Consider the following 56517-nt stretch of genomic DNA (forward strand, 5'->3'; position numbering starts at 1 on the left):
TGGTCGCTGCGAAGGCGAACAGATAATCGACGGTCGCCGCCATCTCGAAGGCACCCTTGTAGCCGTGACGCATGACTCCGGCGATCCATTTCGGGTTGCTGGCACGGCCGCGCACCACGCGGGCGATCTCCTCGTCGAGCGAGCGCACGAGCGGCGCCTCGGGGCGCGAGGTGTCGGTGTGGTAGACGGCCGGCGCCTTGCCGCTGAGCGCCTCGATGCTGGCCGCGGCGCCTCCCATGAACTGGTAATAATCGTCGCTGTCGAGAATATCGTGTTCGCGGTTGTCCTGCGCCTGCACGACGGCTTCGGCCATCGAAAGTCGCTGCGCCAGCAGGTCCGGCGCGGCCTCGCCCTGCCGGGCGCCGCCATAGGCATGGCCGCCCCAGGCGAGATAGGCGGCGGCGAAGTCGGCCCGGTCCTGCCAGCCGCCCTCGTCGATCAGCGCCTGGAGGCCCGCGCCATAGGCCCCGGGCCTCGCCCCGAACACGCGTGTCGCGGCCCGCCGGCCGGCCTCCTCGACATCCAGGCCGGCAGCAATCAGGTCCGCGCGTTCGGCCCGGGCATGGGCGGCGATCGGATTGGCCTCGTCGTCCTCGTCGAGCGCGGCAACGGCCCGCACGGCGCTGTCGATCAGATCCATCTGGCCGGGAAAGGCATCGCGGAACAGCCCCGAGACGCGGAAGGTCACATCCACGCGGGGGCGGCGAAGGTCGGCGGCGCTGACGATCTCGAAGCCGGTCACCCGACCGGAGGCCGGTTCCCAGACCGGACGGCAGCCCATGAGGGCCAGCGCCTGGGCCACGTCATCGCCGCCGGTGCGCATATTGGCAGTGCCCCAGGCGCTGAACACAACGGTGCGCAGCCATTCGCCGTGCTCCTGCCAGTGGCGCGCGACGAGCGCCTCCGCGCTCGCCAGGCCGATGGCGAAGGCAGCCTCGGTGGGCACGGCACGCGGGTCGACCGCGAAGAAGTTCCGCCCGGTCGGCAGCACGTCCGGCCGGCCGCGGCTGGGCGCGCCACTCGGACCGGGGGCGACGTGGCGGCCGTCGAGTGCCTTCAGGAAGGCGGCCGTTTCGGCCTGCCCGCAGGCGTCGAGATCGGGCAGCAGTTCGCGGGTGATCCAGTCCAGCACGGCGCGCGTGGCCGTCCAGTCCGGCGCGCAGGCGAGGGTTCCGGCCACCAGCCGGCGGGCCAGAACCTCCAGCCGCTCCACCGTGTCGCCATGGGTCCGCCAGGGACCGGAGGCGTCTGCGTCGAGCACGGCGGGGCGCGGGCCGTCATAGGCCTCGCCGAAGGTCCGCGCCAGCGGATCGAACGTGCCGAGGCCGAGATCGCGCGCCAGCGCGCGCGTCAGCGACTGCGCCGCATCCGACCCGCCCGGCCGGGGCAGGCGGGCAATGGCGAGGGCAAGATCGGCGCGCTGCTCGCCTTGGGGGGACGCGCCGAACACATGCAGGCCATCGCGGATCTGCATTTCCTTCAGGTCGCAGAGATGGCCATCGATGCGCCTGACCTGTTCCGCAAAGGAGGGGGCGGAGGCAAGCCCGAGATCGGCGTCGAGATTCAATGCGCCGGCAAAGGATGCGATGTCCTTCGCCAGGACATCGGCGCGGCGCGGGTCGAGATCGGCCGCCAGGGCATATTCGTCCGACAGCGCCTCGAGGCGCGCGAGGTCGGCGTGGAGACCGGCGCGCGACAGCGGCGGCGTCAGGTGATCGACAATCACCGCGGACGCCCGGCGCTTGGCCTGAACGCCCTCTCCCGGATCGTTGACGATGAAGGGATAGACATGCGGCAGCGGCCCGATCAGCGCCGCCGGCCAGCAGTCCTGCGACAGGCCGGTGCTCTTGCCCGGCAGCCATTCGAGATTGCCGTGCTTGCCGAAATGAACGAGGGCATGGGCGCCGAACGCCTGGCGCAGCCACAGATAGGTCGCGACGTAGCGGTGCGGCGGCACGAGGTCGGGGTCGTGGAAGGTCGCGGCCGGATCGATGTCGTAGCCACGCGAGGGCTGGATGCCGACCACGAGGTTGTCGAAGCGGTGCAGGGCAAGTTCGATCGCCTCGCCGACCCCATGCGGATCGTTGCTGGCGTCGCCCCAGCGGGCATCGAGCGCCGCTCGCAGGCGCGGCGACAGACCGGCGAGCGCCGCCCGATAGTCAGCGAGCGGCCAGCGCACGGCACCGGCAAAGCCGGCCGCATCGCGCGCCTTGCCCAGCGCGTTGGTCGGTCCGGCGGTCAGCAGGCCCATCAGCGCCGCACCGGTGCGCGGGGCTGAGCCGACGCCATAGCCGTGGCGCTCCATGGCCAGGATGGCATCGGCGCAGGATTGCGGTGTGTCGAGGCCGACGCCATTGGCAAGGCGGCCGTCGCGGTTCGGATAGTTGGCGAGAATGATGGCGACGCGCCTGTCGCGCACCGGCGTCCGCCGCAACCTGACCAGCGCAGCCGCGCGGGCGGCGGCGGCGGCCATCTGGGCGGCATCGTGACGGAGCACGGAGGGTTCGCCGGCCCTCGCCTCGCCGCCGGCGGGGCTCGCCTTGAAGGCGACCGGTCCTGCGATGATCCGCCCGTCGAGTTCGGGCAGGACCACGGTCATGGCAAGGTCCGAGGGATTGAGACCGCGGGCGGACGCCGCCCAGCTGTCCCTCCCCATGCCGGCAAAGGCGACCTGCAGGACAGGCGTCTCGCCGAACAGGGCGTCGGTATCGGCCGAGAAGGCCGTGGCGTTGACGATGACCGCCGGCCGGATCACGGCCAGCACCGTGGCCAGAAACTGCCGCGCAACCGCGTGCCTGAGGCTTGAGACGAACAGCGGGACGACCGACAGACCCTCGCCGGCCAGCGCCGACACCATGGCCTCGACGGCCTGAAGATCATGGGCCTGCACCAGCGAGCGATAGATTATCAGAAGCGCGTCGGCCGGCCGGGCCCGATGCCCTTCCAGGACGCCTGCGATCGGAGCCGGCACGGGCGGGGGCGTGTCATGCAGGACGGCACCGGTCGCGCGCGCGACCATCAGCGACAGCGCAAGCGCGGCATTGTCCGGCCCGCCCTCGTTGAGATAGCGCCAGAGCATCCGCGTGTCGGCCGGGTCGATGCTGCCTCGCGCCGCAAACGCCTCGTTCCAGCTCGCATCGCCCGGCACCATCGCCAGGCTTGCGCCCGGAACCGCGCGCGCCCATTCGACAAGGCGCTCCACGCCATGGGGCCAGTAGGACGTGCCTCCAAGGAGGCGCAGCACGACGAGGCGGGCCTGCGCCAGCGTGCGCTCGGCATAGAGATCGACCGACAGCGGATGGCCGAGCGCCTGGAAATTGGTCAGCGCAAGGCTCGGCGCGTCACGGCCGAGACTTGCATGGGCGGCAGCCAGCTGGGCCAGTTCCGTGTCGTGGCCGGAGATGAACACGATGTCGGCGGCCGGCTGCATGAGGTCGCGGGCGACCGAGCCGTCGTCCACCTCCCCTTGCGCCGGCAGCCGGACATGCATGGCTCAGGACCCCGCAAGCGCCGCGGACACCGCCGCAGCGTCGAAGCCCTTCAGCCCGATCACCACCAGTCCCGGCCGCGCTGCGCTGCCGGGAGCGGCAAACGCCGTATCGACCCGGTCGCCGACGCCCTGGACCACGAGAGCAGCGGGCTTGCCGGCAATCAGCGCATGGCCCTTGATGCGGAGCACGCCCTCGGTGGCCATCGCCTTGCGGAGGCGGGCCACAGCCTCGTCGCGCGAGCCGAACGGCTCCGGCGCCATCACCGTCGAATCGAAATCGTCGTGCTCATGGTCGGCACCCTCGCCGTGATGGCCATGACGGGAGGACAGGTCGTCCTCCGCGGCCCGCATCAGGCCGAGCAGCACGTCCGGCGCCAGCGTCCCGGACGACCGCACCAGACGGATGCCGGCGCGCAGGTGCGGGTGCAGTTCGGCCTCGATGGCATCGAGCCGGTCAGGCTGAACCAGATCCGTCTTGGTCAGCACGACGATGTCGGCACAGGCCAGCTGGTCCTCGAACACCTCCTCGATCGGCTCGTCATGGTCTTCGGGTTCCGGGCCGGCGGCCGCATGGTCGTCGAGGATCAGGCGGCCCTCGGCGAGAGCGGCGGCGTCGACCAGCGTCACGACGGCATCGACGGTGGCACGTCCCTTCACGGTCGGCCACTGGAAGGCCTTCACCAGCGGCTGCGGCAGGGCAAGGCCCGAGGTCTCGATCAGGATGGCGTCGAGCGGTGTCGAACGCGCGAGCAGCTTTTCCATGGTCGGGAGGAAGTCGTCGGCCAGCGTGCAGCAGATGCAGCCATTGGTCAGCTCCACCACGTCATCAGGCGCGCAGGAGGGCGCGTTGCAGCCGGCGATAAGCCCGCCGTCGAAGCCGAGATCGCCGAATTCGTTGACGATGACGGCGATGCGCTTGCCGTGGGCCTCGGTCAGGACATGGCGCAGCAACGTGGTCTTCCCCGCGCCGAGGAAGCCGGTGAGGATGGTGACAGGAATGGCGGCAGATGCCGGCGAAAGGGACATGGACGGAGCTTTCAGAATGGCGTGAGGAAAGGGATGGCGGACCGCGGACCGGCACGGTCGCGCAGCTTGGCCGCGGCCGACTTCGCCCGCTGGGGGCGCAGCCTGGCCGCGACGGCACAGAACCGGAGGAAGAAGGGTTCGGGCATGATGAAGGGTTCGGCGCGTCGGCGCCTTGAGGGCCAGCCCTGACGGTCGAGGCCCGGCATTCGGCCTCGCCAGCGCGCTCTCCGTGCACCCCGCCGGACAGCGTCCATCAGCAGCAGTTCCGAGCAGCCGGTCTCCTGGCTCGCGACTCGCCGCCGGCCTCACCTTCCCAGCCCTCGGGCCAGTGGTCTTGCGAGGCCGACTTGTCGCCTACAGTTGCGGGGGCAGCTGCGGCATCGGGCCGGGGCCCTGACCGCATTCCCGTTTCACCCGCCTTGCGGCGGGCACTGCTCGCTCCGATTGTCTGGCACATCGGCCGGGCCTCCACAAGCCGGCGGGCCGGATCACCGTCACCGGCCCTGCTGCTCCTGCGCCGCCATGGCGACCAGCGCGGAGGCGGTGACCATGCCGGCCGCCGGCACCACCCAGACCCACCAGGCCCTGTCGGCAAAGCTGAAGCCGCTGGCCAGCAACTGCCCCCAGCTCGTGGCCTCGGGATCGCCCAGACCCACGAAGGCGAGCGCCGCCTCGGCCACCATGGCGCCACCGAACAGGATGCCGGTGGCGGTGGCGGCCTGCGCGGCGACATTGGGCAGCATGTGCCGGCGGGCGATGGCCAGGCGCGACAGGCCGAGCGCCTCGGCGGCGCGGATGAACTCGGCCTGGCGCAGCGCCATGACCTCGACCCTGACGAGCCGCCCGACCATCGGCCATCGGGTGAGGCCGATGACCAGCGCCACGGCCAGCGTCGAACCGCCGAACAGCGCCACCGTCAGGATGGCGACCAGCAGGGTCGGCAGGCCGGCGGCAATGTCCGCAAGCCGCATCACCACCTCGTCCGCGACGCGGCCGCCGAGGGCGGCCGCCATGCCGGCGAGAATGCCGAGCCCGAGGGCGAGGGCGGTCGCCGGGCCGGCCACCAGCAATGTCGTCCGCCCGGCCTGCAGGACCGCCTGCAACATGTCGCGGCCGAGATCGTCGGTGCCGAGAGGGTGCGCCGCCCCGGGCGGCAGGAAAGGCGTCGAAATCGGCAGCTGCGCCAGCGAGCCCTGCGGCGCCGCCACCAGGCAGGTGCCGAACAGCAGGATCGCCAGCAGTGCCGGACCATGCCGGCCGCGCAGTTCCGGCCCGGCGGTCATGACGAAAGGTCCCCGGCCGTGCGCGGGTCGAGCCAGGCGACGAGGATGTCGGCGATCAGGTTGCCGAGAATGACGATGGCGCAGGCGGCCAGCACCGTCCCGATGACCAGAGGATGGTCGCGGGCGATGGTGGCCGCGACCGCCAGCCGGCCGAGGCCGGGCAGGGCGAAGACCGTTTCGACGATCACCACGCCACCGAGGATGCCGCCGAGACGCTGTCCGCTCAGGGTGACGATAGGGAGCAGCGCATTGGGCAGGGCATGGTTTCGACGCGTGCGGCCCAGTGACAGCCCCTTGGCGCGCGCGGTGACCGCATAGGGCCGGGCGAGTTCCAGGGCGAGACGCGTGCGCGTCATCAGCGCCATGAAGGTGACGTGATGGAGGGCCAGAGCCGTGACCGGCAGGATCAGGTGCCTCGCCATGTCCGCCACGGCGGCGATGCCGGTCGGAGACTGGCGCGGATCGAGAAGACCCTGGACAGGCAGGAGGCCGAGCCAGACCGCAAGGCCCAGCACCAGCCCCTGCGCCACGACATAGACCGGAACGGCATGGGCTGCCGCCATCAGACCGGTGAACAGTCCGGCGCCGCCCCTGCCGAGGCTGGCGGTGCCTAGGCCGAGACCGATCCCGATCAGGGCGGACAGGAGAATGGCCGGGACCAGCAGGGCGAGCGAAACCGGCAGGCTTTCCGCAATCAGTGTGCGCACCGGCGCCTGTGACCGGTAGGACTGGCCGAGGTCGCCCGTGGCGAGGCGCACCATGTGGTCGAGATAGCGCAGACCCAAAGGCCGGTCGAGACCATAGGCGCGCGTGATCTCCTCGATCTGGCCGGGAGCGCCATAGTCGCCGGCCAGCGCGACGGCCGGTCCGCCGGGGGCGAGGTTGATCAGGACGAAGGTGAGCGTCGCGACGGCCCACAGCGCGATGCCGGCCGCAATCAGGCGGCCGGCGAGGAAGGCCCTCACCGGCTCCTCCGCGCCGTCTCCGCGAACTGGCCGCCCCAGGGGGCGAAGCCGGAGAACCCGGCGTTCCATGCCGCGGTGAAGTCGGTCTCTACCAGCCACCAATAGGGCAAGTCTCGCGCGATGATGGCCTGTGCCTGCCGGTAAAGCGCGCCGCGCTCGCGGTCATCGACGGTGCGGCTGGCGGCGTCGAACAGGCGGTCCACCTCGGCATTGCTGTAGGCGGCGGCATTGGAGAAGGGCACGGCGCCGATGGTGCTCGAATGAACCATGCGCCTGACGCCGATCTCCGGATCGGTGCCGTTGCAGTAGGAGATCAGCGCGATGTCGAAGTCGCGCCGCGTGAACACGGCCTGCGCGAAGGCTGCGGGGTCGAGCGTGCGCACGCGCAGGGCGATCCCGACCTGCGCCAGATGCTGACGCATCAGCTCCGAATAGCGGGCGAAGGCCGGGAAGTGCAGCATGTCCAGCGTCAGGCGCTGGCCGCTCGCATCGCGCGGCAGCCCGGCTTCGTCCAGCAGGCGGTTGGCCGCGGCGATGTCGGGCCTGTAGCCGGCAAGCAGACCGGGCGCATGGGCCCAGCCGATGCCCGAGCCGATCGGCGCCTCGGCGACCCGGCCCTGGCCGAACACCACGCGCTCGAGGATCTGCTGGCGATCGACGGTGCGGGCGAAGGCCTCGCGCACCCGGCGATCGGCGAGCGCCGGGCGCTGCAGGTTGAACGACACGGTCATGATGCAGTTGGCGCCGCCGGCGGCGGAACGCGTTTCCATCAGCGTGACAGGGCGGCTGCGCAGCCGCTCGACATCGGCGGGAGCGACCCGCTGCAGCATGTCAATCTCGCCGCGGGAGAGCGCATTCACCTGCGTGGCTGCCTTGGGAATGACGCGGAAGACCAGTCGGTCCAGATGCGGCAGGCCCGGCTTGAAATAGCGGGTGTTCCGCACCAGCACGACCTGGTCGCCTTGGCGGTAGCTCTCGAAACGGAAGGGACCCGTGCCGACCGGGTTGAGATTGGCGGCGTGGGTGGCGATCTCGCCCTCGCCATAGACATGGCGCGGCAGGATCGGCGCCTCGGTCACGTCGAGCTGGCGCAGCAGGGCCGGATGCGGGCGCTTCAGCTGGAACACCACCGTGCGGTCATCGGGGGCGGAAATGGTGGCCACGGCCGGGGCAAGCCCCGCGCGGGCGCGCGCGTGAAGGCGGAACAGCACCTGCTCGAAGGTGAACCTGACGTCGGACGCGGTGAACGGGCGGCCGTCATGCCACTCGACCCCCGCCCTCAGGCGGAAGGTGACCGTCGTGCCGTCATTGGAGAAGGCCCAGGACTCGGCGAGTTCGGGAACCGGATTGCCATCGGGGTCGAGCGCCACCAGCCCGTTGAACAGCGAGGCGGCCACCGCATGGAGGGGACCGGCCGTCGAGATGGCGGGATTGAGATGCCCCGGATCGCCGCCGACGGCGATGACGGCCGTTTCGGACGGGGCCTGTGCGGACGCCTGGGGAGCGCCGATCAGCACCAGAAGCGCAAGGGCAAGCCATCGCATGGTGTAACGCTCCAGCGCCCCCGAAAGGGCAGAGGCAGGATGCCTGTCTGAAGCGGAGTATGCATGTTTCGTGCAAAGTGCCTACCGGCCCGGATCGCCCACACGCCCGTGGTCAATCGTGGTCATGATCGCGACCATGACCGAGGCGATGGCCGTGGCGCTTTCCAGGGCCAGCCGGCGCCCCGACAGGGATGACATGGAGGTTTCCGAACCGCACGCCGCGCTGCGTCACCACCCCGTCGGCAAAGGCCTGCACCTCGGCGACCGTGCCCTTCAGCACGCTGACCTCGAGGCAGTCCTCGTGGTCCATGTGGACGTGCAGCGTCGAGACCGACAGGTCATGGTGATGGTGCTGGGCGGTCGTCAGGCGTCGGGCGAGATCGCGCGTTTCGTGTTCATACACATAGGTCAGGGTCGCGATGCAGGGCGCATCGCCCGCTCCCGTCGCGTCCTGCCGTGACGCGGCCTCCCTGACGAGGTCGCGGATCGCCTCCGACCGGCTGCCATAGCCGCGCCGCTGCGCAAGCGCGTCCACCACGGTCAGCAGGTCGTCGTCGATGGTGATGGTGATGCGCTGCACGGCCCTCTCCCCGGTGCGTCGGTCCTGCCGAGTAGAGCACAGCCGGCGTGCCGATGCTGGCGCGGCGAATGCCGGGTGTCTGACCGCAGGATGGGCAACCTGCCCCGTCAGAAGGCAGGTTTCAGGGCCTGGCCTCGCCGACATAGGCCTGCATCTGCATGACACCGCGCTGCATGTGGTGCTCGATCTCGGCCAGCATCAGGTCGAGCCGGTCGCCGAGGGCGAGCGCGACATAGGCGCTGTGGGCATCGCTCAAGGGCCCGGCACGACCATGCGCCTTCTGATGGACCGCCAGATAGAGATGCAGGCGCGAGGCGATGCGCCGCCAGGTCTCGAGGAGCAGCCGGTGGCCGCAGAACTCATAGACGGTGGAGTGCAGGCGTACCTCGGCCAGCGAGGCGGCGAAGCCGTCTCCGTCTGGCAGGACGGCCAGCAGCGCCTTGTGGCGCTGCTTCAGGCTCTCGGCAAAGGCCGGTGTCCGGTGCTCCCACAATTCGCGGAAGGCCAGGGTCTCGAGCGAGGTTCGCATCGAGTAGATTTCCCGGACATCCTCGCGTGACAGGCTGATCACCCGTGTGCCGGTATAGGGCACGGTGACCAGCAGGCCCTCCTCGGCAAGCTGGCTCATGGCCTCGCGCAAGGGGCCGCGGCTGACCCCGAACTCGGCGGCAAGCTGCTGCTCGGTGACGGCGCTGCCGGGGGCAATGTGCCCGCCGATGATGGCATGGCGCAGCCGGTCGGCGATCTGCTCGCGGAAGGTCGCGCGCTGAACCTGGGTCACGCCGCGATCGGCCGCCAGCTGGATCTCGCTTCTCATCCCCCCACCCGTGCCAGATAGCGGTTGGACGCCTGCTGCGTGACCGGGCCAGGCTTGCCGGCTCCGATCACGCGTCCGTCGATGCGGGTGACGGGGGTGACGCCGCCGAGCGTGCCGGTGACGAAGGCCTCGTCGGCGGCATAGACCTCGGCCAGCGTGAAGGGCCGTTCCTCGGCCACGCCGCCGGCCGCACGCCAGGCATCGATCACCGCCTGCCGGGTCAGGCCCTTGAAGCAGAACATTCCGGTCGAGGTCCAAAGGGCGCCGCGGCGGACGATGAAGAAATTGGTCGAGTTGCAGCTGGCAACGAAGCCCTGCGGGTCAAGCATCAGGGCCTCGTCCGCGCCGGCATTGATGGCCTGGATGAGCGCCTGGATGAGGTTCAGGCGGCTGTGGGAATTGAGGCGCAGGTCGAACACGTCGGGCATGCTGGTGCGGAAGGTGGAGGTGAACAGCGTGAGGCCACGCGCCTTCGCCTCCGGCCGCGGGGTCTTGTATTCGGCGACGATGACCATCGTCGCCCTGCCGATGACGAAGCGTGGATCCTGGTTCGGCGTCTTCTTTAGGCCGCGGCTGACCATCAGGCGGATATGGGCACCGTCGGTCATGGCGTTGCGCTCAAGCGTTTCCCACACCGCCGCCTCGACCTCCTCGCGGCTGCGGCCGATGTCGAGCGCGATGGACCCCGCCCCCTCCCACAGCCGGTCGAGATGGGCTGCGAGCTGGATGATCCGGCCGTTCTTGAGCCTAAGTCCCTCCCAGACCCCATCGCCGAGCACGAAGCCGCTGTCGAAGACCGAGACGCGCGCCTCGCCACGCGGCACGAAGGCGCCGTCGACATAGACCAGCACGGTCTCGTTGCGGGGGTCGTCCAGATAGCCCTGGGCGCTGGCCTCGGTGCTGCTCATGGGTCGATGTCCTGTCAGAAGCTGAACCGGCGGTGGCCGGCAAGGAAAGCCTGGGTGAGCGGGCGCCGCGGAGTCTTCAGGACCTCGTCGGGGGTGCCCTGCTCGTAGATGCCGCCCTCGGCGAGGAACAGCACGCGGGTGGCCATGTGATAGGCAAAGCCGATCTCGTGGGTCACGAGCAGCATGGTGCGGCCGTCCTCGGCCAGCGACTGGATGGTGTTGAGAACCTCGCCGACCAGAGCCGGGTCGAGCGCCGATGTCGGCTCGTCGAACAAAAGGATCTCCGGCTCCATGGCGAGCGCCCGGGCAATGGCCACGCGCTGCTTCTGCCCGCCCGACAGATGCGAGGGATAGGCCTCCGCCCTGTCGGCAAGGCCGACGCGGCCAAGCTCGGCGAGCGCCTTCGGCCGGGCCTCGTCGCGCGAGAGGCGCTTCACGGTCACCAGCCCCTCCATGACATTGCCGATGACGGTCATGTGCGGGAACAGGTTGAACTGCTGGAACACCATGCCGACCTGCTGGCGCAGGCGGTTCAGTTCGCGCTCCTCATAGCGGATCTCGGAGCGCTCGCCGCGCCGGCGTTCGGTTCCGACCGCCTGACCGGCCAGTTCGACGCGGCCGGCATCGGGGCGTTCCAGGAAGTTGATGCAGCGCAGCAGCGTCGACTTGCCCGACCCGGAGGCGCCGAGGATGGCAATGCGGTCACCGGCCCGCACATCGAGATTGACGCCGGCAAAGACGGACGCGCCGCCGAAGCTCTTGGCGAGGCCCTTCAGGCCGAGCACGGGTGCGCCAGGGGGAGCGGAGGTCATGGCTCAATCGCTCCGCGCAAGGCGCCGCTCGAGCGCATAGGTCGCCCGGACCATCGGGTAGAGCAGCACGAAGAACAGGGCGCCGATGACCGTATAGACCTCCAGCGGGTTGAAGTTCAGCGAGGCGACCAGCTTGCCCTGATGCAGGAGCTCGACATAGGCGACCACCGAGGCGAGCGTGGTCATCTTGAAGATCTCGATGCCGCGGTTCGTCAGCGCCGGCAGCACGCGCCGCAGCGCCTGCGGCAGCACCACCCGGCGCAGGGTCTGGCTGGCCGACATGCCGATGGAGCGGGACGCCTCCCACTGGCCGGGCTCGATGGACTGGATGCCGCCCCGGTAGATCTCGGCCGAATAGGCGGCCGAGTTGAGCGAGATGCCGAGAATGGCGGCGATGAAGGGCGTGATCTCGACCGAGACGAGGATCGGCAGCGCGAAATAGAACCAGAGAATCTGGACGAGAACCGGCGTGTTGCGGAAAAACTCGATGAAGCCGATGGCCAGCCAGCGCAGCGGCGCGGGCCGCGACAGCCGCATCAGCGCCACCGCCAGTCCGAGCCCGAGACCGAGCACGAGGCAGATGGCGAAGAGGCGCAACGTGCCGGTAACCCCGGCAGCGAGTGCCGGCCAGTTGTCGAGGACGGAGGCGAAGTCCCAGGTGTAGGTCATGTGCGGGCCATCATCTCGCCGCTCGCCGCCATGCGCTTCTCCAGCCGCGAACCGAGGAACGAGAGCATCGAGATGGTGACGAAATAGATGAGCGCGGCGGCCGTGAAGACCTCCAGCGGGCGGAAGGTCTTCTGCGCCAGTTCGTTGGCCTGGTAGAGCAGGTCGGCGAAGGAGACGGTGGCGACCAGCGTCGTGGTCTTCATCAGCTCGATGGAGCGCTCCATCATGGCCGGGAACATGCGCTTGACCGCCTGCGGCAGGATGATGCGGCGCATGCACTGGGCAGCCGACATCCCCATGGCGCGCGCGGCCTCGCGCTGGCCCTTGTCGATGGAGACGATACCGGCCCGGAAGATCTCGGCGAAGAAGGCACCGGACTGGATCGTGAAGGTCAGGGCCGCGGCGAGGAACGGCGTCATCTCGACGCGCAGCACGATGGGCAGGCCGAAATAGAACCAGAAGAGCTGGACGAGCGGCGGCGTCGTGCGGAACACCTCGATGATGATCCCCGCCGGCATGGCGAGGGCCCTCAGCCCCGAGAGCCGCGCCAACGCCAGCGCCAGGCCGACGGGAAGCCCGCCGGCCAGTGCCACTGCCGTCAGTGCAAGCGTATTGCCGAGCCCTGCCAGAAGCAGGTCGGCATTGGCCCAGACGGCCGAGAAGTCCCAGGCATACATCGGCCGCGCCGGGCGATCAGCCGAGCATTTCCTTGATGATCGGCGGGGCCGACTTGGGGTCGAGGCCGAAGCCGGTCAGGAACTCCTCGTACCAGGTCTGGATCTGGCGGGTCCGGTAATATTCCTCCACGCGGGCATCGACCCAGGCGAGGAAGGCCGCATCGCCCTTGCGCACAGCCGCGCTTGAGGCATTGGACTGGGTCGGCTGCGGCACGACGATCTTGCCGGTGCCGAGGCGCTGGCGGGCGGCGATGAGCGGCGGATGGAACAGGCAGACCGCCTCCACGCGACCGGCCTGGAAGGCGGCGATCGCCTCGGTATTGCCGGGGAAGCGCTGGATGGCAGCCCTGGCGACATTGGCGGTGAGGTAGCGGTCCATGCTGGTCGCCTGCGGCACGGCGATGCGCACGTCAGGCTTGTTGAGATCCTCCCAGTTGCGCACCGCAAGGTCGTCCTTGGCGAGGACCGCCAGCGAGTAGTAGAGCAGCGGCGCCCGCGGGAAATCCACCGCCTGGGCACGCTCGGGCGTGGCGTCGAGCACATACATGATATCGATGCGGTTGGCCTGAAGGGCAGCGACGGCCGTGCCCCAGGTGACCTCCACCGGCTCGAAGCGCACGCCGAGCGCGGTCGCCATGGCCTTGCCGATCGAGACGCCCACGCCGCTGTTCCACTCGCCCGTGCGCGGGTCCTTGGAATACCACGGCGGCGCCTGGGTGACGCCGACACGCAGCGAACCGCGGCGCTTCACCTCCGCCAGGGTGCCCGTCTCCTGCGCCAGCGCAGGCGAAGCCGGCAGCATTCCGCCCGCCGGGGCGACAAGTGCGGTGATGGCCAGTCCCGTGCCGAATCTGCGACGGTCGATCATGTTGGGTCCCTCCAGGTGCGCCGGTGCGTCAGGAGGCTCCATGCAAAAGCTCTGATTGCAGATTGTCAACAATCTTGAATCGCACCCGGGTAGCGTGGAGGCCGGGCGGCTCGCCAAGACCTGCCGCGCCCGTCAGTCGGCCCTGAAATAATCCGGTCGGGGAATGGTCCACTGGTCGCCCCAGACCTGGTTTCCGCCGTCGACCACGACCACCTCGCCGGTGACGAACGCGCCACTCGGGCCGATCAGGTAGCTTACGGCATCGGCGACGTCGGTGGCATCGCCGAAGCGCTGCATGAGGTTGGAGCGCGGCAGGTCGCGGCGGGCCTCGTCGGAATAGACGTCCATGCCCTCGGTGGCGATGGTGCCCGGCGCCACGCAGTTGATGCGGATATTGAGCGGCGCCCATTCGATGGCCACCGTCTTCGACAGGTAGATCACGCCCGCGCGCGCGGCGCAGGTATGGGCCACCCCCGGCATGCCGCGCCAGATGACCGTGACGATGTTGACGATGGAGCCGGGCAGGCCGCGGTCACGCCAGCCGCGGGCGGCCGCCTGCATCATGTACCAGGTGCCGTTGAGATTGGTGTCGATGACGGCGTTCCAGCCCTTCACCGAATAGTCGATGGCCGCCTGCGGGAACTGGCCGCCGGCATTGTTGACGAGGTGGTCGAGCCGGCCAAAGCGCGCCCAGACCTCCTCATGCAGGCGACCGACATCCTCGGCATCGCGGATGGTGGTCGGCCGCACCAGCACCTCGGCACCGACGTCCCTCAGGATGGCGGCGGTCGCCTCCAGTTTCTCGGGCTTGCGGCCGCAGATGGCGAGTTTGGCTCCAAGCCTTGCACACTGGATGGCGATGGCCTTGCCGATGCCGCTGCCGGCCCCCGAGACCAGCACGACCTGGTCCTTCAGCAGGTCGTCGCGGAACGTGAGCGGCGCGGTCAGCGGGTCACGGCCCGGCGGCCGCGTGTCGGAGGACGGACGGTCAGTCATGGGGTCAGCCTCCGCGGGGCGCCGGCGCGAACCCGGCCGGGACGGGAACGGGACAGTCCATCAGCATCTGCGCAAAGGCCTTGCCCTGCGGATCGATGCGCAGCGAGCCCACGCCGCCGCCGCCGAGGCAGTCGTGCAGCACGAAGTTGAGCGCGTGGATGCCCGGCAGGTCGAAGCGTTCGACGCGGGTGACGCCGGTGTGCCGGAAAAAATCCGCCACGACCTCTGCCGTCAGGGCGGCGCGGATGAGGGGAAGGTCGGTGGGCCGCCGCGCAATGACGCCGATATTGGCCGAATTGCCCTTGTCGCCGGACCGGCCGACGGCGAGGTCGACCAGCGGCACGGTGCGGGCAGCCGCTGCTTCATCGCCAGAGACCGGAGGCTGGATCTCCGTCGTCTCGGTGTTCTCCGCCGGGGCCGACGACCCTTCGGGCATGGCGACGTCGAAGCGCTCGTCGCCCATCGTGACCGTGGCCGTGACGCTGTCCGCAGGAACGAGGAACGAAAAGCCGCGATAGACCGGCTGAACGCCCGGACGCCCGGCAAAGAAGCCGGTAAGGCCCTGGGCCATGCTGCTGGCGGCCGGCGCGATCTCGCGGGTCAGGATGGCGAGCGGCGCCTCCGAGGCGTGACGGGCGGCGATCTTCAGAACCACCTCGCGGGCGGCTGCGGCCTCGGGGCGCGCCTCAGCACCATAGGTCGCTTCCGCGCCCAGAACCTCGATGGAGGTCTCGGCGAAGGGACCATGGCCGGCAGCGGCGGCCAGGCGTTCTGCGCGCGCGAGGATAGCGGCCCCGGCACGCGCCGCCTTCGCCGCAGCATCGCGCCCGCCGATCGTGACCGTGCCGATGGTGCGGAAGCCGTCCTGCCAGGTGGCGCTGACCTTGAGGCTGCCGGTCGGCGGCGTCCCCCGGGCGCCCACGACCCGCACACGGTCCGGGCCGTCCTGCACCATGGTCACGGCGCGGAAATCGCAGGTCACATCCGGCAGCACATAGGCCGCCGGATCGCCGATCTCATAGAGCATCTGCTCGGCCACGGTGAGCGGGGTGATGCGGCCGCCGGTGCCTTGCGGTTTGCCCACAAGGAACGTGCCGTCCGCATGGCACTCGACCACCGGAAAACCCATATCCTCCCATCCGGGCACCTCGTGCCAGTCGGTGGCGATGCCGCCGGTGACCTGCGCCCCGCATTCGATGAGATGGCCGGCAAGGCTGCCGGCGGCGAGCCGGTCGTGGTCGGTCGGCTGCCAGCCGAAGCCGTGCATGAGCGCGCCGAGCGTGACGGCGGAATCGACACAGCGGCCGGTCACCACGATATCGGCGCCGGCCGCCAGGGCCGCCACGATCGGGCCGGCACCCAGATAGGCATTGGCGCTGGCCAGGCGCTCCGGCATGGCTAAGCCGGTGAACATCTCCACCGTCCCGCGGGCCCGGAAGATATCGATGTGCGGGAGAAGATCGTCACCGGTGACGACGGCGATCTTCGGCGTAAGGCCCAGCGCATTTGCGCGGCGCGCCAGTTCGGCGGCGGCGGCCGGCGGGTTCATGCCGCCGCCATTGGAAATCACCCGGATGCCGCGCGCCATGATCTGCGGCAGCAGCGGCGCCACCACATCGACGAAATCCGGGACATAGCCAAGCTCGGGCTTGCGCGCACGGATGCGGGCCAGCAGCGCCATTGTGATCTCGGCGAGATAGTCGAAGACCAGGTAGTCGATCCCGCCCTGTTCGACGAGCTGGCGGGCACCGTCCGTGCTGTCGCCCCAGAAGCCGCCGGCCCCGCCGATGCGGATAGGCTTGTCCGCGCTCATGACCCGCTCCCCGCAGGTGGCGCCCAGCGCGGAGGGCGCCGCTCGTTGAAGGCGCGGAAGCCTTCGACCGCGTCGTCGGTCCTGGCCAGAAGCGGCAGCACGCGCTGGGCATATTCGACGCCGTCGAGATAGGGCATGGCGGCGATGGTGTTGAGGGCGCGCCGGCCGAAGCGCATGGCGGTCGGAGCCCCGCCGGCAAGCGTCGTGACGAGCGCCTCCACGCGGGCGTCGAGATCGGCCGCCGGCACGGCCTCGTTCACGGCGCCGATGGCGACGCCCTCGGCCGCGGAAACAGGCTTGCCGGTCGCCGACAGGCGCATGACGTCGCGCCGGGAGAGCGTGCGCAGCATGGCCGGCAGGATCATCAGCGGAAACAGGCCAAGCGTGACCTCCGGCGTCCCCAGACGCACATGATCGGCCGCGATGGCGAAATCGCAGGCGCAGACGAGGCCGAAGCCACCGCCGAGCGCATGGCCGTTGACGCGGGCAATGGTTGCGACCGGGGAGGCCTCCATGGCGCGAAACAGCGCCGCCACCGGATTGTCGAGCCGGTTGGGATCGCCGCGGAACGGATCGCCCTCGGCATCGCTTTTCAGGTTGCCACCGGCGCAGAACACTTTCGTGCCGGCGCCAGTGATGACCACGGCGCGGATGCCCTCGCGACGGCCTGCCTCCTCGACCCCGGCGATCAGCTCGGCCAGAACGGCATCGTCCAGGGCGTTGCGCCGATCCTCGCGGTCGATGGTCAGCCAGAGCGCTGCGCCGCGCTCGTCAACGCGCACCTCGGCCATGATTTCGCTCCCATTGAATGTCATTCATTTTTGTCAGACTGTAGCGGAAACCGCCCACCGATCAAGGCCGGGCGACACAGGGCCCGCCGCCCCAAGGGAGACGACCATGAGCACCGGCGACAGTGGACCCCCCGCGGTCATCCTGGAACAACATGGTGCCGTGGCCCTGATCCGGCTCAACCGGCCACGCCAGTTGAACGTGCTCGACCCGGCCCTGGGCCGGGGGCTGGTCGCGGCCGTCGGCGAGGCGGCGGCGGATGACAGCATCCGCGCCGTCGTGCTGGCCGGTGCGGGGCGGTCCTTCTGTGCCGGCGGGGATCTCTCGGTCTTCCATAGCGATCCGGACCGCGCGCCGGAGGCGGCCGGCGAACTCATCGACCTGTTCCACACCGCGCTGCGTGGCATCGCGATCATGCCCAAGCCGGTGATCGCCGCCGTGCAGGGACCGGTGGCCGGCGGCGGATTTTCGCTGGCGGTTGCCTGCGACCTCGTTATCGCCGCCGAGGATGCGAGCTTCCTGGCCGCCTATACCAGGCTCGGCACCAGCCCGGACGGCGGGCTCACCTGGTCGCTGGCAAGCCTTGTCGGACGCCGCCGCGCGCTGGACCTCGTGCTCACCAACCGGCGGCTCGATGCCGCAACGGCGCTCGCCTGGGGCCTGGTCAACGACGTCGTCCCGGCTGATGCGGTGGAGGCACGCGCCCTGTCGCTGGCCGCCACGTTCGAGACCGCCTCGGCGGCCACCACCGCCGCCGTCAAGCGTCTGGTCGGCGACGCGCCGGCCCGCTCCTTCGACGCCCAGCTCGATGCCGAGCGCGCGTCCTTCGTTGCCCGTGCCGCAACCGCCGATTTCCGCGAGGGGATCGCTGCCTTCATTAAACGCCGAGCCCCGGTCTTTCCGGATTGAGGCGCTGAACGGCCCGGCCGGCGATCTCAACCGGCCGCCTGCAGGCCATCCTCGACGAAGCCGAGCGACACGCCGTTCAGGCCCGAAGCCGGAACACGCTGGCCGATGGCGGTGAGGCGCGCTGCGGCCAGGGCCGAGCCGATGTCGCGGGTGGCGATGTCGACCGCCACGACCCCTTCGGCTCGCGCGCCGGCAAGGGCTTCCGCCGACAGCCGGGCCGCAAGCGCGGCGATCGGGGCGTAGTGCATCGTGGCGCGCCCGTCGCGGCCGCGGACGAGGACGCCGCCGGACGCCTCAGCCACCTCAAGACCCGTCGCCGCGGAGAAGGCGGCAGCCTCGCGTGCGGGATCGGCGGCCGCCACATAGACGGTCGCGATGCCGACCGCATGGTTGCGATGGCGCGTCAGGTCCGGCAGCCAGACCCAGTCGGGCGTCAGGTGCTGGCAGACGAACAGGCCGATGCCGGCCGTCGTCACGCCGGGCGGCCAGCGGACGATGCCGAAACGCGCCTCGCCCTCCAATCCGTCCGGCCTCCGGACAGCCCGGCCGAAGATTCCCGGCCCCACGGGCGCATGTCCCTGCCCGCGCATGAACGAGGCCACAGCATCCGCATCGTCCGAAGCCAGTGCGAAATGCTCGACGCCCTCGCCTTCGCCGATGAAGGCCAGCGTGCGCGCATTGTAGTCGGTCGCGCGCGCCACGCCGAGCAGCTCGATATAGTCGCGGCCGAGCATGATGGTGTGGTTTGCCGTGCCAAGCTCGGGGGGATGGAAGCCCTGCGGCGACAGCGTGAAGCCGAGCGCCGTCCAGCCGGCAGCCGCCTGTTCCAGGTCACCGACGGCGATGACCAGATGATCGAGCCCGGCAATCGGGGAGCTGTGCGAGGCGGCGCTCACGGCTCCACCACGACCTTGCCCATAACCGCACGCCGGTCGAGCACCGACATGGCATCGGCCGCCCGGTCGAGGCTGAATCGCTCGGGATGCAGGACCGGTTTCAGGCTGCCGGCCTTCACGAGGCCGAGCAGGTCGATCACGTCCTGGCGGCTCCAGCCGTTCGAGCCGATGACGTTCAGCTCGAAGGTCCAGATGAAGCGGATGTCCTCGGGCGGGTTGTAGCCTGCCGTTGCGCCGCAGGTGAGCAGCCGGCCGTCGCGCTTCATGACGCGGAGCGAGCGCGTCCAGGTGTCGCCGCCGGTGAAGTTGACGACAACGTCCACCCCCTTGCCCTCGTCCTGGAACACGCGCGCGCGGCCGAAGAGGGCTTGGCTCGCCTTCACGAAGTCATCGGTCGCATAGTTGATCAGATGGTCCGCACCGATCTCGGCGAGCCGCGCGAGCTTCTCGTCCGACGAGGCGCAGACCGCAACCGTCGCGCCCGCCTGCTTGGCCAGCTGCACGCAGCAGGTGCCGACCCCGCCGGAGGCTCCGAGGATCAGTACGGTCTCGCCGGCGGAGACTTTTCCGCGCGCGATCATCATGCGGTAGGCGGTTCCGTAGGCGACCGGCAGCGCCGCCGCGTCGGCATAGGAGATGGCGGCATCCAGCGGCACGAGCTGGTGGGCCGGGATGCGGACATATTCGGCAAGGCCCCCGTCATAGGTCTCGCCGGTCAGGCCGCCCTTCACCCGGTCGATGGGATCGACGAGCACCCGGTCGCCGACCTTGAAATCTGCCACTGACGCGCCGACCGCGACGATATCGCCGGCAATGTCGATGCCGATGATGATCGGCATCGGCACCTTGATGCCGGGCATGCCGTTGCGCGTGAACACGTCGTGATAGTTCAGCGTGCAGGCCCTGACGCGCAGGACGACGTCGTCCGGACCCGGCGTCGGATCGGGCCAGTCCGTCCGATAGGAGAAGGCCTCGTTGCCCCCGTGGTTCATCAGCACCATTGCGCGCATGGCTGTTCCTTCCCTATCCGGTCTGCGAGCCGTAGGTGCCGCGGCCGATGGCGACCAGCGATCCCCTGGCATCGAGGACGTCGATGTCGCACACGGCGACGGTGCGTCCGAGGCGGCGCACCGTCGCCCGGGCGGTGAGCTGCGGTCCCGTCGCGGGCTTGAGATAGTCGACCCGCAGGTTGATGGTCGGCACGCCGCCACCCACCGCGGCGGCCACGGCCAGGTCGCCGATCGTGTCGATGAACGAGGCAATCGGCCCGCCATGGAACTGGCCCGACCCCGTGGCCCGCTCGTGTTCCGGCTTGAGTGGCAGGCTGCCGGTCACGACGCCGGCCGCGTCGATGTCGATCGCGTCCATGCCGAGCGCCGCGATGGCCGGCGACTGCCGGAACCCGGCAACGATCCGTGCGAATGCATCCTGGTCGATCATCGGCTGCTCCTTCAGGCCAGACCCTTGTCGGCGCGTTCGCCGCGACTGCGCCGCTCTGCCGCGATGGTGGCGGCACGACGGGTGAGGCCGCTGCGGTCGGGCTTGTTGGTGGCGGCAAGCGGAATTTCGGAAACGATCTCGACGAAGCGCGGATGGGCGAAGGCCGGACCGTTGGCGAGGGCGAAGGCCTTGATCTCCTCCTCCGTGACCGACAGGCCCGGTCGCGCGACCACGAAGGCGAAGGGCAGCGTGCCCTTCACGTCGTCGGGCACCGGCACGACCATCGCCTGGTGCACCGCCTCGTGCCGCTCCAGCAGCTTCTCGACCTCGCCGGGCCAGACATTCTCGCCGCCGACCACGAACATGTCGTCGGCCCGGCCGACGAAATAATAGAAACCGTCGGTATCGCGGCGCATGATGTCGCCGGACCGGTACCAGCCCTCGCGCAGGGCCTCGCCGGTCTTCTCCGGCAGGTTGTGATAACCCTCCATCAGCGAGGGATTGCGCATGTAGAGAACGCCCTCGTCGGGCGAGGGACCCTCGCGCAGTTCCATGGCGCCGCCATCGACCGGATAGCCGAGCGAGATCACCGGACGCGGCTTGCCTTCGGGGTGCGGCCCGAAGACCACGGGTCCCGCTTCGGTGGTGCCGTAGCTGTTGGACAGGATGGCGTCGGGAAACAGCGCCTCGACCTTGTCGATCAGGGCCTGGGTCAGCGGCGCCGAACCCATCATCACGCGTTTGACCGAGGAGAGGTCGAGGGTTGCGAACAGCTCCTTCTCGCGGGCGCACAAAGCGAGCATGGTCGGGACCGAGGTCAGCCAGGTGACTCGGTGGCGCGCGACGGCCTTCAGATAGGCAGCCGCGTTGAAGGAGGGCATCAGCACGAAGCTCGCCCCCCCGAGCAGCGCCATCTTGACGCTGAAGGTCGCGTTCATGTGGTAGAGCGGCGCCGCGACGATGTAGCGGTTGGCGGACACGTCCCCGAACAGTTCGGACGCCTTGGCGAGGCCCCAGAGCTGCGAGGCATGCGACAGCAGCACCCCCTTGGGCCGCCCGGTCGACCCGGAGGTGTAGAGCATCATGCCGACCTCGTGCGGGTCCGGCCTGACGGGCGTGAAGGGGCCGGGGCTGAGGAGATCGTCGAAGGCGCCGGCCTCCAGGGCGATGGCCGGCAGGCCTTCCGGCACCAGCCTCACATGCGCGCCGTCATGGAACACCGCCTTCAGCGCAGCATCCTGGACGATGTAGTCGACGATGTCGGTCGCCAGTTTGATCGAGATCGGGACCGTGACCAGGCCTGCCCGCATCGTGCCGAGAAAGGCGACGACATAGCGCCAGGAATTGAAACCGAGGATGCCGATGCGGTCGCCCCGCCGGAAGCCGCGCGCGAGAAGGCCGCGCGCCAGCGCATCCGCCTGGCTGCCGAGTTCGCCATAGGTGAGCGAGACCGGATTTTCCGGGTCGGCGACATCGATCAGCGCGACCTTGTCGGCGCGCCCGGCGACATCGAAGCAATCCCCGAGATTGCGGGCGAGAAGATCTGACGGATCCATCATCAAACAGCCTCTAGGTTCGCCGCCAGGGAACGAGAGCCCGGTGCGCGGCGCGGGTCATGGCACCGGCCAGCGCGCCCATCACGCCCAGCCCGATGATCGCCGCGAACATGACGGAGACGTTCAGGTCGGAGGCAAAGGTCTTCACGATATGTCCAAGCCCCCGGGGGCTTGCGATGAACTCGGAAACGACGCATCCGACGAAGGCGAGGACGACGGCGATCTGGATGCCGGCCATGATGGAATCGACCGCACCGGGCAGTTTCACGTCGAGGAAGATGCGCAGGCGCGAGGCACCGAAGGCCCGGTAGAGATCGATCAGGGCCGGACTGACGCCGCGGACGCCGACGATGGTGTTGACGAAGACCGGGAAGAAGCACAGCAGCGCGACGGTCGCGACCTTCGAGGGCAGCCCGATTCCGAGATAGACGACGATCAGCGGCGCGATCGCAACCGTCGGCATGGACTGCGTGGCGATGACCAGTGGATAGACAGCGAGCGCCAGCGGCCGGATTTCCGCGACAAGCGAGCCGAGGACGATGGCGACGACGACGCCGATGGCGAGCCCCGTCGCGGTGCCCTGAAGGGTGAAGGCGGCATGCTCGTAGAGCGTGCCCACGACCCATCCCTGGTAGAGCGCCTGACCGATGGAGGTCAGTGGCGGCAGGACGAAGGGCGGCAACTCGAACAGCCAGATCGCCGCCTCCCACGCGAGGGCGCAGGCCGCGAGCGTCGTCAGTGTCGCCAGGAGGGTCTTGAGCCGGTCCGCGATCATGCGACGGATCCTGACGCGGTGGTGGCGGTGGCCCGGTTCCAGAACACGATCCGCCGATGGGCGAGGCGAACCAGCGCATTGCCGACGACGCCGATCAGTCCGAGCGTCAGGATCGCGGCGAAGACCGTCGGCAGATCGAAGGCGTTCGAGGCGTCCTGGATGAGGAAGCCCATGCCACGGGTGGCACCGATGAACTCCATGACCACGCAGCCGATCAGCGCGAAGGACACGGCGACCTCCAGCCCCGCGAAGATGGTCGGCGCGGCGGTCGGCACCTTGACCTCGAAAAAGCGCGCCAGGCGCGAGGCGCCCGCTGCGCGCAGCAGGTCGATCAGGTTCGGGTCGGCCGCTCGGAACCCGACGAGGCCATTGACGAAAACGGGGAAGAAACAGATCAGGGCGACAAGGAGCGTCTTGCCCTCCAGCCCGAAGCCGGCCCACAGGAACACCAGCGGCGCGATGGCGACCTTCGGAATCGCCTGGATCGCCGTCAGCGGCGCGATCAGGAAGCGTTCGACCGGCCGGAACTCGGCGATCAGTCCCGCCAGGATCAGCGCCACGGCGGAACCGGCCAGATAGCCGAAGATGGTCGCCTGCAAGGTCGACACGAGGTGGCGCCAGACGAGCGGGTTCTGCGCGCCTTCAACCATTGCCACGGCGACGCGGCCGGGCGCCGGCAGCAGGTAGGAGGGCACGGCGCCCGATGCTGTGGCGGCCTGCCAGCCCGCGATCGCCAGCGCGAGGGCGGCGGCGGGATAGGCCAGCTCGGCCAGTTGCCGGCGCAGCGCCATCACGGATTGGCCTCCGTCGCCCGGAACTGCGCGCGCAGGTGGCTGGCCAGCGCGACAAAGCGGCGATCGTCGAGGGTTGCCATCGTCCGTGGCCGGGGCAGGTCGACGGCAACCTCCTCGATCACGCGGCCGGGGCGCGGCGACATGACCAGGACGCGGTCCGACAGATAGACCGCCTCGGGGATCGAATGGGTGATGAACAGGACCGACTTGCGGGTGCGGGCCCAGATCCGCTGGATCTCGTCCATCATTGTCTCGCGTGTCATGGCGTCCAGCGCGGCAAAGGGCTCGTCCATCAGCAGCATGGCCGGGTCGTGGACCAGGCCGCGGGCGATGCCCACCCTCTGCTGCATGCCGCCCGACAGTTCGTGCGGATAGTGGTTCTCGAACCCCGCCAGACCGACCAGTTCGATGAGCGCCTGCGCCTTGTCGCGATAGTCCCGGACATTGCGGCCCATGGCGCGGATCGGCACCAGCACATTGTCGATCACCCGCCGCCAGGGCAGGAGCGTCGGCTGCTGAAAGACGATGCCGGCGTCGGGCCGCGGCCCTGTGATGCGCTCCCCATCCAGCGTCAGGCTGCCGGCCGTGGGGAGGATGAGGCCCGAGGCCAGCTTGAGGAGGGTCGACTTGCCGCAGCCCGAAGGCCCGAGGACGGAGACGAACTCGCCGTCTCCGACACGGAAGTCGAGCCCTTCAAGTGCCGTGAGCGGCCCCCGGCTCGTCTCATAGACGAGACCGACATTCTCGACGGTCAGGCGATGCATTGCAGCCTCAGCGCGCCGCGCGGGCAGCAGCCTCGATGGCGGCGGGATCGACCCCCCGGTTGATCTCGGCCAGCAGGTCGCCCGTCACCAGGCGCGCGAGGTCGAGATCGGACCGCTGGATCTGGCCCTCGGAGCGCATCACGTCGATCAGGCGCTGCCAGGACCCGTCGGGGAAGTGGCCGTACTGGCGGGGGGCGCCGGCCGCGAAATCATCGATCTGCGCGCGGTCGGTCATGACGATCCGCGCCTGCGTGGCGAGTTCGGCGGCCTCCTGGGCGGGCGCCGGACGCGAGGCGGGCACTGCGGCCCACCAGCTGCGGACGCAGGCTTCCGGATTGGCCTTGCAGGCGATCCACGACTTCACCATCGCCCGGCCGAAGCCGATCGCCAGGCGCGGATTGTCGCGCAGCGTCTGCTCGCTGGCCACCCAGCCGTTCGAGAACAGCGAGCGGAACGGTTCCGGCATCGGCAGGCGGCGGATCTTGATGCCGGCCAGTTCCATGCGCAGGTGCTCGCCGACGAACAGGTTCAGGGCGTCCACCTCGCCGGTCTGCATGCGGCGCCAGGCGGCCGCGCCAAGTCCGACGGGAAGCACCTCGACGTCCCGCTGCCAGGCAATATTCTGGCTCGCCAGCATCGCCCGGGAGAGCGGCAGGTTGCCCCAGGTGAGGGCGCCGACACCGAGCTTCTTGCCCTTGAGGTCGGCGAGCGTCTGGATGGGGCTCGCCTCGGGAACGACGAATTCGAAGGTCTGGCTGCGCAGCCAGTTCATGAAGAAGCGCAGCGGCATCGGCTCGCCCCGCGCGAGGGCGATGATGGCGAGGTCCGGATTGGCGTAGCCGAAATGAACCTGCCCGGCGGCGACCTGCGGCAGGAGCACGGCCGAGCCGGTCACGGAGACGCGTTCGAGGGCCATGCCCTCCTCGCGGAAATAGCCGAGCTGCTCGCCGAAGGTGAAGAAGGCGAACTGGACATTCCAGGGTGCGGGGTGCCCGACGACGACACGCTGCTGGGCGGAGGCAGGGGCCGACACGGCGCAGGCGAGCACGGTCGCGAAGGCGAGGGACAGGGCGCGGAGAAGGGTTCGGGACAACATGAGATCACCAGGCTAGAAGACAGCGGGTGGGCAAAGGGCCCGGGAGGCATTGCTCCCATCGAGCCTACGGCGCGCAGGGAACCGGGCAATCTCCGGATCTTGCGATCCTGTCCGCATCTTGCCCTGACCTGCAGGGCTGCTCAGAAGCCGGCGTCGCGCCACTCCCGGGGGGTCTTGCCGAAATGCCGGCGGAACAGTTCGCCAAACCGGCTCGCCGAGGCGAAGCCCGTTGACCGCGCGATGTCCACCACCGGCCGGCGCGTGCTCATCAGGAGCTCCCGCGCCTTTCCCAGGCGATGCTGGAGAACCCATTCGTGCGGGGAGGAGCCGGTCGCCGACTTGAACATCCGCGAAAAATGATACTTGGACAGCCCGGCCGCGAGGGCCATGTCGTCGAGCGTCAGGGGCTGCTGGTAGCGGGCTTCGACATAGTCGATGGCCCTGCGAATGCGCCAGTGCGGGCCGGTTGCGGCATGGAACTCGCGACGCCCGCCTGCCCGCATCAGCGCCGACACGATCAGGCCCATGGCCTGGTCGCAGTAGAGGTCGTCAAGGTCGTCGATGACGCGCCCGTTGGTATGGGCATCGACCAGCCGGCGCACGAGGACGGCGATCACCGAATCCTCGGCCGCGAGCCGGGAACCCTCGACGATGGCATCCTCGCTGCCGACCCCGCCCTCGGTGAGGAACCCGCGGACCCAGCTCCGCGGCACGGCGACGCTGGGAAAACGATAGGTGCCGTTCCAGGCGGCAAACCGCGGGCAGCCCCATGGAATGGCATAGACGGATCCGGGCTTGATCCGAAGCCGTTCCAGCCCGTCACCGCGATCGCGCTCCATCGTGAACGGCTTGCTGACATCGAAGATGCCGACCACGAGATCGTCGAAACCGCGCAGCCAGCGGCCCTCGTTCGGCTTGCAGGCCGCCACGGAAACCCAGGTGCGCGAGCGGCCGACCGTCGCATGGGCGACGATGCGGTTGCACTCGCCGTAGTCGATCATTGCGTGTTCGAAGAACCGGCCCATGAGCTTGACCCCGCTAGGGCAGAGGCAACCACTGTGCCACAAGGCAGGCAAGGCTGAAACATCGGGCAGGCATTCCTCGCTTGAGCGAACCGGAGACAGCCGGGCGAGCAGCGGGCGCCGATCGCCATCATCGCGCGGTGAGCAAACCTGTCGCCAGCCAGGGAAAGGCCAGGATGAGGGCGAGCGTGACCGCCATCAGAAGGACGAAGGGGAAGGTTCCCGCGAAGATCTGATTGGTCGATACCGGAGCATCCTCGGACAGCGATGCCCGCACGACAAAGACCGAAAGGCCGAACGGTGGCGTCAGCAATCCGATCTCGACCGCCACGACCGTGATGACCCCGAACCAGTGGGGGTCGATGCCGAAGCTGGTGCTGACCGGAAAGGCGATCGGCACGAGGATGAGCATGGTCGAGGAACTGTCGAGAATGCAGCCGAGCACCAGAAGGATGACGAGATAGATGGCGATGAAGCCGGCAACGCCGAGGCCGGTATTGTGGAACAGTTCGGCAATCTCCTGCGGCAGCCCCGAAAGGGCGAGGAAGCGCGAGAACAGGCTTGCGCCGATCAGCAGCAGGCAGACGGACGCCGTGATCTGGCCCGTATCGACGAGCACCTTCCAGAGGCCCGCGCGATCGAGCCGCCCCCGGAAGGCGGTGATCACGAAGGCACAGAGCGCGCCGACAGCACCGGCTTCGGTCGGCGTGAAATGGCCGCCATAGATGCCGCCGATGACGAACAGGACCAGCAGCCCCACAGGCGCCAGCGCCCGGCCGATCTCCATTGGCCGGACGGCCGGGCGCCGCGTCGCGACATTGGGGACGAGGCCGTTCTGGTAGATCAGCCCGGGGCGGAAACGGGCGGCAAGGACGATGTAGATGCAATAGACGGCGGTCAGGGCGAGGCCCGGCAGCACGCCTGCCAGGAACAGGTCGCCGATCGAGGTCTCGGTGATGATACCGTAGAGAATGAAGAGGAGGCTCGGCGGAATCAGCATGCCGAGCACGGAAGATCCCGCGACGACCCCCACCGCAAACTTGGCGCGATAGCCGAAGCGGATCATCTGCGGCACGGCGATGCGGGTGAATACGGCCGCGGCCGCGATCGAGATTCCCGTGATAGCGGCGAAAACGGCGTTTGCCGCGACAGTGGCGATGCCGAGGCCGCCGGCCAGCCTCTGCAACATCCGGTCGGCGACATCGAAGCATTCCTCGCCGATGCCCGAGATGCCGACGAGCATGCCCATCAGCACAAAGAGCGGGATGACCCCGAAAATGTAGGAGGCGATGGCATCGGACGCGGCGATGGACAGCATCTGCGACGCGATGCCGAAATCTCCGCGCAGCAGCAGCATGCCGACAAAGGAGACCGTGGTCAGCGCCACGCCGACATAAAGCCCGCCATAGATGAGCACCAGCAGCAGGCCGATGGCCAGGAAGCCGATGGTGATCGGCTCGAGGTCAACGAACATGGGAATCGTCTCCGGCGCGCAGTACCCGCTGAAGGGCGCGAATGCCATTGGCCAGGAACTGGGCGGCGAGCAGGACCGAACCCAGCACCGTCAGCCCCAGAAGCGGCCATTTGGCAACGGTCAGAAGGCCGGGATTGCCAATGAACTCGCCGCGCGACCATGCCTTCAGGGCTTGCGGAAACGTCGCCCAGGCGATGATGGAGAAGAGCCCGGCTCCGATAAACTCATAGATCGAGGCCAGGGCGTCAGCGACCCGTGGGCGGCGCAGCCTGACGAATTCGATCAGCGATTCCGAACGCGTCAGCGACTGCCTGCGCGCTGCGTCGGGCAATTGCAGGAAGACGATGGCGATGATCGACAGCGTGACCAGTTCCGGGGTCCCCGCTATCGGATGGTTGAACAGTCCGCGGCCAATGACATCCGCGTTGATGAGCACCATCAGGGCGACGATCCATGCCGTGCCGATGGCACTGCTGCCTTGCGTGAGCCGTCCAAGGATCCGGTCTGCGGCCAGGAAGGGCCGCAGCCACCGCGAGGAAGCCGGCGCTCCCGCCTCTCCCTCGCGCGCAGGTTCGTCAATCACCGGCCGGTCCTGATCTTGACGCTCATAGCTCGGCCCCGAAGTTGCGGGGGAAGGTGAAGCCCGTGGCGGCCAGCTTCTCGTAGTAGGAGCGCAGGGCCGCCGCCCCGGACGTGTTGCCGGCCGCGGCCGCCCAGCCTTTTGCGGGGTTCGGCAGGCCAGCCACCCAGGCCGCGCGATCGGCGTCGGACAGGCGCGCATATTTCATGCCGCGCTGAAGCAGTTCGCCATGCGCGGCCAGGCTGCGGGCCTTCAGATCCGCCGCATAGGCAGCGCCATAGGCAGCCGCGCCCTTGCGGAAGGCTTCCTTGACCGGGCCGGGGAAGCTCTCCCAGCGGCTGCGGTTGACCGCGAGGGCCCCAACCAGCATGGCCCCGAAATCGGCGACCAGGGCGTGGGGCGCGACCTCGTTGAGCTTCAGCGGGGCCGCGCCGGTATCATAGAGGATGTAGCCGTCGATCACGCCGGAGCGAATGTTGTTGTAGGCCTCGGGTGCCGGACCGGCCACGCCGACCGCGCCGGTACCGCCCAGCCAGAGCAGGTTCGGGCCGGCGCCGCCGATCTTCCGTCCGGACAGGTCGGCAAGGGTGGCGGCAGGGTTCTTGAGATACATGGTGTAGTTGTCGACGCTGATCGACGCGAGGTGGACCAGGCCGTTACGCTCCCAGGCCTGCTGGAATGCCGGCACGGTTCCGTGCAGGTCGTCCATGGCCTTCATGACCGTCTCGGGATTGGTCGGGCCGAACGGCGCGCAGAAGGTCAGGTTCATCAGGGGCAGCTTGGCGGGGTGGAACACGCTCATGACCGTGCCACAGTCCGAGATCCTCTGCTCCATCGTTTCGAGTTCGCTGCCCGGCTTGGCCACGGTGCCGGCGAAGGCTTCGGTCCAGCCGATCCGGATGCCGCTGCCCTCCAGCGCGGCATCCACCGCGGGTATGAAGGCCGATTTCAGGTTCTTCACCCAGAGAAAGCCCTCGGCGTGGCCGGCGGCTATGGTCAGCCTCAGCCGGGTCGGGGTCTGGGCAAGGGCGGGGGCCGCCAGAAGCGTGGCGGTGCCGGCGGTCCCTGCCAGGAGCGTGCGGCGCGTGAGCTTGCAAACGGTCTCAGGCATGAGCGGTTTTCCTCTCCATTGCGAGCTGGGCCCGGCGAGCTGCCGTAGCCTCTTCGTCGATGCGAAGGCCATCGGCGGTCAGGACGACGCCGTATTGGTCCCGGGCGGCCCCAGGGCTGATATATTCATCGAGCACATCGTCGAGCACGGCGGCCGGATCGCGGTCGAGTGGGTTGCCCCAGCCGCCGCCGCCCGTAGCCTCGAACCTGAAGACGTCGCCCGGCGCGAAGGGGTGGGTGCTGCTGATCGGGTTCTTCCAGTCGCCGTCGGGTGTCAGGCCGCCGATGACCTGCGCGCCGGCCTGGCCGATGCGCAGCATGCGCTGGGCAGGACTGGTGCCGCCTCCATGCACGCCGGGCGAACCGGATCGTGTGCGCGACGTCTCGATGCCGAGCATGCCGTCGCCGAGGAAGCGGACCTCGAAGGCCGAGCCGAGCCCGCCGCGATTCTTGCCGGCACCACCGGAATCCTGCAGCAGGTCGAAGCGCTCATAGACGATGCCGTGCATGAGTTCGGCCGATTCGGCCGGGGTGTTGAGGCAATTGCCCAGCGGATCCATCGTCACTGACATGCCGTCATTGAACGGAGTGCCGCCCCAGCCGCCCGACAGGATGTCGGTGAACAGCGTCGTGCCGGCCCTGGTCGAAACCGTCGCCATGAACCAGTTGGCGTCGGCGAAGGTCGGGGCGACGATCCGGTCGGGGATCGCCTTGGCCAGAGCCTGCCAGACCGCGGCGGCCACCTTGCCGGCGGTGATGCAGGTGCAGTTCACGACCGGCATCGGCCATTTGGCATTGAGCCAGCAATCGTCCGGCAGGACGATCCGGATCGGCGCGAACATGCCGGCATTGGGCGGCGCGTCGGGCCCGACGAAGAATTGCAGGGCGTAGTAGACAGCCGCTGCCGTGTTGGCGACCGGTGAATTGATCGCCCCCGCGACGGCACGGTCGGAACCGGTGAAGTCGACGGTGATATCGCTGCCCTTGACGATGACGGTCAGCTTCACCTTCACCGGATCGTTGGTCTGGCCATCGGAATCGGCCCAGTCCTCCGCCTCGTAGGACCCGTCGGGAATGGCCTCGATCCCCTTGCGCGAGATGCGCTCGGTATAGGCGATGAGCTGCCGCATGGCGGAGAGCAGAAGGTCGGCTCCATAGCGCTCGGCGGCGCGCTGCATCTCGCGCTCGGCGCCACGCAGGGCCCCGAGATGGGCCTGCAGGTCGCCTCGGATGAACTGCGGCGTGCGGCTGTTGGCCAACAGCACGTCGAACACGTCCTCGTTGGGCTGGCCCGCCTTGAAGATCTTCAGGGGCGGCAGGCGCAGGCCCTCGGCCGCCACATGCGTGCTGCCGGCCAGCCCGCCCGCCGCTCCGCCGCCGAGGTCCATCCAGTGGCCCCGGCTGACGGCGAAGGCAATGCGCCGGCCCTCATTAAAGATCGGCATCATGAAGGTGAGATCGTTGACGTGCGTGCCGCCGCTGTAGGGATCGTTGACGACGACGATGTCGCCATCCTGGATCTGGTCGAGGCCGAACTTGTCGGCGATCGCCTTGGCCGAGAAGTGCATGGCGGCCAGATGAACCGGGCAGTTGGCCGCCTGCGCCAGCAGGCGAAGCTCGGGGTCGTAGACCGCATTCGAGAAGTCGACGTTGTCGGCGAGGATCTGCGAGAAGGACGAGCGTTGCAGGATGCTCGACATGCGCAGGGCCGCGTAGTCGAAGAGGCTGCGCAGCACCTCGAAGGTCACGGGATCGACCTGGTCGGGCGTGCCCGACAGGCCGGTCTCGGCGGTGATGATCTGGCTCATGGCGCGCTCCGGTTCAGGCCAGTGTGACGATGAGGTTCTGCTCGCGGTCGACACGTCCGGTCGAGCCTGGCGGCAGAACTGCGATGGCGTGGGCATATTCGATGATGGCGGGGCCAAGGACCTCTGCGCCCATGCCCATGGCATCGCCGTCGTGGACGCGTGCGTCGAGCCAGGCACCGTCGAAGAACACGCTGCGGGTCCCGCGATCGGCATCGCCGCCCGACGGCGTGGCCGCGGTGTCGGCCAGGCGCGATGTCATGCCGATGGCGGCGACACAGAGCGAGACGATCTCCGGACTGAAATCGTCGGAGGCGACGCCGTACTCGATGCGGTGGGTGTCGTGAAACTCGGCACCGAGCCGTTCCAGCCCGGCCGCGTCGAGCGCCTCGCCCTCCGGCAGCGGGACCGTGACCTCATAGGTCTGGCCCATGTAGCGCATCTGCGCGGAACGGACGAAGCGCATGCGGTCGGGCGCGATGCCGTCAGCCGCCAGCCGTTCGCGTCCCTCTGCCTCCAGGCCCCCGATGACCGCCTCGATCCGTTGCGGGTCGGCGCCTGATACGGGCGTGTAGTGGAAGGCCTCGAGGTCGTGCCGGATGTCCATGGCGGTGGCTCCGAAGGCCGATGCCACGCCCGCATAGGCGGGCACCACCACTTTCGGAATGGCGAGCGCCTGCGCCACGAAGCAGGCATGCATGGGGCCGGCGCCTCCGAAGCTTGCCAGGACGAAGTCGCGCGGGTCTCGCCCGCGACCGCTGATCGTGGCCTTGACGGCGTGCGCCATGGTCTCGCAGCCGATGCGCACGATGCCCTCGGCCACTTCGAACAGCGACATGCCCATGGCATCGGCGATGGTCTGGACAGCGCGCTCGGCCGCCTTGACGTCGAGCGAAAACTTGCCGCTGAGCGAGGGATTGAGCCGACCCAGCAGAAGGTTGGCATCGGTCACGGTCGGCTCGCTGCCGCCGCGGCCATAGCAGGCGGGACCGGGCTCGGAGCCGGCACTGCGCGGGCCGACCCGCAGGGAGCCGCCATCGTCGACCCAGGCGACGGAGCCGCCACCTGCACCCACGCTGTGAATGTCGAGCATCGGCACCATCACCGGCACGTCCCATTCCAGCTCATACTGGCGGGTTACCAGCGGTTCGCCGCCCGGCAGGATGGAGGTGTCGAAGCTCGTGCCGCCCACATCCGTGTGGAGGATGTCGCGGAAGCCCGTCGACCTGCACAGATGGGCCGCATAGGCGACGCCGCCGGCGGGACCGGACTCGATGAGCTCCTCCGGATGCTGGCGGGCGAAACGGGCGGACATCATGCCGCCGTTGGACTTGAGGATGAGCAGGCGGCCGCCGAAGCCCTGGCCGGCAAGCCGCTGGTCGAGCTGGTCGAAATAGTCCCGCATGACCGGCATCATGCAGGCCGCGATCGCCGCCGTGGTGAACCGCCCGTGCTCGCGAAAGGCCGGCCGCAGGTCGCCGGAACAGACCACTTCGGCGTCCGGCATCACGTCGAGCAGGATGTCGCGCATCTCCCGCTCGTGGCGGCTCGTCACGTAGGAATTGATGAAGCAGACCGCGATGGACCGGATCGGCGTCGCGGCGATCCGCGCCGCAACGGCCTTCGCGGCCTGAACATCGAGCGGCCGGATCGTCTCGCCTCTGGCGGAGAGCCGCTCGTCGACGGGGAACCGGAAGCGACGGCGGATCAGAGGCTTCGGCTTGGTCTGGTACGGCCGGTACAGGAACTCCCTGTGCATGCGACCGATCTCCAGCACATCGCGAAAGCCCTCGGTCGTGACCAGGGCGGCGTCCGGATAGGAGCGCTCGATCAGCGCATTGGTGGCCGTCGTCGTGCCGTGGACCAGGATGCCGATCTCGGAAAAGGGAATGCCGGCCGCGGCGACCGCCGCGATGACGCCTTCGCTGCGATCGCTCCGGGTGGTCAGCACCTTGCCGGTGCGCCGCTCGCTGGTGCCTTCGTGCCAAGCGAAGAGGTCCGTGAACGTCCCTCCGACATCAACCCCGACCCGCCACATCGAAAGCTCCCCATTGCATTTCTGTGATCACAAATATATACGGAGATTGTCAGGCGGCGCAACCGGATTTTTCGGGTCCTGCCAAGCCAGCGAGAGGGCACGCATTCCATGACCAGGCCGACGATCATCACCTGTGCGCTGACCGGAGACGGGGATACGCGCACCAAGAACCCGGCGGTGCCCGTCACGCCGGAGGAGATCGCCGACGACGCCCTCGCAGCTGCGGCCGGCGGGGCTGCGGTGGTGCACATCCATGTGCGCGACCCGGCGACGACGAAGGGCAGCCGGGACGTGGGGCTCTATCGGCAGGTCGTGGACCGCATCCGTGCCTCGGGTACCGACGTCGTGCTGAACCTGACCGCCGGAATGGGTGGCCGCCTGGTGCTCGGCCCGGATGGCGAGCTCCCGGCGTCACCGGACAGCGACCTCGTCAGCGGCCTGACGCGGATGGCGCACGTGATCGCCCTGCAGCCGGACATGTGCAGCCTCGACTGCGGCAGCTACAACACCGGCGACGCACACGAGCTCTATGTCAGCACGCGCGGCATGATCGAGGAGATGGCCGACAGGCTTAAGGCGATCGGCGTGAAACCCGAGCTGGAATGCTTCGAACTCGGCCATGTGCGGGCCGCTTGTGCCTTGTGCGATGCCGGTCGAGTTGCCCCGCCGCCGTTCTTCCAGTTCGCACTGGGTGTGCCCGGCGCTGCGCCTGCCGACCCGCGCACCATCGAACAGATGTCCGGCATGCTGCCAGAAGGCGCCGTATGGGCGGCCTTCGGGGTCGGCCGTCACCAGATGCCGATGGTCGCGCAGTCCATGCTCATGGGTGGCCATGTGCGCGTCGGGCTGGAGGACAACATCTATCTGTCGCGCGGCGAGCCGGCCACCAACCGCCAGCTTGTCGAGCGGGCTGCGGGGATCGTCACCGGTCTCGGTGGAACGGTGGCAACGCCCGCGGAGGCGCGCATGCTGCTGGGCCTTGCCGGCAGATGAGCCAGGGCAACACCGCCGCGACAACCCGCCGTCCGGGAGCCGGATGCGGGATGGTTCGTTCAGGCGGGCATTGACGGCCCGGGGCGCGGCGTGCGAGCCGCGAGGAAGATGCCTGCGGGCGGCGCGGCCGGTATGACGCCCCGCACGATGGAGACGGATCGATGGTTGCCCCACGCGACGGCAGCAGCGTGCCGAAGGTCGCCTCAGGGGCCCGCCGGCGCGGGCGACCCAAGACCGAGTTGAGCATGATCGGCATGCTCAGCACCGAGGCCGAGTCCACCGGCGAGACGATGCACCACATGATCTATGCCGCGCTACGGCGGGCGCAGATGGCCGGGCGCTTCTCACCCGGTCAGGAGCTCGTCATTCGCACGCTGGCGAAGGAATTCGGAACGTCGCCGATGCCCGTGCGCGAGGCCCTGCGGCGGCTGGTGTCGGAGAATGCGCTGGAATATGGCACCAACCGGACGATCAAGGTTCCGCCGATCTCGCTCGGGCGGCTGGCGGACCTGCGCCGCTGCCGCGTCATGATCGAGGGAACCGCCGTCGAATGGGCGGTGGCCGCGACCGGGCGCAAGCATCTCGACGAACTGGCCGAGATCAACGAAAGCGTCCTCGCAGCATCGCGGCGCGGCGATGTCGAGCGCCTGCTCGACCGCAACCAGACATTCCACTTCCGCCTTTACAGCCTGGCCGGCTCGCCCGTGCTGCTGTCGGCGATCGAAAGCCTCTGGCTCCAGGCGGGACCCTATCTCAACTATCTTCGACCGAGCCTGCTGGAAGGCGGCATGCTGGACCACCACGCCGAGATCTTGAATGCGGTGGCGGCGCAGGACCCACGGGCGGCGGCAGCAGCCCTGCGCGCCGATATCGACGACGCGGCTGACTTTACGGCGCGCATCCTCGCAGACGAGAAGCCCGGCGGCTGAGGGCCACCGGGCATGTCAGGGCTCAAGGGGGCGCGGGCGCTCAAGTTCGCCTTACCAGCGAGCAGGTTGACCGATCGATCGGCTGGAAGGCCTGGTCTCCCGGAATCGTCGCCAGCAGCTTGTAGTAGTCCCACGGCGCCTTCGACTCGGACGGTTTCTTGACCTCGTAGAGCTTCATGGGATGCACCATCCGGCCATCCGGCCTGATCCGGCCGCCCTTGTAGAAGATGTCGTCGACCGCCGTGGCGCGCATGGCTGCCGTCACCGGACCGGACGCGTCGGTGCCAGCGGCGGCGACGGCCTTCAGATAGTGCCGCACGGACGAATAGGTTCCGGTCTGCAGCATGTTCGGCATGGCCTTGACCTTGTCGAAGAAGGTCCGCGACCAGGCGCGCGTCTCGTCGTTGGTGTCCCAGTAGGACGCCTCGGTGATGGTCAGGCCCTGGGCTTCGGCGAGGCCCAGTCCATGGACGTCGTTGATGAAGCACGCCAGCGTCGCGAGCTTCTGGCCGCCCTGGGTCAGGCCGAACTGCGCGGCCTGCTTCACCGAATTGATCGTGTCCGTGCCGGCATTCGCCAGAGCCACGACCTTCGCGCCGGAGGACTGGGCCCTGAGCAGAGCCGAGGCAAAATCCGCGGTGCCGACCGGCAGCCTGACGCTGCCCAGGATCCGCCCGTTATGCTCGGTGACAACCCGGCTCGTCTGCTCCTGCAATCCGTGGCCGAAGGCATAGTCGGCGGTCACGAAGAACCAGGAATCGAAGCCCTGGCGCACGAGGGCCTGGGCCGTGCTCTGCGCGATGGCGTAGGTGTCATAGGCCCAGTGGGTGACGAAGGGGCCGCAATTCTCGTTGGTGATGCGGGTCGAGCCCGGCGAAGACAGGGTGATGATCTTGCCCTTCTCCTTGGCGATCTCGATCACCGCCAGCGCCGGCGAGGAGGAGGCGACGTCGAGAATCGCGTCGACCCGGCGCTCGTCGAACCATTGCCGTGCGATGGAGGCGGCGATATCCGGCTTGTTCTGGTGGTCGGCATGGACAAGCTCGACGGGCTTGCCGAGCACCGTGCCGCCAACCTCGTCGATCGCCATCTGGGCCGCGGTCACGCAGCCAAAACCGGTGATGTCGGCATAGATGCCGGACATGTCCTCGATCAGGCCGATGCGGATGACGTCGTCGGAGATGGCGGGCGACTGGGCGCGCGCCGCGAAGGGCGCGGCGACGAGCGCTCCGGCCGTGACCTGGCCAAAGGTTCTTCTGTTCAGGCGCGACATGGTTCCTCCCGGGATGTGAATCGGCCGGTCAGTGCCAGCCTTCTCCCGCCAGTCTCGACAGGCCCGCCGCCCTGCTCAACGTCCGCGCCCGACACCTGCGCGCCGGGCCGATGTGGCTTTCTGACAGGTGGAGGTCAGCTCTTGGCGCGCGACGCGAAGGCCGCGAGACCGCGCCGGGCATCCTCGCTGGTGAAGGTTGCCTGCCCCAGCCGGGCTTCTTGCGCGAAGGCCTCGCGGTACGGCAGGTCCTGCAAGGTCAGCGCCGCCTGCTTGATCGTCTGGATGGCCGTCGGGCTGAGAGCGGCGATGCGCGCGGCAAGCTCCATTGCCGCGGGCTCGACCTCGCCAGCCGGCAGCACGCGGTTGACGACCCCGCGTGTCAGCATGTCCGCGCTGGAGAAGCGCTGCGCCGTCAGCAGGATCTCCATCGCATGGGCGTGGCCGATCTGGCGGATGAGGCGGACGAGCGTGCCGCCTGCGGGAACGAAGCCGTGGATCGGCTCGGGCAACTGGAACAGGGCATCGGTCGCGGCGATGCGGATGTCGGTCGCCAGCATGATCTCGAAGCCACCGCCCACGCAAAGGCCCCGGATCGCCGCGACGACCGGCTTGTAGAGCGGCACGTTCTTGAGGTGGGCCGGGTCCCAGGCACTGATGTCGAAACGGTCGCTTGCGAGCGCCGGTATGGATTCGGTCAGGTCGGCGCCGACGCAGAAGGCCCGATCCCCTGCCCCGGCGAGCACGATCGACCGGACGCGGTCGTCCCGGGCTGCCTCGGTGAAGGCGCGCCCCAGGTCCTCGTACATGGCCAGAGACAGCGCGTTCAGCTTGTCCGGGCGGGCGATGCGGATCGTCGCGACCGCGCCGTCCTGCTCGACCTGGATGGCCATTTCAGACGGCTCCCTTGTCGACAAGGCGCTGGATCGCCGCGTCGTCGAGACCGAGGAGGTCGGCAAGGATGCTCCGCGTGTGCTCGCCGGGCATCGGCGCCCTGCCGAGCGGGATCTCGCCCGTTCCCGACAGTTTGATCGGCGATCCGAACATCCGCACGCTCTCTCCAGCCACGGGGATCTCGACGATCATGTTGCGGGCGGTGACGTGCGGGTCCTCGACCACTTCAGGGACCGTCCGGATGGCGCTGAGCGGAACCCGGTCGCCTGCCATCGCCTCGAGCTCGGCCTTTCCATAGGCGCTGAACCAGCGCTCCAGCAAAGGCCGGACCCTGCGTTCCGCAACATCCGGGTCGAAGCGTTTCTCCATCGTGTCGATCTCGGGATCGTTGGCAAGGTGCGGTTCGCCGAACATCTCGCAGGTCAGGCGCCAGAACTTGTCGGTGTAACCGCCGAAGAACACGTAGCCGTCACGGCAGGGGAACTGGCCATAGGGCCTGACGAAGGGGTGATCGTTGCCGAGCGGCCCGGCGACCTCGCCCCGGGTCGTGTAGCGGACCACCGCGTTCTCCGTGAGGGTCAGGATCGAATCCTGCTGCGAGACATCGACCACCTGCCCCTCGCCGGTCCGTTCGACTGTGCGCAGGGCCGCGAGCGTGCCGATGGTGGCGTAGAGCGAGGCGGCGAGATCGCCGATGATCGTGCCGACGCGCACCGGCGGGCGGTCCGCATAGCCGTTCATTGACCACAAGCCGCCGACTGCCTGCCCGGTATTGTCGAAGGCCGGGCGCGAGGCGTTGGGACCGGTGCGGCCGAACCCGCTGATCGCGGTATAGACGAGGCGCGGATTGCAGAGCCGCAGCTCCTCGTAGCCCAGACCCAGCTTCTCCATCGTGCCGGGGCGAAAATTCTCGACGAGGACGTCGGCATGGCGGACGAGTTGCTTCAGCAGGTCCTTTCCATCCACCGATTTGAGGTTCACGGTGATGCCGCGCTTGTTGCGGTTGAACTGGGAGAAGAAGGCGCTCTCCGGCGCCTCCTCCTTGCCGGCGACCATCGGCGGGAAGGTGCGGGCATAGTCCGGATCGTCGGGATGCTCGACCTTGATGACGTCGGCACCGAGATCGGCCAGCAGCATGGAGCAGAAGGGGCCTGCGACGACGCGCGTGATGTCGAGCACGACAAGGCCGCTGAGCGGCCGGCTCCGGGCCTGCGCATCGCCACCCTCGGCTTTCGTGTCACCCGTCATGGTGTCTCGTCCCGATCATGCCGTCGCCCGGGCCGCATTCGCGGCGGCGGTGAGGGCGTCATCCGCACACGCCGGCCACGGCGCACCCCTTGTTCGTGTGACATTTGCCCGAGGGGCGAGGGCCACGAAATGGAGACATGCTCCATATTTGATAACCTTCTATGTCTCTATCCTCTATCATATCAGGGCTTCGGACTGCGCTAGCTGTTCGGTTCGTTGAACGCGATGGATGGGGTGATCGGTTTGGATCAGCAGTCACCCGGGCTGACTTTGCCTGACGTGGGGGCCAACCCGGTCGCCGGGTTCTATTCGCGCTTGCTGGGCCTGCTCGACCAGGGGGCGGCGCCGTCCGCATTCGACGCCCTCAGCGCCGAGATCCGGGCGATCTGTCCGGATGGCGAGGGCCGGATCGAGGCCGATCTCGCCCTTGCGATCCGGCTGCGCGAAAGCGTCGAGCACAAGCTGAAGCGCGAGCGGGAACTGATTGCCCTCAACGAGACGGCGCGCGACCTCTCGGCGATGCGCGACACCGATCAGGTGCTGCAGGCGATCATCCGCCGCGCACGGCAACTGGTCGGCAGCGACATTGCCTATCTGTCCGCCGCGCCCGACGAGCGCAGCCCCTTCCACGTACGGGCGACCGAGGGCGTCGTCTCGGAAGCCTTTGCCAGCATCGTCGTGCCGCGCGATGTCGGCATCTGCGGCAGCGTGGCCCGCACGCGCAGGCCCTGGCAGTCCGGGCAGTACAAGTCCGACAGGAGCTTTCACCACGATCCGGAGATCGATACGGCGATCCTGGCCGAAGGCGTCATCTCGATCCTCGGCATCCCGCTGGAACTGGAAGCCCAGATCATCGGCGTCCTGTTCGTCGCCGACCGCTACGAGCGGTCCTACAACCCCCAGGAAATCTCGATCCTTCAGTCGCTCGGCACCTTCGCCGCGCTGGCGATCGAGAATGCCCGTCTGCTGGAGGAAGCGCAGCGCGCACTCACGATGGCGCGCGAGGCCAATGTCGCGCTGCGCGCCAAGGCCGACGATATCGAGAGCGCCGCGATCGCCCATGAGCGGCTGACCGAACTGATTGCCCGCGGCGGATCGCTGGAGGATCTGCGGCAGCGCGTGGCAACGCTGCTCGGCGGCGAGGCGGTCATTCTCGATGAGCGGCAGATGGTGATCGCCGGCACCCTGCCCCCCGGCATACCGGACCACGGCTTTGCTTCGGCGATCCGGGAGAGCGCCCGGCTTGGGCGCTCCGTGCCGTTCGACGTGGCGCCGTTCCAGACCTTCACCGTGGCCGCGGTCACCAGCGGGGCGGTGCGGCTGGGAGCGCTTGTTTTCTCCCGGTCCAGGCCCATGTCCTCGGCCGAGATCCGCACGCTGGAACGGGCCGCGATCGTCACGGGCATCGTGCTACTGTCTATGGAGCGGGTGGCCGAGGCGACCTATCGCAATGTCGCCGACATCGTCTCGGCGCTGCTGCGCGGCACATCGGACCCGTTCCGGCCGGAGGGTGCGAGCGCCCTGCCCGTCGGGGTCTCGTTGTCATGGCCCGCGACGATCCTGCTGGTCTCGTGCAAGGACGGGTTTGCCGCCCACCTGCCGCAGGTGGTCCGGGCGGCCGCATCGGGCCGGCAGACGATTGGCGCCGCCTTCAACGGAGACCTCGCCGTCGTGACGTCCGGCGACGACTGGATGGGGCTGGCGCGCAGGATTGCCGCGGCGCTGGAGGACAGCGGGCGCCAGCCCTTCAACATCGTGGCCTCGCAGCCCGTGTCCAATGTGGCCGCCGCCGCGGCCGAGTACCGGAGCCTCAGGCGCAGCCTCGCGCTGCTGCGGAATCTCGGCCAGAGCGGCCGGGTCGTCCCCGAAAAGACACTGTCTCTCTACGGCCTGCTCTTCGACGGCCAGGGCGAGGAAGCGGCCCATGGCTTCATCGAACACACGATCGGCCCGCTCCTCGACCATGACCGCCGCCGCAAGTCGCAGCTGGCCGGCACGCTCTACACCTATTTCGAAACCGGCCGGAGCCTTCAGCGCGCGGCAGACATGCTGGGCATCCACGTCAACACCATGCGGCAGCGGCTCGATTCCATCAGCGCGCTCTGCCCGGACTGGGCGGAAACCGAGCGCGGCCTCGAGCTTCACATGGCCCTTCGCCTGCATCGGCTGAGCGAAACCCTGCCGGCGTGAAACTGTGTGGAACAGGCACCGTTTCCAGAGGCGCCTGTATGGGCGGCCACCATTGAGGAAAGCGGGCCGGGCGCGTCTAACGCTCACGTTACCAAGCAGAGCGGAGCCCGTGGTCGATGCCCGTCAACAGCCGCCTTCCCGGCTTCTATAAGCTCTCTCCCGGCGAGCGCCTCAGCGCCGTTGCGCAGGCCTCCGGGCTTCGGGAGGCAGACCTTTCAAGCCTCGTGTCGCCGGACCCGGACATGCTCGGCATCGCCGACCGGATGGTCGAGAACGTCGTGGGCACCCTGTCGATCCCGGTCGGCATCGCCGCGAACTTCACCATCGACGGCCGCGACTATCTCATCCCCATGGCGACCGAGGAGCCCTCGGTGGTCGCCGCGGCGAGCAACATGGCCTCTGTCGCCCGGCTTCACGGCGGCTTCCATACCTCCACCGACCTGCCGATCATGGTGTCGCAGGTCCAGGTGGTGGGCGTTGCCGACCCGCGCGCCGCGCGCCTGCGCCTGTATGAGGCCGAGGCCGAGCTGCTGGCTCTCGCCAACGAGCAGGACCCGCTGCTGGTGAAGCTGGGCGGCGGGGCGCGCGGCATCGAGGTCCGAATCGTCGAGGCCGCTGGTGCCACCTATGTGGTCCTGCACCTGCAGGTGGACGTGCGCGACGCGATGGGTGCCAACGCCGTCAACACCATGGCGGAAGCCCTTGCCCCGCGGGTTGCGGCGATTGCGGGCGGCCGCGTGCGGCTTCGCATCCTCACCAACAAGGCCGACCGGCGCCTTGCCCGCGTGCGCGCCGTGTTCGATCGCGACGCGCTTGGCGGCGCGGATGTGGTGACCGGCATCGTCGATGCCTACCGCTTCGCGGCCGCCGACCCCTACCGCGCGGCAACCCACAACAAGGGGATCATGAACGGTATCACCGCGGTGGTGCTGGCGACCGGCAACGACACCCGCGCGGTGGAGGCGGGCGCGCATTGCCATGCCGCGGCCGGCGGGCGCTACACGTCGCTCTCGCACTACGAGATCGACGGGCAGGGCCATCTCGTTGGCACGCTGGAGGTGCCGATGGCGGTGGGCCTTGTCGGCGGCGCGACGAAGACGCACCCGGCCGCCCGCGCCGCTGTCAGGCTACTCGGGGTCCAGTCGGCCCAGGACCTGGCGAAGGCGGTGGTTGCCGTCGGACTGGCACAGAATGTCGGCGCCCTGCGGGCCCTTGCCGCCGAGGGCATCCAGAAGGGGCACATGTCCCTCCACGCCCGCAACGTCGCGGCAGCGGCGGGCGCCGTCGGCAACGAGATCGAGGCGGTGGTGGAGCGCCTCAAGACGGACGGGCATGTGCGCCTCGACAAGGCGGAAGCCATCCTCGCCGAGCTCAGGGCGACCGGATCATAGCGCGGCGGCCGAACCGGCAGCGCTGGCAGCCTCCGGGCCCCCTTAGACGCGAAGGCACTGGCTGTCCGGCCGGGTCTCGCGTCCCGGCCCCTGGAACAGATGCCGCCCCGGAGCGGCGGCGAGAAGCTCGCGCGTATAGGGGTGGGACGGGTTGCCGAACACCGCGCCCGTCTCGCCCTGCTCGACCACCTCGCCATGTTTCATCACGACGATGCGGTCGGCGATTTCGGCGGCGACGCGCAGGTCGTGAGTGATGAACAGGATCGCGAGACTGAGCTCCTCGCGCAGGTCGGCGAGCAGGCGCAGGATCGTCGCCTGCACCGAGACGTCAAGCGCGGACACGGCCTCGTCGGCCACCAGCACCCGCGGCTTCAATGCCAGGGCGCGGGCAATGCAGATGCGCTGGCGTTGCCCGCCCGAGAACTCGTGGGGATAGCGATCGGCAGCGCCAGGCTTCAGGCCGACTCGCTCGAGAAGGTCGCGCGCTTCGGCCATCGCGTCGGAGCGCGACGCGCCATACGCCATCGGGCCGCGGGCGATAGCGTCGCCGACGCGCTGGCGCGGATCAAGGGCGGCGAAGGGGTCCTGGAAGACGATCTGCAGGTTGCGCCGCATCTGCCGCAAGGCTTCGCCGCGCAGCTTCAGAAGGTCGCCGCCATCGAAGTCGATCGTCCCGGCATCGGGTTCCACAAGGCGCATGATCATCCGCCCGAGGGTCGACTTGCCGGAACCGGATTCGCCCACCACGGCAACCGTCTCCCTGGCCGCCAGCGACAGCGCGACCTCCCTGACGGCCGCAACGACGCGGGGCGGACGGAACCAGCCCTGCCGGGTGGAGAAGGTCTTCGACAGACCGGTGGCGGCGAGGACCGGATCGTGACCCACCTGCCGCAACCGCGGTTCCGGTGGCCGGCTGCCCGGAACGGCGGCAATGAGGGTCCTGGTGTAGTCGTGCGCGGGATGCCTGAGCACCGAATCGACCGGCCCCTGTTCGACGATCCTGCCGTCGCGCATGACGACGACGCGGTCCGCCATGTCGGCAACGACGCCGAAATCGTGCGTGATGAGCAGGACGCCCATGCCGCACGAGGCCTGCAGGTCGCGGATCAGGGTGAGGATCTGCTTCTGGGTGGTGACGTCGAGCGCCGTCGTGGGTTCGTCGGCCAGGAGCAGCGCCGGATTGTTGGCCATGGCCATGGCGATCATGACGCGCTGGCGCTGGCCGCCGGAGAGCTGGAACGGGAAGCTGCGGACGATGGTCGCCGGATCGGGCAGCCCGACCGAGGAGACCAGTTCCTGCACGCGGGCATCCAGGGCCTCACGCACCGGCACGGGACGGGCATGGGTAGCGATCGCTTCCCCGATCTGGTCCCCGATGCGCGCAAGGGGATTGAGGGCCGACATCGGCTCCTGGAAGATCATCGCGATCTCGCCGCCGCGCAGCGTCCGGATAGACGCCTCGTCGAGCGAGGCGATGTCGCGCCCCCTGAACCGGAGGGAACCGGACGAGATCGCCACCCGGTCGGGCAGCAGCGAGAGCACGGCATGGGCCGTCATCGATTTGCCCGAGCCGGATTCGCCGACGAGGCAGACGATCTCGTTGGCGCCGACCGTGAACGACACGTCGTCCACCGCATGGGCACGGTCTGCCCCGCGGGGCAGGGCGATGGAGAGATTTTCGACCGCGAGCAGCGTCCCGGTCGTCATCAATGCCTCCCGGCGCGGGCATTGCGCGGATTGAGCGTGTCGTTGAGCCCTTCACCGACCAGATTGATGGCGAGGACGGTGAGCAGGATGGCAATGCCGGGGAAGACGCTCATCCACCAGGCCTGGCGGATGACGGTGCGCGCCGCGCCCACCATGAAGCCCCAGGACATGAGATTGGGGTCTCCGAGGCCCATGAATGACAGCGCGCTCTCGATAAGGATGGCGCTGGCGATGGTCAGCGAGCCGGTGACGATGATCGGCGAGACGGCATTGGGCAGGATATGCCGCAGCACGACCTGCAACGGTCGCTCGCCCTGGCAGGTCGCCGCCTGCACGAATTCGCGGCCGCGCAACCGAAGGAACTCCGCGCGCGTCAGGCGCGCCAGCGGCGGCCAGCTCACGGTCGCGATCGCGATGATGACGTTGACGAGCGAGGGGCCGAGGGTTGCCACCATCAGAATGGCCAGGATGAAGCCGGGAATGGTCTGGAACAGCTCCGTGAGCCGCATCAGGAGATCGTCGACCGCGCCGCCCCAGTAGCCGGCCATCGCCCCGACCAGCACACCGATACAGACCGCCGCCAGTGTCGAGGCGACGCCGATGGTCAGCGAGACCCGCGTGCCGTGGACGATGCCGGCCGCCACGTCGCGGCCAAGCGTGTCGGTGCCGAGCAGGAAGCCTTCCGAGAAGGGCGGTGCGAAGGGCCGCCCGATCATCTCCCACGGGTCTTCCGGGTAGAGCCACGGTGCGAGGACGGCGAGCGCGACGACGCAGACGAGGATGACCAGCCCCAGCATGCCGCTGGGATGACGGGAGAAGGCGCGAACGGTGTCCACAGCTACCCCCTCAGTTCGCGGCGCGCGTCGTGACGCGCGGATCGATCAGCCGGTAGATGGCATCGGTCAGAAGGTTGAGGACGATGACCAGCACCGACATGACAAGGAAAATACCCAGCAGGACCGGGTAGTCGCGCTGCGTCACGGCCTCGTAGGTGAGACGGCCGAGACCCGGCCAGGCGAAGACGGTCTCGATCACCACGGCCCCGCCGACGAGGGCGCTGGCCTGCATTCCGGCGATGGTGACGACCGGCAGAATGGCGTTGCGCAGGATGTGGCCGGCGATGATCCGGCCCTGCGGCAGGCCCTTGGCACGCGCCGTCTTGATGAAATCCTGATGGGCGACCTCGATCACCGAGGCCCGCATCAGGCGGGTGTAGATGGCAAGATAGATGGCGGCGAGCGACACGGCCGGCAGCACCAGATGCGCGCCGATATCGACCATGCGCGCGAGCGGGCCCATGGTCACGCCGATGGTCTGATAGCCAAAGGCCGGCAGCCAGTCGAGCTGCACGGAAAAGAGCAGCACCATCATCAGTCCAAGCCAGAAGACCGGCATGGCGTAGAGGATGAGCGAGACGACCGTCAGCAGCGTGTCGGACCATCTGCCCGCCCGCAATCCCGCCAGCGTGCCGAGCACGATGCCGGAGACAAGCGCCAGCAGGAACGCGGTGCCGGTGAGCAGAAGGGTCGCCGGCAGGCGCTCCAGGATCAGCCTGCTGACCGGCTGGCGCTGGCGATAGGAGAAGCCGAGGTCAAGCGTCACGACCCGCTTCAGGTGGGTGCCGAGTTGCACGACGAACGACTTGTCCAGCCCGTATTCCTGCCGGATCTGCGCCAGCATCCGCTCGTCGGCGGCACCGGTCTGACCGGCCATCACCTGGGCGGGATCGCCCGGTGCGGCCTTGACCAGCATGAAGGCAAAGGTGGCGATGACCAGGACCGCGACCACGAACTTCGCCGTCCAGCCCAGAATGGCGAGAGCCACCGCGATGACGCGGTGGCTCTGTCCGCCGAAGGCAGACGTCGTCATCCGAACTGAACCGCGCCGAAGGTCTCGTGAACGCCGATGCCGGACGTGATGACGTTCTTCAGCTTCTTGTCGTAGAAGGTCGGGTAGTCCTGCTCGATCAGCCAGACGACCGGAACGTCCTCGACGACCATCTTCTGAACCTGCGAGTACAGCTCCTGCCGCCTGGCATCGTCGGTCGCGACCGCGGCGGCCTCCCACAGCTTGTCGGCCTCCGGGTTGGAATAGCCCTGCGTGTTGGAGAACAGCACGCCCTTGCGGATGTTCGAGGTGACATAGGTGCGCGACACGCCGAGCGCCGGGTCGCCGAGCTGGTAGAGAAGATTGCTGGTCATCTCGTATTCCCAGTTCGACACCTTCTGGCCCCAACCGGCGACGTCTGTGCCCTCGAGCACCACTTCGATGCCGACGCGACCGAGCGACTGGCGCACGAACTCGGCGATCCGCTGCCAGATCTCGCCGAAGGGAACGACGAGGAACTTGATGGTCACGCGCCTGCCGCCGGCGCCGGCCCTCAGGCCCATGTCGTCGAGCAGCGCGCGCGCCTTCTCGAGCGAGTACTCGTATTTCTTGACGTCGCCGTCGTAGAAGCGGGTCTTTGACGAGATTGGGCCGGTCGCCTCCTTGCCGAGGCCGAAGAACAGCCGGTTCCGCATCGTCGTCTTGTCGAGGGCGTGGGCCACCGCCTGCCGGAAGCGCTTGTCGTTCATCGGGGCTATGCGGTTGTTCAGTTCGATCCACAGATGCGGCGCGAACAGCTCGTAGCCCTGGGTCGTCATCTCAAGATGCGGCAGGGCCTTGAGGCGCGGCACGTCGAAGAACTCGACGTCGGTCCATTGCGTGAGTTGAACCGTGCCCTTCTCGAGCGCAACCGAGCGGGAGGCCGCGTCGGGGATGACGCGGTAGATGATCTCGTCGAGATAGGGCTCACCCTGGCGGTAGTAGCCCTCGTGCCTGACCAGATGCACGTGGCTGCCGCGCACCCATTCCTTCAGCTTGAACGGGCCGGTGCCGATGGCGCGGGCATTGGCCGGATTGTTGCGGTAGTCGCTGCCGTCATAGATGTGCTTGGGCTGGATCGGCGTGGTGGTGCAGTCGAAGGACGACAGGAAGGGCGCGAAGGGCTCCTTCAGCGTGAACACCACGGTCAGCGGATCGGGCGCCTCGGCCTTCTCGACGCGCTGGAACGTGCCGCGGGCGCGCGGGTGCGTTTCCATCAGCATCTTGGTGCAGGTGAAGATCACGTCCTCGGCCGTGCACGGCTTGCCGTCATGGAAGGTGATGTTCGGGAACAGCTTGAACGTGTAGGTCCTGGCGTCCGGCGAAATGGTCCAGGACTGGGCGAGACCCGGCATCGGCTTCAGGTCGGTGCCGTAGCGCAACAGACCCTCGTAGATCTTGCCGCCGAGGGTCAGCGTCGGCTGCTGCTGGTTGATGGCCGTGACCAGCACCGGCGGCTCCGGCTGGATGATGGCGTTGAGGGTGCCACCGCGCGTCTGACCGACCGCGCGGGTGACGCCCCAGGCGATATCCGTTGCTCCGGCGACCCCGGCCGCAGTCAGGAGCCTTGAAAACTCGCGCCTGTTCATCACGAACATCCCCTCGTTGTTGACGCCCGCCGGCAGACGGACCTTCGGGCAGGGATGTTCACGCGCGTGCTGTCGACGCGCTGGTGCTGCAGGGCCGAGAACTGTCGCGAACGGGCCTTCCCGCATGGCCGTGGCAGACCATTGGCGATGGCCGACATGCCGCCGCGATCGAGGGTATGGGCTTCCTCCATGACCGCCTGGTCCGGTTCATGCTAGGCTTTCCCGGTCCGCGCCGGCGGGCTTTCCCGTCGCCCCGCGCGACGGCGACACGGTATCGAGACGGACGCCGACCATGGCCCAGACTGCCCCGCAGCCCGTCCAGCCGGACTTCCGGAGCGGTCGCCGCGAACCGCGCCATCCGCCGCTGCTGTGCTTCTCGGGGCATCAGGCGAGCGGCCGGCGGGCCGAGGCGCTGCAGAACGTTCAGCGCCCGGTCGTGGCCATGGCCGCCGAATTCGCCAATGGCGAGGTCGGCACCCGCCATTGCCACCGTCGCGGCCAGTTCCTTCATGGCCTGACCGGCATCATGACCGTCATCACGGACGACGGCAGCTGGGCGGTGGCCCCGCAGCACGCCCTGTGGATTCCGCCGGGCGTGATGCACCAGACCCGCTGCTGGGGCGCCGTCAGCCTGCGCACGATCTACATCGAGCCGGCAGCCGCCATCGGCCTGCCGGGCACCTGCCAGCTCATGGAGATTTCGCCGCTGCTGCGGGAACTGCTCAACGAGGCCGTGGCGCTGCCGACCGAGTACGAAACCGGCGGCCGGGACGGCGCCATCATCGACCTCATCCTCGCCGAGATCCGCCGAATGCCGGAACTGGTCCGCTCGGCCCCCATGCCGAAGGACCGGCGGCTTGCCCGCATCTGCGAGGCCATCCTGCGCGATCCGGGCAACAATCACGACCTTGACCACTGGGCACGCTACGGGGGCCTCGGCAGGCGCACCCTGACCCGGCTGTTCCGGCATGAGACCGGCATGAGCTTCGTCCAGTGGCGCCAGCAGGTCCGCCTGATGGAGGCCCTGTCCAGGCTGACCGCCGGCGAGGCCGTCACGCATGTGGCCCTCGACCTCGGCTATGACAGCCCGAGCGCCTTCAGCGCCATGTTCCGCCGCACCATGGGCCTGTCGCCGCGCGACTATCTTCGCTGGGGCGACCCGTGCGGCGGGGCCATGCACGACTGACGCCCGCGGGCCTTTGGCCGTTTCGCGACATTTCAAGTCCCGTCCGCGCGCGATGCGCCCTGCGGCACCGGCTAGAATTGGCCGGATGCACCGATGCCCGTGCCGACCACACGGACCAGGGAGGCGACATGAGCGACGGACCGCACGAGATCACCGGCACGGACACCCTGCGCCAGATCTATGACCAGCCGGCCGAGACGACACAGAAGAAGATCCTCACGCGCCTCGACGACCACTGCCGCCGCTTCATCGCGCTGTCGCCCTACCTGACCATCGCCAGCACCAGCACATCGGGCACCGACTGCTCGCCGCGCGGCGACGAGCCGGGCTTCGTCAAGGTGGTGGATGACCAGACGCTGCTCCTGCCCGACCGCCGCGGCAACAACCTTCTGGACACGCTGCAGAACGTGCTGGAGAGGCCGCAGGTCGGACTGCTCTTCCTCGTTCCCGGCCTCAACGAAACCCTCCGCATCAACGGCCGGGCCCGCATCGTCACCGATCCGGAGGTTCTGCAGTCCATGGCCATCAAGGGCAGGATCGTTCCGGGCTCCGCCATGCAGATCGCTGTTGAGCAGGTCTATTTCCACTGCGGGCGCTCGATCCTGCGGGCCGACCTGTGGAACCCCGACAAGAGGGTCGGCCGGGACGCATTTCCGCTTCTCGGCACGGTGCTGTCCGACCAGATTGCAGGCGTGGATGCGGAGGCGACCAACAAGCGGCTGGAAACCGCCTACACCACCAACCTCTACTGACCGGCGTGGCCGCCGCCATGTCCGTTCCGGCCGGCGATTGCAGCACGCGTAAGCCACTGCATGTCTGTCGGCTTCGCGGACGGCCGCCCGCAACCGTCAGCCATGTTTCTGGACCGGCATGTGGAGCAGGGAGGCGGCGGGCGCCAGTCCCTCGAACAGCGGCAGGGCCGCGCCGCCGAGCGCAGGCGTGTCGAGATCAATCTCGGCCTCGAAGATTGGCGTGTGGCGGCGACCAACAGACGCCTCGGACAGCCTGACCTTCAAGCGTTCGATGAGCGGACCGAGCAGGCGGCTCGGCATCGTGCCGCCGACCACGATGGCCTCCGGGTCGAGCAGATTGCCGATCGTCACGCAGGCTGTGGACAGGTGCCGCGCGGCCTCGTCGAGCCAGACGTCCAGATCGTCGACCCTCGCGGCAATGCCGGACGGATCGATGGCATGGGTGCCTTCTGGCAGGCCATCCAGAGCGTGCTGCGCAGCCGACAGGGAGACGTAGCGCTCAAGGCATCCGCGGTTGCCGCAGGCGCATTGCCGGCCGCCCGGATCGACCACGACATGGCCCAGTTCGCCGGCACGCCCGGCGCTGCCGCGATAGGGGTGGCCGGACAGGATCATGCCGCCGCCGACCCCGACCCCGATATAGATGTAGAAGAAATCCTTCAGCCGCCTGCCGATGCCGTAGAGCTGTTCGCCCACGGCCGCCGCAGTCGCATCATTCTCCACCAGAACCGGAACGCCGAGCGCGGCCGACAGTCGCCCGACCACGGGAACATGCTGCCAGGCAGGCATGGATGTCGGCCCGAAGGCGACCGGCTCGCCGTTCTCGAAGATCATCGGCATGACCACGCCCGCGCCCCAGATCCGGTCGCGGCCGGCCTTTTCGGCATCGGCGAGGCGGCCGGCTGTGGAGGCAATCAGGGTGAGGACGCTATCGGGGGGCTGGCCTTCGATACCGGTCTCCACCTGCCGGCGCACCCGGCCGGTAATGTCGGTCAGCACGACCATCAGGCGGCGATGATCGAGTGCAATGCCGAAGGTGAAGCCGCCATCCGGGTTGAGCGCGAGGTCGTGCGCCGGCGCGCCGCGACCGCCCTGCTGGCGCAGCCGTTCCTCGCGCAGCAGACCCTCGGCCGACAGGTCCTCGGCGATGTTGGAGATGGACTGGACGGACAGGCCGGTGTGGCGGGCGATGGCGGCGCGCGACAGCGGCCCGTGAAGCCTGATCGTCTCGAGCACCACCCTGCGATTGAAAAGCCGGGCATGGCCCGGATTGGTGCCCCCGGTTGCGGCCCTCACCATGTGTCGGACCCCTTGCATCGCCGGCAGACCGGTGATTTATTCAACTTGATTGAATAAATCCTTCGGCATCCCGAGGGAAGCGTTTTCGGTGAACTGGACATGGCTGGCACGACAGATCCTCTCAGAATCGGCTTCCTCGGCGCGGGCTTCATGGCGCAGTTCCATCTGCGCGCTTTGCTCGGCGTTCGCAACGTGACGGTCACCGCCGTCGTCTCTCCGACGGCGAAACGCCGGGAGGCTTTTGCCGCGGAGGCGACCAGCCAGGGGCTGGGCCCCTGCATCGCCTATGCCGACCTCAAGGCCATGCTTGCCGCACCGGATGTCGACGCCATCTGGATCGTCAGCCCCAATCACACCCGCCTCGACGCGATGCGCGAGATCCATGCGGCGCGCAAGGCGGGCACCACGTCCGTCTTCGCGGTGGCCTGCGAGAAGCCGCTGGCACGCACGGTGGCCGAGGCCCGCGAAATGCTCCGCCTCGTCGAGGATGCCGGTCTGCTTCACGGCTATCTGGAGAACCAGATCTTCTCGACCGCCGTTCAGCGCGGCCGCGACATCGTCTGGCGGCGCGCGGTGCCGAACTCGGGGCGACCCTATCTCGCCCGGGCAACCGAGGAGCATTCCGGCCCGCATGAGCCGTGGTTCTGGGACGGCGAGCGGCAGGGCGGCGGCGTGCTGTCCGACATGATGTGCCACTCCGTCGAGGTGGCACGCTTCCTCCTGACCAAGCCGGGAGAGGCGCGCGGCTCGCTCACCCTCGTCAGTGCCAATGCGACGGTCTCCACGCTCAAGTGGAAGCGCCCGGCCTATGCCGCTGCCCTCAGCGCCCGCACCCGTGGCGAGATCGACTATCTCGCCCGCCCGGCGGAGGACTTTGCCCGCGGCCTCATCACCCTGCGCGACCCTGACGGCAACGAGGCGATCATCGAGGCCACAACGTCATGGGCCTATGTCGGCCCGGGCCTGCGCATCACGCTGGAACTGCTCGGCCCCGAATATGCGATGGAGTTCAATTCGCTCTCGACCGGCCTCAAGGTGTTCCTGTCCCGCGAGGTAACGGGCAGCGCCGGCGAGGATCTGGTCGAGAAGCAAAACGCCGAGCAGGGCCTCATGCCCGTGCTGGACGACGAAGCCGGCATCTATGGCTATACGCTGGAGAACCGGCACTTCGTCGAGGCGTTCCGCGCCGGCCGCATGCCGGACGAGACCTTCGACGACGGTCTCGCGGTGGTCGAGATCCTGATGGCGCTCTACCGTTCCGCCGAACTCGGGCGCACCGTTACCTTCCCCGATCCCGAACTCGAGACCTATGTGCCGCCGGTCGCCCGGCCCCGCGCGTGACCTTCCACCCCATCCAGAGGAGGCAAGCATGACCGCACTGACGAGACGTTCCGCCCTCGGCGCCCTTGCCGCCGCGACGCTTGCCGCGCCGGCGCGCGGACAGGGCCAGACCACCCTGAAGATCGCCTATCCCGCCTGGGACACCACCGCGCAGCAGGCTGCCGTGACCGGCATCTTCGCCGAGTACGAGAAGCAGAACCCCAATGTGAAGATCGAGCTGATCTCGCTGCCCTTCCCGGTGCTGCGGCAGCGGCTCGTCGTCTCGGCGCGCGCGGGCGATCCGCCTGACGTTGCCTATGTCGACGGCCGCTGGGTGCCCGAGTTGGCGGCTCCCGGCCTGCTTTCGGAGATCACGACGCAGGCCGGCAGGCTCGATCGCGCGGACTGGTTCGAGGAGCCGTGGAAAGGCGCCACGGTCGGCGGCAAGATCTTCGCCGTTCCGGACCGCATCGATCCCTGGCTGGTCTATTACAACACCGACCTGTTCCAGAAGGCAGGCATATCGGCCTTCCCGAAGACCATGGACGAACTGGCCGTGGCGGCCAAGAAGATCACCGGCGGCGGCGTCTATGGCTGGGGCCTGATCGGCGCCAAGGATGCCAGCCTGATCAGCCGCTACATCAATTTCCTCTACGCCTTCCACGGCGATCTGCTGACGCGGGACGGGAAGCGGTCGGCCTTCGCCCAGCCGGAATCGGTTGCGGCCCTGCGCTTCTATACGGACCTGCTGGTGAAGCATAAGGCGGCGCAGCCCTCGGCCATGGCCAATGGCCTCAACGACGTGAACCAGCTGTTCATGACGGGTCGCGCCGGCATGATCATCGACGGACCCTGGCGGCAGGGATCGCTGCGCGAACAGGCGCCGAACCTGAAATGGTCGCTGGCACAGCTTCCGCCGGCCGCCGGCAAGCAGCCCCGGTTCCTGACCTCCTCCTGGTACTACACCCTGTTCAAGGGTGGACGGAACCAGGAAGCGGCCTTCCGGTTCGTCGAGTTCCTTCTGAAGCCGGAGAACATGGCGAAGAGCGTCGTCACGCTGCCGGGGCGCAAGTCGGCGGCACGCGACCCGCGCTTTGCAACCGACGCCTACAGGCCGTGGGTCGAGGCGATCCCGGCAGCCGTCCCCTTCACCGTGACCGACAAGTTCACCGAGATTGCGGATGCGGTCGGCGATGCGGTGCAGCAGGTGCTGGGCGGGCGGGCTGACGCCGACAAGGCGGCTGCGGACGCCTCGCGCAGGATCGACAGCCTGGTCGGCTGACGAACGGGGCACAGCCAGGGAAGACAGACGCATGACGAGCAATCCGGTGCGCGTGGCCATGCTGGGCACGGGCTTCATCGCGGAGTTCCGTGCCCAGGTCTATGCCCGCCTCCAGGGCGTCGAGGTCGTTGCCGTGCTCGGCCGCGATGTCGAGAAGACCCGGGCCTTCGCCACCCGCACCGGCATCGGGCATCCGGCAACGAGCTGGGACCAGCTGATGTCGGGTCCGGCCTTCGATGCCGTCGATCTCTGCCTGCCGAACAACAGGCATCTGGAATATGGCCTGCTGGCCGCCGAGGCCGGCAAGCACATCCTGTGCGAGAAGCCGCTCGGCATGACCGAGGCGGAGGGCCTGCAGATGCTGGCCGCTGCCGAAAAGGCCGGGATCATCCACGCCTATGGCGAGAACATGATCTACGCTCCGGACTTCCGCGAGATCCTCGATATCGTGGCGGCCGGAACCATCGGCAAGCCTCTCTGGATCCGCGGGCGCGAGGCGCATTTCGGTCCGCATTCGCCATGGTTCTGGAAGCGGGTGGAATCCGGCGGCGGCTCGCTCATGGACATGGGCTGTCACCTCATCGCCGTGTTCAACATGCTGCTCGGCGAGAACCCGACCGAGGTGCTCTGCCACGCCCCGACGCTGCATCACGACACCGACTGCGACGACATCTCGCTGGCGCTGCTCAAATATCCCGGCGGCACGCTCGGCCAGTGCGAGGCATCGTGGATCCAGCGCGGCGGCATGGAGGTGACGCTGGAGGTTTCCGGGTCCGAGGGGATGGTGAGCTACGATCGCTCGGGCCTCTCCCAGCCGATCAAGGTGTTCGCCCGCAACCAGGTCCAACGCTACTTTTCCGAGAAGGTCGAACACGATCGCGGCTGGCTATTCCCGACCGTCGATGAATACTGGCGCTACGGCTATTACGACCAGATCCGGCACTTCGTGGAGTGCATCGCAAAGGGCACGAAGCCGAAGGTGACCTTTGCCGAGGGCGTGGTGGTCAACCGCATCATGGACGCGGCCTATGCCTCCGCGCAGTCAGGAACCTGGCAGGCTATCAAAGGCTGAGATCGTGGCTCCTCGATACGCCACCCTTCGTATCATGGCCGGACCCGAACGGCGCGGGCGCGCGCGCTGGGAACATCGGACCTGCCACGTCCCGGGAGGCATCGGTCCCCGATGACCGCGGGCCCGACCCTGCGTGGCTATCTGTTCGCGACGCCGCTCATCATCGTGCTCGCGGCGGCGGTGATCCTGCCGGCTGCCTACAATGCCGGCCTCGCCTTCTTCCAGTACGAGGCCACGCGCAACACCTGGCGCTTCATCGGCCTGCGGAACTTCGAGAACCTGTTCGCGCAGGATGGCTTCTGGAATGCCGTCTCGGTGACGCTGATCTGGGTCGTCGGCAATGTCGCGATGCAACTGGCGCTGGGAATGGCCGTGGCTCTCGCGCTCAACGCGGTGACCCGGATGCGCGCCTTCTACAGCGCCGTCGTGATGGTGCCGTGGGTGTCGTCCTTCGTCATCGTCGCCGTCGTGTTCCTGTGGCTCTACCATCCCGACCTCGGCGTGCTGAACGACATGCTGATGCGCCTCGGCCTGATTGACGGGCCGATCGCATGGCTCGCCTCGCCGGGCCTCGCGCAGTTCTCGCTGATGCTCGCCAATACCTGGAAGTTCTTCCCGCTGGTGGCCATCACCCTGTTCACGGGCCTGCAGGCGATCCCGCGCGAGCTCGTGGAGGCCTCCACCATCGACGGCGCCAGCCGCGCCGAGACGCTGCGCTATGTCATCATCCCGCTGATGGCCCCGTCGATCGCGACTGCCGTCCTGCTGTCGGCAATCTGGGCCTTCAATGCCTTCACGCTCTCCATCATCATGACGGGCGGCGGCCCGCTGAGGGCCACCGAGGTCATGGGCCTCTACATCTACAAGGTGGCCTTCGATTCCTTCGATTTCGGCATGGCGGCGGCCGCCTCGCTGGTGCTCTTCGTGACCATCCTGATCGTCACGGTGGCCTATCTGAAAGTCGCCGATCCCGCGCGCGGGGCGAGGGACTGATGGAACGCTCCGGCCGCCTCGTCCAGCTCGCTGCCCATCTGGTGCTGGCCGCCACGACCGTCTTCGTGCTGTTTCCCTATGCCTGGATGGTGGTGACGAGCATCAAGCCGATCGCCGAGGTCGTCGCCTGGCCCATCCGCTGGTTGCCGCGCACCGTGACCCTGGAGAACTATGCCGCCATCCTGAGCGATGCGCGGTTCCTGCGCTCCCTTCTCAACAGCGCGGTGGTGTCGATCGCCGTGACGGCGATCAGCCTCGCCCTGTCGGTGCCAGCCGCCTACGGACTGACGCGGCTCGTGCGACGCGGCGGGCGCGGCATGCTGGTCGGCATCCTCGCCTCGCAGTTCTTCCCGCCCATGGTGTTCTTCGTCCCGTTCTACATCATCCTCCAGATGACGGGGCTGCTGAACACCCTTCCGGGGCTGATCTTCGCCTATCTGTCGGTGACGCTGCCGATCTGTACGTGGATGGTCGCAACCGCGCTGCGCGACATTCCGGTCGAGATCGAGGAGGCCGCCCGGATCGATGGCTGCGGCGATCTCACCATCATCCGAACCATCATCGTGCCCATCGCCATGCCCGGCATCGTGACCGCCGGCATCTTCGCCTTCGTCCTGTCGTGGCAGGAATATATCTTCGCCCTGCTCTACACGACATCGGAGCGCGCCCAGACCGCGCCGGTCCTGATGTTCTACCTGCTCGGCCAGCACCAGATCGACTATGCGCGCCTGATGGCGGCGGCCGTGCTCCTTTCCATCCCCATCGCCGTTCCCTTCGCGATCATCCAGCGGTTCTACCGCTCAGGCATGACCGAGGGCGGCATCAAGGGCTGAGCCATGCCGATCCCCGCCTTCATCCGCGAACAGCCCGAGGCTCTCGACCGCTGCCTTGCCGCGACGCGTGGCTTTGCAGCCTCCTGGACGCCGGATGCCTTCCACGGCATCGCGCTTGTCGGATCGGGCTCCTCGTTCAACGCGCTGATCGCCTGCCGCCCGCGCTTCGTGGCTGCGCGGCGCGGACCGGTACTCGTCCATGACCCG

Annotated in this window: 50 protein-coding genes and 1 riboswitch (2 of these 51 running past the window's edge); of the genes, 13 read left to right on the top strand and 37 right to left on the bottom strand. The window is 68.4% G+C overall.

The window, feature by feature from the left end:
- From cobN to ACTIFS_RS00575, 15 genes are all read right to left on the bottom strand, one after another.
- Positions 1-3490, bottom strand: the 5' portion of a protein-coding gene (gene cobN / locus ACTIFS_RS00505; protein WP_439572071.1) for a cobaltochelatase subunit CobN. The gene continues 236 nt to the left of window position 1, outside the view; 3490 of the gene's 3726 nt are visible here — the first part of the coding sequence; its start codon is at positions 3488-3490; its stop codon lies off the left edge, out of view.
- 3 nt (positions 3491-3493) lie between these two features.
- Complete coding sequence (gene cobW / locus ACTIFS_RS00510) at positions 3494-4516, bottom strand: cobalamin biosynthesis protein CobW (RefSeq protein ID WP_439572072.1); 1023 nt, start codon at positions 4514-4516, stop codon at positions 3494-3496.
- Positions 4517-4770: 254 nt separating this feature from the next.
- Positions 4771-4967: riboswitch (cobalamin riboswitch) on the bottom strand.
- A 43-nt stretch (positions 4968-5010) separates the two neighbouring features.
- The gene (locus ACTIFS_RS00515; RefSeq protein ID WP_439572073.1) at positions 5011-5799 is read right to left on the bottom strand and encodes an ABC transporter permease; all 789 of its coding nucleotides are present in this window, start codon (positions 5797-5799) and stop codon (positions 5011-5013) included.
- On the bottom strand, positions 5796-6764 hold the full coding sequence (locus tag ACTIFS_RS00520) for an ABC transporter permease (RefSeq protein WP_439572074.1): 969 nt from the start codon (positions 6762-6764) through the stop codon (positions 5796-5798). The genes ACTIFS_RS00515 and ACTIFS_RS00520 overlap by 4 nt, the downstream gene beginning before the upstream one ends.
- Positions 6761-8308: an ABC transporter substrate-binding protein gene (locus ACTIFS_RS00525; protein WP_439572075.1), complete on the bottom strand. Its 1548-nt coding sequence runs from the start codon at positions 8306-8308 to the stop codon at positions 6761-6763. Before ACTIFS_RS00525 ends, ACTIFS_RS00520 begins: the two co-directional genes overlap by 4 nt.
- Positions 8309-8420: 112 nt before the next feature.
- Positions 8421-8888, bottom strand: coding sequence for a nickel-responsive transcriptional regulator NikR (nikR, locus tag ACTIFS_RS00530; protein ID WP_439572076.1), 468 nt, complete (start codon positions 8886-8888; stop codon positions 8421-8423).
- Positions 8889-9009: 121 nt separating this feature from the next.
- Positions 9010-9705 (bottom strand): GntR family transcriptional regulator, encoded by a 696-nt coding sequence (locus tag ACTIFS_RS00535; protein ID WP_439572077.1) that lies wholly within the window; start codon positions 9703-9705, stop codon positions 9010-9012.
- Positions 9702-10613 carry an aminotransferase class IV gene (locus ACTIFS_RS00540; RefSeq protein ID WP_439572078.1) on the bottom strand — a complete coding sequence of 304 codons (912 nt, stop codon included), beginning with the start codon at positions 10611-10613 and terminating at the stop codon, positions 9702-9704. The genes ACTIFS_RS00535 and ACTIFS_RS00540 overlap by 4 nt, the downstream gene beginning before the upstream one ends.
- A 14-nt stretch (positions 10614-10627) precedes the next feature.
- A complete protein-coding gene (locus tag ACTIFS_RS00545) occupies positions 10628-11425 on the bottom strand; it encodes an amino acid ABC transporter ATP-binding protein (protein WP_439572079.1) in 798 nt (265 codons plus the stop codon).
- 3 nt (positions 11426-11428) lie between these two features.
- On the bottom strand, positions 11429-12094 hold the full coding sequence (locus ACTIFS_RS00550) for an amino acid ABC transporter permease (protein ID WP_439572080.1): 666 nt from the start codon (positions 12092-12094) through the stop codon (positions 11429-11431).
- Positions 12091-12771, bottom strand: a complete 681-nt coding sequence (locus ACTIFS_RS00555) for an amino acid ABC transporter permease (RefSeq protein WP_439572081.1) — start codon at positions 12769-12771, stop codon at positions 12091-12093. The genes ACTIFS_RS00550 and ACTIFS_RS00555 overlap by 4 nt, the downstream gene beginning before the upstream one ends.
- A 16-nt stretch (positions 12772-12787) precedes the next feature.
- Positions 12788-13639, bottom strand: a complete 852-nt coding sequence (locus tag ACTIFS_RS00560; protein WP_439572082.1) for a transporter substrate-binding domain-containing protein — start codon at positions 13637-13639, stop codon at positions 12788-12790.
- A gap of 132 nt (positions 13640-13771) precedes the next feature.
- Positions 13772-14635 carry an SDR family oxidoreductase gene (locus ACTIFS_RS00565; protein ID WP_439572083.1) on the bottom strand — a complete coding sequence of 288 codons (864 nt, stop codon included), beginning with the start codon at positions 14633-14635 and terminating at the stop codon, positions 13772-13774.
- A gap of 4 nt (positions 14636-14639) precedes the next feature.
- Positions 14640-16448, bottom strand: coding sequence for an acyclic terpene utilization AtuA family protein (locus tag ACTIFS_RS00570; RefSeq protein ID WP_439572084.1), 1809 nt, complete (start codon positions 16446-16448; stop codon positions 14640-14642).
- Positions 16445-17239 (bottom strand): enoyl-CoA hydratase-related protein, encoded by a 795-nt coding sequence (locus ACTIFS_RS00575; RefSeq protein ID WP_439572085.1) that lies wholly within the window; start codon positions 17237-17239, stop codon positions 16445-16447. Before ACTIFS_RS00575 ends, ACTIFS_RS00570 begins: the two co-directional genes overlap by 4 nt.
- A 106-nt stretch (positions 17240-17345) precedes the next feature.
- Here ACTIFS_RS00575 and ACTIFS_RS00580 point away from each other — a divergent pair, with 106 nt between their 5' ends.
- Positions 17346-18146 (top strand): enoyl-CoA hydratase/isomerase family protein, encoded by an 801-nt coding sequence (locus ACTIFS_RS00580; protein ID WP_439572086.1) that lies wholly within the window; start codon positions 17346-17348, stop codon positions 18144-18146.
- 26 nt (positions 18147-18172) lie between these two features.
- Here ACTIFS_RS00580 and ACTIFS_RS00585 read toward each other — a convergent pair whose 3' ends face one another.
- From ACTIFS_RS00585 to ACTIFS_RS00650, 14 genes are all read right to left on the bottom strand, one after another.
- Complete coding sequence (locus ACTIFS_RS00585; protein ID WP_439572087.1) at positions 18173-19042, bottom strand: VOC family protein; 870 nt, start codon at positions 19040-19042, stop codon at positions 18173-18175.
- A complete protein-coding gene (locus tag ACTIFS_RS00590) occupies positions 19039-20052 on the bottom strand; it encodes an SDR family NAD(P)-dependent oxidoreductase (RefSeq protein ID WP_439572088.1) in 1014 nt (337 codons plus the stop codon). Before ACTIFS_RS00590 ends, ACTIFS_RS00585 begins: the two co-directional genes overlap by 4 nt.
- A gap of 13 nt (positions 20053-20065) precedes the next feature.
- A complete protein-coding gene (locus ACTIFS_RS00595) occupies positions 20066-20482 on the bottom strand; it encodes a PaaI family thioesterase (protein WP_439572089.1) in 417 nt (138 codons plus the stop codon).
- A gap of 11 nt (positions 20483-20493) precedes the next feature.
- On the bottom strand, positions 20494-22041 hold the full coding sequence (locus tag ACTIFS_RS00600) for a class I adenylate-forming enzyme family protein (protein WP_439572090.1): 1548 nt from the start codon (positions 22039-22041) through the stop codon (positions 20494-20496).
- 10 nt (positions 22042-22051) lie between these two features.
- Positions 22052-22813, bottom strand: coding sequence for an ABC transporter permease (locus ACTIFS_RS00605; protein WP_439572091.1), 762 nt, complete (start codon positions 22811-22813; stop codon positions 22052-22054).
- On the bottom strand, positions 22810-23604 hold the full coding sequence (locus tag ACTIFS_RS00610) for an ABC transporter permease (protein ID WP_439572486.1): 795 nt from the start codon (positions 23602-23604) through the stop codon (positions 22810-22812). The genes ACTIFS_RS00605 and ACTIFS_RS00610 overlap by 4 nt, the downstream gene beginning before the upstream one ends.
- Positions 23604-24371 carry an ABC transporter ATP-binding protein gene (locus ACTIFS_RS00615; RefSeq protein WP_439572092.1) on the bottom strand — a complete coding sequence of 256 codons (768 nt, stop codon included), beginning with the start codon at positions 24369-24371 and terminating at the stop codon, positions 23604-23606. The genes ACTIFS_RS00610 and ACTIFS_RS00615 overlap by 1 nt, the downstream gene beginning before the upstream one ends.
- A gap of 7 nt (positions 24372-24378) precedes the next feature.
- The gene (locus ACTIFS_RS00620; RefSeq protein WP_439572093.1) at positions 24379-25467 is read right to left on the bottom strand and encodes an ABC transporter substrate-binding protein; all 1089 of its coding nucleotides are present in this window, start codon (positions 25465-25467) and stop codon (positions 24379-24381) included.
- A 140-nt stretch (positions 25468-25607) separates the two neighbouring features.
- Positions 25608-26492: a helix-turn-helix domain-containing protein gene (locus ACTIFS_RS00625; protein ID WP_439572094.1), complete on the bottom strand. Its 885-nt coding sequence runs from the start codon at positions 26490-26492 to the stop codon at positions 25608-25610.
- Between the two features lie 127 nt (positions 26493-26619).
- A complete protein-coding gene (locus ACTIFS_RS00630) occupies positions 26620-27963 on the bottom strand; it encodes a TRAP transporter large permease (protein ID WP_439572095.1) in 1344 nt (447 codons plus the stop codon).
- On the bottom strand, positions 27953-28546 hold the full coding sequence (locus ACTIFS_RS00635) for a TRAP transporter small permease subunit (protein ID WP_439572096.1): 594 nt from the start codon (positions 28544-28546) through the stop codon (positions 27953-27955). Before ACTIFS_RS00635 ends, ACTIFS_RS00630 begins: the two co-directional genes overlap by 11 nt.
- A 22-nt stretch (positions 28547-28568) precedes the next feature.
- Positions 28569-29654 carry a TRAP transporter substrate-binding protein DctP gene (gene dctP / locus ACTIFS_RS00640; RefSeq protein ID WP_439572097.1) on the bottom strand — a complete coding sequence of 362 codons (1086 nt, stop codon included), beginning with the start codon at positions 29652-29654 and terminating at the stop codon, positions 28569-28571.
- Positions 29647-31461: a hydantoinase B/oxoprolinase family protein gene (locus ACTIFS_RS00645; protein WP_439572098.1), complete on the bottom strand. Its 1815-nt coding sequence runs from the start codon at positions 31459-31461 to the stop codon at positions 29647-29649. The genes dctP and ACTIFS_RS00645 overlap by 8 nt, the downstream gene beginning before the upstream one ends.
- A gap of 13 nt (positions 31462-31474) precedes the next feature.
- The gene (locus tag ACTIFS_RS00650) at positions 31475-33496 is read right to left on the bottom strand and encodes a hydantoinase/oxoprolinase family protein (RefSeq protein WP_439572099.1); all 2022 of its coding nucleotides are present in this window, start codon (positions 33494-33496) and stop codon (positions 31475-31477) included.
- 108 nt (positions 33497-33604) lie between these two features.
- Here ACTIFS_RS00650 and ACTIFS_RS00655 point away from each other — a divergent pair, with 108 nt between their 5' ends.
- Positions 33605-34489 carry a 3-keto-5-aminohexanoate cleavage protein gene (locus ACTIFS_RS00655; RefSeq protein WP_439572100.1) on the top strand — a complete coding sequence of 295 codons (885 nt, stop codon included), beginning with the start codon at positions 33605-33607 and terminating at the stop codon, positions 34487-34489.
- A gap of 161 nt (positions 34490-34650) precedes the next feature.
- A complete protein-coding gene (locus ACTIFS_RS00660; RefSeq protein ID WP_439572101.1) occupies positions 34651-35418 on the top strand; it encodes a GntR family transcriptional regulator in 768 nt (255 codons plus the stop codon).
- A 40-nt stretch (positions 35419-35458) separates the two neighbouring features.
- Here the strand turns inward: ACTIFS_RS00660 and ACTIFS_RS00665 are convergent, their stop codons facing one another.
- From ACTIFS_RS00665 to ACTIFS_RS00675, 3 genes are all read right to left on the bottom strand, one after another.
- Positions 35459-36691: an ABC transporter substrate-binding protein gene (locus ACTIFS_RS00665; RefSeq protein WP_439572102.1), complete on the bottom strand. Its 1233-nt coding sequence runs from the start codon at positions 36689-36691 to the stop codon at positions 35459-35461.
- Between the two features lie 134 nt (positions 36692-36825).
- Positions 36826-37581 (bottom strand): enoyl-CoA hydratase/isomerase family protein, encoded by a 756-nt coding sequence (locus ACTIFS_RS00670; protein ID WP_439572103.1) that lies wholly within the window; start codon positions 37579-37581, stop codon positions 36826-36828.
- A 1-nt stretch (position 37582) separates the two neighbouring features.
- Entirely contained in the window at positions 37583-38830 is a 1248-nt protein-coding gene (locus ACTIFS_RS00675) for a CaiB/BaiF CoA transferase family protein (RefSeq protein ID WP_439572104.1), read from the bottom strand.
- A 279-nt stretch (positions 38831-39109) separates the two neighbouring features.
- On the opposite strand from ACTIFS_RS00675, the gene ACTIFS_RS00680 reads away from it, so the two are divergent.
- On the top strand, positions 39110-41020 hold the full coding sequence (locus ACTIFS_RS00680; protein ID WP_439572105.1) for a helix-turn-helix domain-containing protein: 1911 nt from the start codon (positions 39110-39112) through the stop codon (positions 41018-41020).
- Positions 41021-41136: 116 nt separating this feature from the next.
- Positions 41137-42411 (top strand): hydroxymethylglutaryl-CoA reductase, degradative, encoded by a 1275-nt coding sequence (locus ACTIFS_RS00685; RefSeq protein WP_439572106.1) that lies wholly within the window; start codon positions 41137-41139, stop codon positions 42409-42411.
- Positions 42412-42453: 42 nt separating this feature from the next.
- Here ACTIFS_RS00685 and ACTIFS_RS00690 read toward each other — a convergent pair whose 3' ends face one another.
- Genes ACTIFS_RS00690 through ACTIFS_RS00705 form a run of 4 tightly spaced genes read right to left on the bottom strand, consistent with a single transcriptional unit; the run spans position 42454 to position 47573 of the window.
- Positions 42454-44118, bottom strand: a complete 1665-nt coding sequence (locus ACTIFS_RS00690; protein WP_439572107.1) for an ABC transporter ATP-binding protein — start codon at positions 44116-44118, stop codon at positions 42454-42456.
- Positions 44118-44954 carry an ABC transporter permease gene (locus tag ACTIFS_RS00695; protein WP_439572108.1) on the bottom strand — a complete coding sequence of 279 codons (837 nt, stop codon included), beginning with the start codon at positions 44952-44954 and terminating at the stop codon, positions 44118-44120. Before ACTIFS_RS00695 ends, ACTIFS_RS00690 begins: the two co-directional genes overlap by 1 nt.
- A 10-nt stretch (positions 44955-44964) precedes the next feature.
- Positions 44965-45987, bottom strand: a complete 1023-nt coding sequence (locus ACTIFS_RS00700; RefSeq protein WP_439572109.1) for an ABC transporter permease — start codon at positions 45985-45987, stop codon at positions 44965-44967.
- Positions 45984-47573, bottom strand: a complete 1590-nt coding sequence (locus tag ACTIFS_RS00705; protein ID WP_439572487.1) for an ABC transporter substrate-binding protein — start codon at positions 47571-47573, stop codon at positions 45984-45986. Before ACTIFS_RS00705 ends, ACTIFS_RS00700 begins: the two co-directional genes overlap by 4 nt.
- A gap of 292 nt (positions 47574-47865) precedes the next feature.
- Between ACTIFS_RS00705 and ACTIFS_RS00710 the strand changes: the two genes are divergently transcribed.
- Both ACTIFS_RS00710 and ACTIFS_RS00715 read left to right on the top strand, forming a co-directional pair.
- Positions 47866-48759 carry an AraC family transcriptional regulator gene (locus tag ACTIFS_RS00710; protein WP_439572110.1) on the top strand — a complete coding sequence of 298 codons (894 nt, stop codon included), beginning with the start codon at positions 47866-47868 and terminating at the stop codon, positions 48757-48759.
- Between the two features lie 128 nt (positions 48760-48887).
- Positions 48888-49511: a pyridoxamine 5'-phosphate oxidase family protein gene (locus ACTIFS_RS00715; protein WP_439572111.1), complete on the top strand. Its 624-nt coding sequence runs from the start codon at positions 48888-48890 to the stop codon at positions 49509-49511.
- A 96-nt stretch (positions 49512-49607) separates the two neighbouring features.
- On the opposite strand, the gene ACTIFS_RS00720 is transcribed toward ACTIFS_RS00715, so the two are convergent.
- Positions 49608-50810 (bottom strand): ROK family protein, encoded by a 1203-nt coding sequence (locus ACTIFS_RS00720; protein WP_439572112.1) that lies wholly within the window; start codon positions 50808-50810, stop codon positions 49608-49610.
- 99 nt (positions 50811-50909) lie between these two features.
- Here ACTIFS_RS00720 and ACTIFS_RS00725 point away from each other — a divergent pair, with 99 nt between their 5' ends.
- The 6 genes from ACTIFS_RS00725 to ACTIFS_RS00750 all read left to right on the top strand — a co-directional run.
- The gene (locus tag ACTIFS_RS00725) at positions 50910-52151 is read left to right on the top strand and encodes a Gfo/Idh/MocA family protein (protein ID WP_439572113.1); all 1242 of its coding nucleotides are present in this window, start codon (positions 50910-50912) and stop codon (positions 52149-52151) included.
- A gap of 28 nt (positions 52152-52179) precedes the next feature.
- Positions 52180-53412 (top strand): ABC transporter substrate-binding protein, encoded by a 1233-nt coding sequence (locus ACTIFS_RS00730; RefSeq protein WP_439572114.1) that lies wholly within the window; start codon positions 52180-52182, stop codon positions 53410-53412.
- 31 nt (positions 53413-53443) lie between these two features.
- Positions 53444-54484, top strand: coding sequence for a Gfo/Idh/MocA family protein (locus ACTIFS_RS00735; protein ID WP_439572115.1), 1041 nt, complete (start codon positions 53444-53446; stop codon positions 54482-54484).
- 111 nt (positions 54485-54595) lie between these two features.
- Positions 54596-55477, top strand: a complete 882-nt coding sequence (locus tag ACTIFS_RS00740) for a carbohydrate ABC transporter permease (protein WP_439572116.1) — start codon at positions 54596-54598, stop codon at positions 55475-55477.
- On the top strand, positions 55477-56310 hold the full coding sequence (locus ACTIFS_RS00745; protein WP_439572117.1) for a carbohydrate ABC transporter permease: 834 nt from the start codon (positions 55477-55479) through the stop codon (positions 56308-56310). Before ACTIFS_RS00740 ends, ACTIFS_RS00745 begins: the two co-directional genes overlap by 1 nt.
- 3 nt (positions 56311-56313) lie before the next feature.
- Positions 56314-56517 carry the start of an SIS domain-containing protein gene (locus ACTIFS_RS00750; RefSeq protein WP_439572118.1) on the top strand. The gene runs 795 nt beyond the window's last position, so the window shows 204 of its 999 coding nt (coding positions 1-204); the start codon lies at positions 56314-56316; its stop codon lies beyond the right edge, outside the window.

The organism is Phreatobacter sp. (assembly GCF_051860605.1).
GTDB lineage: Bacteria > Pseudomonadota > Alphaproteobacteria > Rhizobiales > Phreatobacteraceae > Phreatobacter.

What these genes read in the sequence shown, in the direction of transcription:
- cobW (WP_439572072.1), bottom strand. Translation starts at nt 4,516, where the DNA reads ATGTCCCTTTCGCCGGCATCTGCCGCCATTCCTGTCACCATCCTCACC.
- ACTIFS_RS00515 (WP_439572073.1), bottom strand. Translation starts at nt 5,799, where the DNA reads ATGACCGCCGGGCCGGAACTGCGCGGCCGGCATGGTCCGGCACTGCTG.
- ACTIFS_RS00525 (WP_439572075.1), bottom strand. Translation starts at nt 8,308, where the DNA reads ATGCGATGGCTTGCCCTTGCGCTTCTGGTGCTGATCGGCGCTCCCCAG.
- ACTIFS_RS00535 (WP_439572077.1), bottom strand. Translation starts at nt 9,705, where the DNA reads ATGAGAAGCGAGATCCAGCTGGCGGCCGATCGCGGCGTGACCCAGGTT.
- ACTIFS_RS00540 (WP_439572078.1), bottom strand. Translation starts at nt 10,613, where the DNA reads ATGAGCAGCACCGAGGCCAGCGCCCAGGGCTATCTGGACGACCCCCGC.
- ACTIFS_RS00545 (WP_439572079.1), bottom strand. Translation starts at nt 11,425, where the DNA reads ATGACCTCCGCTCCCCCTGGCGCACCCGTGCTCGGCCTGAAGGGCCTC.
- ACTIFS_RS00550 (WP_439572080.1), bottom strand. Translation starts at nt 12,094, where the DNA reads ATGACCTACACCTGGGACTTCGCCTCCGTCCTCGACAACTGGCCGGCA.
- ACTIFS_RS00555 (WP_439572081.1), bottom strand. Translation starts at nt 12,771, where the DNA reads ATGTATGCCTGGGACTTCTCGGCCGTCTGGGCCAATGCCGACCTGCTT.
- ACTIFS_RS00560 (WP_439572082.1), bottom strand. Translation starts at nt 13,639, where the DNA reads ATGATCGACCGTCGCAGATTCGGCACGGGACTGGCCATCACCGCACTT.
- ACTIFS_RS00565 (WP_439572083.1), bottom strand. Translation starts at nt 14,635, where the DNA reads ATGACTGACCGTCCGTCCTCCGACACGCGGCCGCCGGGCCGTGACCCG.
- ACTIFS_RS00570 (WP_439572084.1), bottom strand. Translation starts at nt 16,448, where the DNA reads ATGAGCGCGGACAAGCCTATCCGCATCGGCGGGGCCGGCGGCTTCTGG.
- ACTIFS_RS00575 (WP_439572085.1), bottom strand. Translation starts at nt 17,239, where the DNA reads ATGGCCGAGGTGCGCGTTGACGAGCGCGGCGCAGCGCTCTGGCTGACC.
- ACTIFS_RS00580 (WP_439572086.1), top strand. Translation starts at nt 17,346, where the DNA reads ATGAGCACCGGCGACAGTGGACCCCCCGCGGTCATCCTGGAACAACAT.
- ACTIFS_RS00590 (WP_439572088.1), bottom strand. Translation starts at nt 20,052, where the DNA reads ATGCGCGCAATGGTGCTGATGAACCACGGGGGCAACGAGGCCTTCTCC.
- ACTIFS_RS00595 (WP_439572089.1), bottom strand. Translation starts at nt 20,482, where the DNA reads ATGATCGACCAGGATGCATTCGCACGGATCGTTGCCGGGTTCCGGCAG.
- ACTIFS_RS00600 (WP_439572090.1), bottom strand. Translation starts at nt 22,041, where the DNA reads ATGATGGATCCGTCAGATCTTCTCGCCCGCAATCTCGGGGATTGCTTC.
- ACTIFS_RS00605 (WP_439572091.1), bottom strand. Translation starts at nt 22,813, where the DNA reads ATGATCGCGGACCGGCTCAAGACCCTCCTGGCGACACTGACGACGCTC.
- ACTIFS_RS00610 (WP_439572486.1), bottom strand. Translation starts at nt 23,604, where the DNA reads ATGGCGCTGCGCCGGCAACTGGCCGAGCTGGCCTATCCCGCCGCCGCC.
- ACTIFS_RS00615 (WP_439572092.1), bottom strand. Translation starts at nt 24,371, where the DNA reads ATGCATCGCCTGACCGTCGAGAATGTCGGTCTCGTCTATGAGACGAGC.
- ACTIFS_RS00620 (WP_439572093.1), bottom strand. Translation starts at nt 25,467, where the DNA reads ATGTTGTCCCGAACCCTTCTCCGCGCCCTGTCCCTCGCCTTCGCGACC.
- ACTIFS_RS00625 (WP_439572094.1), bottom strand. Translation starts at nt 26,492, where the DNA reads ATGGGCCGGTTCTTCGAACACGCAATGATCGACTACGGCGAGTGCAAC.
- ACTIFS_RS00630 (WP_439572095.1), bottom strand. Translation starts at nt 27,963, where the DNA reads ATGTTCGTTGACCTCGAGCCGATCACCATCGGCTTCCTGGCCATCGGC.
- dctP (WP_439572097.1), bottom strand. Translation starts at nt 29,654, where the DNA reads ATGCCTGAGACCGTTTGCAAGCTCACGCGCCGCACGCTCCTGGCAGGG.
- ACTIFS_RS00645 (WP_439572098.1), bottom strand. Translation starts at nt 31,461, where the DNA reads ATGAGCCAGATCATCACCGCCGAGACCGGCCTGTCGGGCACGCCCGAC.
- ACTIFS_RS00650 (WP_439572099.1), bottom strand. Translation starts at nt 33,496, where the DNA reads ATGTGGCGGGTCGGGGTTGATGTCGGAGGGACGTTCACGGACCTCTTC.
- ACTIFS_RS00655 (WP_439572100.1), top strand. Translation starts at nt 33,605, where the DNA reads ATGACCAGGCCGACGATCATCACCTGTGCGCTGACCGGAGACGGGGAT.
- ACTIFS_RS00660 (WP_439572101.1), top strand. Translation starts at nt 34,651, where the DNA reads ATGGTTGCCCCACGCGACGGCAGCAGCGTGCCGAAGGTCGCCTCAGGG.
- ACTIFS_RS00665 (WP_439572102.1), bottom strand. Translation starts at nt 36,691, where the DNA reads ATGTCGCGCCTGAACAGAAGAACCTTTGGCCAGGTCACGGCCGGAGCG.
- ACTIFS_RS00670 (WP_439572103.1), bottom strand. Translation starts at nt 37,581, where the DNA reads ATGGCCATCCAGGTCGAGCAGGACGGCGCGGTCGCGACGATCCGCATC.
- ACTIFS_RS00675 (WP_439572104.1), bottom strand. Translation starts at nt 38,830, where the DNA reads ATGACGGGTGACACGAAAGCCGAGGGTGGCGATGCGCAGGCCCGGAGC.
- ACTIFS_RS00685 (WP_439572106.1), top strand. Translation starts at nt 41,137, where the DNA reads ATGCCCGTCAACAGCCGCCTTCCCGGCTTCTATAAGCTCTCTCCCGGC.
- ACTIFS_RS00690 (WP_439572107.1), bottom strand. Translation starts at nt 44,118, where the DNA reads ATGACGACCGGGACGCTGCTCGCGGTCGAAAATCTCTCCATCGCCCTG.
- ACTIFS_RS00700 (WP_439572109.1), bottom strand. Translation starts at nt 45,987, where the DNA reads ATGACGACGTCTGCCTTCGGCGGACAGAGCCACCGCGTCATCGCGGTG.
- ACTIFS_RS00705 (WP_439572487.1), bottom strand. Translation starts at nt 47,573, where the DNA reads ATGAACAGGCGCGAGTTTTCAAGGCTCCTGACTGCGGCCGGGGTCGCC.
- ACTIFS_RS00710 (WP_439572110.1), top strand. Translation starts at nt 47,866, where the DNA reads ATGGCCCAGACTGCCCCGCAGCCCGTCCAGCCGGACTTCCGGAGCGGT.
- ACTIFS_RS00715 (WP_439572111.1), top strand. Translation starts at nt 48,888, where the DNA reads ATGAGCGACGGACCGCACGAGATCACCGGCACGGACACCCTGCGCCAG.
- ACTIFS_RS00720 (WP_439572112.1), bottom strand. Translation starts at nt 50,810, where the DNA reads ATGGTGAGGGCCGCAACCGGGGGCACCAATCCGGGCCATGCCCGGCTT.
- ACTIFS_RS00725 (WP_439572113.1), top strand. Translation starts at nt 50,910, where the DNA reads ATGGCTGGCACGACAGATCCTCTCAGAATCGGCTTCCTCGGCGCGGGC.
- ACTIFS_RS00730 (WP_439572114.1), top strand. Translation starts at nt 52,180, where the DNA reads ATGACCGCACTGACGAGACGTTCCGCCCTCGGCGCCCTTGCCGCCGCG.
- ACTIFS_RS00735 (WP_439572115.1), top strand. Translation starts at nt 53,444, where the DNA reads ATGACGAGCAATCCGGTGCGCGTGGCCATGCTGGGCACGGGCTTCATC.
- ACTIFS_RS00740 (WP_439572116.1), top strand. Translation starts at nt 54,596, where the DNA reads ATGACCGCGGGCCCGACCCTGCGTGGCTATCTGTTCGCGACGCCGCTC.
- ACTIFS_RS00745 (WP_439572117.1), top strand. Translation starts at nt 55,477, where the DNA reads ATGGAACGCTCCGGCCGCCTCGTCCAGCTCGCTGCCCATCTGGTGCTG.